The sequence below is a fragment of the Sphingobium sp. CFD-1 genome (genome assembly GCF_024611115.1).
GTDB classification, from domain to species: Bacteria; Pseudomonadota; Alphaproteobacteria; order Sphingomonadales; family Sphingomonadaceae; genus Sphingobium; species Sphingobium baderi_A.
The window spans coordinates 3472272-3528757 of the sequence record NZ_CP084398.1 but is presented as its reverse complement, the minus strand read 5'-3'; the positions used below and the strand labels follow the sequence as shown (position 1 = coordinate 3528757).

Below are 56486 nucleotides of genomic sequence, written 5' to 3'. Positions count from 1 at the left end.
CCCGCCGTCGGCTCGTCCAGAAACAGAAGGTCCGGGTCCAACGCCAATGCGCGGGCAAGCCCGGCGCGCTTCCTCATGCCGCCGGACAGTTCGGCGGGATATTTGGGTCCGGCATCAGCGGGCAGGCCGGTCATGCGGATCTTGTAGGCGGCGATCTCATCCCGGAGCTGCGCGCCGATATTGGGATAATATTCCCTGATCGGCACTTCCACATTCTCCGCCACCGTCAGCGTGGAAAACAGTGCGCCGCCCTGAAACAGCACGCCCCAGCGCTTGCGAATGGCCAGGGCTTCGTCATCCAGCCGCCCGATCATCGGCTCGCCAAAAACCTCGATCTCGCCCCGGTCGGGAATCTGCAGGCCGATGATGGCCCGCATCAGCACCGACTTGCCGGTGCCCGATCCGCCGACGACGCCCAGGATTTCGCCCTTGCGTACGTCGAGGTCCAGTCCGTCATGCACGATCTGATCGCCGAAGCTGGTGCGAAGGTCGCGCACGCAAATGGCGATGCCATTGCCCTCAACCGCCTTTTCGACGCGCTCTTCCTCAACCGATTCGATTTCCGCCGCCATCAGTTCCAGCCCACCCAGGTGAAGAAGACCGCGAAAAAGGCGTCGATCACGATGACGAGGAAGATCGCCTGCACCACGGCGGAGGTGGTTCGCAAACCGACTTCCTCCGCATTGGCCTTGACTTGCATCCCCTGAAAACAGCCCGAAATGGCGATGATGAGGCCGAACACCGGCGCCTTGATGAGGCCGACCCACAAATCGGTGATCGGCACCACTTCACGCAGGCGCTGAACAAAGGTGATCGGCGGAATGTCGAGCGCAACCGCGCACAGGAACCCGCCGCCGATGACCGCGATGACCGACGAATAAAAGCCCAGCAGCGGCATCATCACCACCACCGCCAGCGTGCGGGGCAGCACCAGCGCCTCCATGGGGGAGACGCCGATGGTCCGCATCGCGTCCACTTCCTCGGTCAGCTTCATGGTGCCCAGCTGCGCGGCGAAGGCGGAGCCGGAGCGGCCCGCCACCATGATCGCCGTCATCAATACGCCCAGTTCGCGGAAGGTCAGCCGGCCGACCAGGTTGATCGTCAGCATCTCCATGCCGAACTGGCGCAACTGCACCGATCCCTGCTGGGCGATGACGATGCCGATCAGGAAGCTCATCAGGCCGATGATGCCCAGCGCCGACACGCCCACGACCTCGAACCGCTGCACCACGGCATTGACGCGGAAGCGGCTCGGATGGCGGATCACATTCCAGGCCGCCACCAGCGTCGCGCCGAAAAAGCCGAGCAGGCCGAGCAGGGTCGCGCCCGAGTTGACGACCGCTTCGCCGATTTCGCCCAGCACGCGCTTCAGGGGCGACACATGTTCGGGGCGGATCGCCACCGGCTCGTCCAGTTCGCCGACCGCCGCGATCATCCTTTCCGCATCGGCGCTGCCGCCGCCGACGGGGCAGTCCAGCCGCTTGGCGGTGCGATGTACGGTCCATGCGCCGATCGTGTCCATATGATCGACATCGGACAGATCGATGGCGCTGATCGGCCCTTCCAACGCGTCCAGCCGCGACGGCAGGTCGTGCAGGCAGGCGATGGTGAGCGTGCCGGAAAGCCGCACGACCGTGCCGCCATCGCGCGTTTCCTCAGCAAGTTCAGCGGCTTTGTTCATGCGTCAGGATTAGTGGTCCATTATCGGTTGCGCGGCAAGCCGAAACGGCCCATCCGCTAGGATAACGAAGGGTAAGGGCAAAAAGTTTCGATAGCGGCATGACGCACAGGCTGGCGATTTACGACATGGACCGGACGGTCACTTATTCGGGCACCTATACGGGCTTTCTGCTGCATGTGGCGCGGCATATGGCGCCCTGGCGGCTGCTGCTGTTTCCGGGCGTGGTCCTGATGATGCTGGCCTATGTATTGAAACTGGTGACGCGCCAGCGGCTCAAGGAAGTCAATCAGGGCCTGATGATCGGCTGGAATGTCGAGCGCGCGAAGCTGATGCCGCATGTGGAAAGCTATGCCGCGAAGGTGGTGGAAGGCAATGTCCGCCCCGGCGCGCTGGCGCAGATCGCGCGGGACAAGGCGGACGGATGCACGCTGGTGCTCGCCACGGCCTCCTACCGCCTCTATGTCGAACCGATCGCGCGGCGGCTGGGCTTCGACGCGGTGATCGCGACCGATCATCTGAGCCAGGATCTGCGCTATGTCCGCGCCCGGATAGCGGGCGAGAATTGCTACGACACCGGTAAGCTCCGCATGATAAAGGCGTGGATGGCGGCGCAGGCCATCGACCGCGCACAAGCGCATATCCGTTCCTATTCCGACCATGTGTCGGACGCGCCGATGCTGGAATTTTCCGACGTGCCCCACGCCGCCAACCCGCACAAGCCGCTGGCGAAACTGGCGGCTGAACGCGGGTGGCCGCGGGTCGACTGGCCCTAGCCCTCCGTCGCCCGCAATGCCTGCGCGAAGTCGGCGATCAGGTCGTCCGCATCCTCGCAGCCAATGGAAATCCGCACCATATTATCGCCAATGCCAAGCGCCTTCTTGCGGTCCGCCGGGACGGACAGATGGGTCATCGCGGCGGGATGGCTCGCCAGCGTTTCCGTGCCGCCAAGACTGACCGCCAGCTTCGCGATCTTGAGCGCGTCGAGGAAGGCGAACGCCTCCGCCTCTCCACCCTTCAGATAGAGCGAGAAGGTGGAGCCCGCTCCCGTGCAATGGCGGCGGTAGATGTCCGCCTGCCGATCGGTTTCGGGGAAGCCGAGATAGACGACCTTCTCCACCTGCGGCTGGTCCTTGAGCCAGGCGCAGACCTTTTCCGCATTTTCGCCCGCGCGGCTCATCCGCAATTCCAGCGTCTCCAGACTCCGCAGCAGCATCCACGCCGAATGGGGGTCGAGGATGGTGCCGATGGTGTTCCGCATCAGCCGGACGGTGTTGATCAGCGCATCGGACCCCAGCACGCCGCCCGCGACCAGATCGCTATGTCCGCCCGCATATTTGGTGAGCGAATAGATGACGAGGTCCGCCCCATGGCTGAGCGGATGGTGCCAGAGCGGCCCAAGGAAAGTGTTGTCGATGGCGATCGGCGGCACATGCTCCGCGCCCGCGAACAGGACGTCGCGCCGCGCGGCGACCGCTTCCAGATCGACCAGCACATTGGTCGGGTTGGCCGGGCTTTCGAGGTAAAGCAGGGCTACCCGCCCCATGCCCTTCGCCTTTTCGATGACTGCGCCGATCTCTTCTTCGGTCGCACCCGCCGGGAAATCGACCCACTGCACCCCGAACCGCCCCAGAATGCGCCCGATCAGCGATTCCGTCGCGGCATAGAGCGGCGCGCTATGGACGATCACGTCGCCCGGCTGCACCAGCGCGAGCAGGGTGGTGGCGATGGCGGACATGCCGCTGGAAAAGAGCAGAGCATCCTCCGCTTCCTCCCACACGGAAAGCCGGTCCTCGGCGATTTCCTGATTCGGCCCGTTGAAGCGGGAATAGACGAGGCCCTCCGCGCCGCCGGGGCGGATGCCGGTCACGCCCTCGAAATGCCGCTTGCCCGCCGCCGCGCTTTCAAAGGCGAAGGTGGAGGTGAGGAAGATCGGCGGCTTCAACGATCCTTCGGACAAAGTGGGGTCATAGCCATGGCCCATCATCAGCGTCGCGGGCTTCAGCTTGCGGCCCTCTATCTCCATGATGGGGGCCTTGGGATGGCGGCGGTTGTGGGAGGGTTCTGCGCCGGTCAGCTCGGCTTCGGTTTCGCCGGTCATAGTCGGATACTCCTGCAAAATGCGGCGTCTGGAGCGCCGCTGTCATGGCGCGAGTGTAACGCATGAGGACGCGAAAGAGCCAGAGGCGCGGCGAAACATTATTTCTTCTGCTGGTATTATTATTCTGTTCGTCGCGGCCGGAAGTGACAGGGCGGTCGCGCCTTCCTACATCTCCATCATGGACGCACGCCTTCCCGATCCGCTGGAGCGATGGTTCGCGGATCGCGGCTGGCATCCGCGCCGTCATCAGCGCGATATGCTGGAGGCGGCGCGCCGGGGCGAGCACACGCTGCTCGTCGCCCCGACCGGCGCGGGCAAGACGCTCGCCGGGTTCCTGCCCACGCTGACTGACCTTATCGAAAAGCCGGCCGACGGCCTCCACACGCTTTATGTCTCGCCTTTGAAGGCGCTGGCGGTGGACGTGCGCCGCAACCTCCTCACGCCGATCGAGGAGATGGGTCTTCCGATCCGCGTCGAAACCCGCACCGGCGACACGCCTTCGGACCGCAAGGCCCGCCAGCGCGCGCGTCCACCGCAGATCTTGCTCACGACGCCCGAATCGCTCTCATTGCTGCTGAGCTATCCCGACAGCTTCCTGATGTTCGCGGATTTGAAGACCGTCATCATCGACGAAGTCCACGCCTTCGCGACGCAAAAGCGCGGCGACCTGCTCAACCTCTCGCTGTCGCGCCTGCAGGCCATCCATCCTGGCCTGCGCCGCGTCGCCCTTTCCGCCACCGTCGCGGATGTGGACGCCTATCGCGCCTGGCTCGCGCCCGATGGCGACATCAACGCGGTCACGCCCGTCATCGGCGAGCAGGGGGCGGCCCCTCATGTCACCATCCTCATTCCCGAAGGCAGCGTGCCATGGTCCGGCCATAGCGGCAAATATGCCGCCAAACAGGTGATGGCGGAGATCGAACGGCGGCAGACCACGCTCGTCTTCTGCAACACGCGGGGCTTGGCGGAGCTGATCTTCCAGTCGCTCTGGTCGGTGAACGACGCGAACCTGCCCATCGCCATCCACCATGGCAGCCTGTCCATCGAAGCGCGCCGCAAGGTCGAAAGCGCCATGGCGGCGGGCAGGCTCCGCGCCCTCGTCGCCACGGCTAGCCTCGACCTGGGCGTCGATTGGGGCAATGTCGATTGCGTGATCCAGATGGGCGCGCCCAAAGGCTCCTCCCGCCTGCTTCAGCGCATCGGGCGCGCCAATCACCGGCTCGACACGCCTAGCGAGGCGATCCTGATTCCCGGCAACCGCTTCGAATATCTCGAAGCCCGCGCCGCGCTGGACGCGGTGGAATCGGGCGAGCGCGACAGCGACGATTTCCGCCCCGGCAGCCTCGACGTGCTGGCCCAGCATGTGATGGCGATGGCCTGCGCCGCGCCCTTCCGCGAGGAGGAACTGCTCGCCGAAGTCCGTTCCGCCATGCCCTATGGCGCGCTGACGGACGAAGCCTTCGCCCACGTCCTCCATTTCATCGAGGGCGGCGGCTACGCCCTGCGCGCCTATGACCGCTTCAAGCGGCTGACGGGGGAACCGGACGGGACATGGCGCGTCTCCCATCCCCGCTTCATCCAGCAGCATCGCATGAACGCGGGCATCATCGTCGATCAGCCGGTGCTCGACGTGCGGTTCGCCAACGGCCGCAAGCTGGGCACGGTGGAGGAGGGGTTCGCCGCAACCCTGCGCCCGGGCGACAGCTTCTTCTTTTCCGGCATGGCGCTGGAGACGGTGCGGATGGACACCACCGACCTCATCGTCCGCGCCACGTCGAAACAGGCGCGCATCCCAAGCTGGGGCGGCACTCGCATGGCCATGTCCACGCGCCTGGCCGACCGCGTGCGGCGCTTCCTTGCCCAGCCGGAGGAATGGCACCGCTTTCCGAAGGACGTGCGCGATTGGCTGGAGATGCAGAAATATCGCTCCGCCCTGCCGCAGCCGGGCCAGCTATTGATCGAAACCTTCCCGCATGAAGGCCGCCACTATCTCGTCTGCTACAGTTTCGAAGGGTGGAACGCGCATCAGTCGCTGGGGATGCTCCTCACCCGCCGCATGGACGCGCAGGGCCTGATGCCGATGGGGTTCGTGTCGAACGATTATGCGCTGGCGGTCTATGGCCTCAAGCCCGTCACCGACCCGCAAAGCCTGTTTTCCGCCGACATACTCGACCATGAATTCGTGGAATGGGTCGAGCAATCAAGCCTGCTCAAGCGCGCCTTCCGCGACGTGGCGGTGATTTCCGGCCTGATCGAGCGCCAGCATCCCGGCAAGCGCAAGACCGGGCGGCAGGTCACATTCTCCACCGACCTCATCTACGATGTGCTCCGCAAATATCAGCCCGACCATCTGCTGCTGAAAGCGGCATGGGCCGACGCCCGCGCGCGGATGACGGATGTGGGGCGTCTGGGCGACCTCATAGACCGCGCCGCGTCCACCATGCTGCACATGCCGCTGGAGCGCGTCAGTCCGCTGGCAGTTCCGGTCCTCATCCTCATCGGCCGCGAGCAGGTGGCCCAGCATGCGGCGGAAGATGCCCTGCTGATCGAAGCGGAAGCGCTGATCGAGGAGGCCATGCGGGCGGACTAGGGTGTTTGAGGAGGATTTGAACATCCACCCTGGGCCAATCCGCCTTCTTACCCCACGAAGCGATGCAGCGCCGCCCCATGCGCTCGCAGCCATGCCCGCGCCGGGCGGGGGTCGCGGCCCAGCAGGCGGGCGTGGGCCGCGTGGAAGGCGGGGCTGTGGTCCATGTGGATCAGATGCGCCAGTTCATGCGCGACGGTCGCCTGTCGCACTTCCGGCGGGCAGAGGATCAGCCGCCAGCTATAGCGGATCGTCCCGTTCGACGCGCAACTACCCCAGCGGCTGCGCGGATCGCCCACGCCGACCGACCCGACCGCCAGCCCATGCTGTGCCGCCAGCTCCCGCGTTTCGCTTTCCAGCACCGCCTTTGCCTGGCCCTTGAGCCAGCGCAGCACGCGCGCGCCAACCGACTCTTCGGCCCCGCCCAGCAGCAGCCGGTCGCCTTCCAGCCGGATCGTGCGCGATGCGCCGGGGGTCCAGCATATCCGCACATCCCGCCCCTCCAGCGGAAAGACCGCGCCGTCGCGCAGCGTCGCCATGGCCGGGCGGGCCGCCATCTGCGCCCGCACCCAGCCTTCATGCCCCTGCGCCCAGCCGAGCGCCCGTTTCAGGCTGGCGCGCGCGGGGAGGGAGAGGCGCAGTTCGCCCCGCGCCGCGTCCAGCGACAGCTTGTAGGCGCGCGCACGGGCGGAGCGGCGCACCCGCACCGGAACCGCGACGCCGTCGATCAGGATCGCGGCTTCGTCAGATTTCCCGGTCGACAAGATGATGTTCCCAATCGCCCGCATCCGCTTCCGCCACGGTCCAGCCGCGCACGGATTCGCCGGCACGGTGGACGGCTTCCCGGTCGCCGCTGATGAGGTAATGCCATGCGGGCAGCGGCTTACCCTCTCCCCGCAGGCGATAGGCGCAGGTGCGGGGGAGCCAGCTTATCGTCTTCACCTTTTGCGGTGTCAGGCGCACGCAATCAGGAACGAAGCGGCGGCGGTCCTTGTAGCTGGTGCATTGCCCGCTGTGCCGATCGAGCAGGCGGCAGGCGACATTGGTGGGATAGATGCGGCCGGTATCCTCATCCTCCGCCTTGTGCAGGCAGCATTTGCCGCATCCGTCGCACAATGCCTCCCACTGCGCGCGGTCGAGCTGATCGAGGGGTTTTTCCCAGAAATCCAATGCCTCACTTCACCCATTTTTCAAGGGACGCGAGAACATGTTCCGGCGCGCCCTCATCCACGTCCGGCGTGGCCGGATCGTCCACCGGCACCAGCGCGATCGGCGCGCCGTCCGGACCGAAGAGATAGGGCGTGCGGCTATGTCCGACCAGATAGTCGCTTGCGCCCTGCGACTCCTCGCGATGATAGATGACGGCGAAATCCTTCGCCACCTTCGCGATCTCATCCGGCGTGCCGGTCAGGCCGATGAGGCGCGGGTGGAAGGCGTTTACATAGGTCTTGACCGTGGCGGGCGTGTCGCGCTTCGGATCGACGCTGATGAAGATCGGCTGGACCTTGGCGGCGAGGGCGGGCTTTTCCTTCTCGAACCGGGCGAAGGCCTGCATGATGCGTTGCAGGTCCACCGGGCAAACGTCCGGGCAATAGGTATAGCCGAAATAGACGAGGCGATACCGGCCCTTGAAATCGTCCCAGCGGACTTTCTTCCCATCCTGATCGGTGAGTGTGAAGGGCCCGCCGATCCGAGCCCCCACCAGTTCGCCCTGCGGGCTTGATGCATTGTCCGCGCCGCCCATATTACAGGCGGCCAGCAAGGCAAGGACGGGCAGGGCGGCAAGGGTCAGCGCTTTGTTCATGGCACCGCCAGCCATGCCCTGCTAAGGCCGCATTTGCAAATCCAACGGGGCGTGACAGCATGAAGAGACGGTTTTGGAGTGTGCGCGGCGCGGCGCTGGCCTTGGCGATGCTGTCCCCGACGGCGGCGCAGGCGCAGTTTTCGGACGCCTACAACTTCCTGAAAGCGGTCAAGGATGTGGACGGGCAGAAGGCGATGGACCTGATGCAAAAGCCCGGATCGACCATCGTCAACAGCCGCGACGTGACCACCGGGGAAACCGCGCTGCATCTGGTCGTCGCCCGGCGCGACAACACATGGCTGAGCTTCCTGCTGTCGAAGGACGCCAATCCCAACCTGACCGACAATCAGGGCAACACCCCCCTGATGGACGCCGTGCAGGCCCGATTCGAGGAAGGCGTGCGGACCTTGCTGTCGTTCGGGGCGCAGGTCGACAAGACCAACAGCAGCGGCGAAACGCCCCTGATCCGCGCGGTGCAGTTGCGCGATGTGGCGCTGGTCCGCCTGCTGGTGGCGCAGGGCGCCAATCCCGACCGGCGCGATACGCTGGCGGGCATGTCGGCGCGGGACTATGCGAAGCGCGACGGCCGCACGCCGGGCCTGGTCGAAGCACTCGACAGCGCCAAGCCCAAGAGCACGGCGCCCAGCGGACCGGTGCAGGGACCGGTGTTCCGCTAAGGCCAAATCGCCATTCAGTTCTAGCGGGCTGCGAAAGGCGAATGGCCCTAGCCGTTACCAGCCGATCTCCGCCGCATGGTCGGGGTCGGCCAGCGCGGTCAGCCGCCGCGCCGCACGCCGGGCAAAGCGCAACGTCTCCGCCTTGCGCCGCGCCGCCGCCAGCGCCTCTATAGGGGCGGGGCGGAGCAGTTCGGCATCATATTGATCGGCGACGATGAGGCCCGTGCGCGACGGCCACAATGCCTCGCTGTCGAACAGCGACAGGTCGAAGCCCGACGGCACAGCCCAATAGAAACGGTCGCAATAGTCGAAATAATCCGGCCATTTCATGTCACCCAACAGATCGGCGCGGCTGCACTTGATCTCAACGATGGTGATGCGTCCGGCCCCATCCAGCGCCATGATGTCGGCGCGGCGGCCGTTGGGCAGCGGCACTTCCAATATGCCGCTCATGTCATGGCGGAAGAAAAGACGCAGCGTCCCGCGCGCCACGGCCAGCGCCGTGCCGTCGGTCAGCGGAGAACAGCTGTCATTGGCGGCCATGTCGTTCATGCCCGATCTTTAGAACAAGTCATGAACATATGAAAAGGCCGATTCGGAACGCTTCGTCCCGAATCGGCCATGCATCTTCCTGCTGAAAGGATTCAGCGGTAGAAAATATGATTGTCGATCGACGCCAGCTTCGCCTTGCCCCAGCCCGGCGAAACGCGGCGGGCGTGGAAGAAGAGCGCGCCTTCCGCCTTGCTGTCCCAGCTATCTTCCATCGCGATCTGGGCGATCGCCACGGCTTCGCGCCAGCTTTCGCTCGCCTCGGGGATCGCGGGCATGGAGCCGCCACGCACGAAGCTGAACTGGCTGGGCTGATAGACGACGCCGCACAGGCTGTTGGCGAAGCGACCCGATTTGGCGCGATTGATGACGACGCGCGCAACGGCCAGCTGGCCTTCCAGGCTTTCGCCCTTGGATTCGAAATAGACGGCCCCGGCCAGACACTTCATGTCGCCTTCCAGGGCTTCCGCCGGGCCATGGGCGTCGACCAGAGCGGCCAGGCTGTAGCCCTTGGAGGAACCATCGGTGGAATAGGGTGTTGTATCGGAAGCCAGCGGCTGCGCGATTTCGCGCGGCGCGGCAAAGATGACGGCGGGCTTCTGCCCAGCCGAAGGCGCTGTATTCAGCGCGGAGTCCGTGGGAAGAGTTCCGGTGGACGAGATAGCCTCACTGGCGGAGGACATATCGGAAGCCGTGACCGCTGCGGCGGTGGACAAGGCAAACGCCGCAATGATCGCGGCCTTCAGACGAAAACTCATTACATCTCAAAAACGTGCGGTTATTGGCCTGAATCGTCCGTTTAAACCCGATATTCTGAGACGTCCGGCCGCCCCCCGTCTGCGTGTTTACCCTGTTCGTCCCCCCTGGACGGCCACGGCAACCTGCGCGTTCAACAAGCGTCGAGGGGCCTCTGCCCGCGCGCACAAGGTTAGTCAATCATGAACAGATCGTTTCAGCGGCGAATCGTTCCGCATCCGCGATATCAAGTTCGATTATCCACAGATCGGGGTCAGACCGGCGGCGGCGCTCAATATATTGTGCGAGCGCTTCCCGGCCCTTATCCGGCGCGGGACCGCAGGCAGCGAATCGATAGCCACCGGCATAGTCGGGCACCCGTTCGAAAAGGCCGTTTTCCTGCCCTTTTTCCAATGCCTGGATCAGGATGACGCCGCTGGTTGCGTCCCCCTTCACCAGCACGGTGGCAAAGCCGCCCGCCGCCGCCGCCCGCCGCACCAGCACGCCGACCAGCAGCGCGCTTGTAAGCCGGTCAGCCGGCATAGCCGGGCAGGGAGGAGAGCGGATATTGCGAGCGCATGAAGGTGCCCGTGCCCCGGCCCACTTCCTCACCATCGGAATCGACGAGGCTGGCTTCCGCGACATAGACGCGGCGCTTGCCGCTGATCCAGCGGCCTTCGGCCCGGATGCGGCCGGGATGGATGGGCCGCGTGAACAGCAGGTTGAACGCCGTGGTCAGCAGGAAACGATCGCTGACCAGACTGTTGGCGGCATAGAAGGCCGCATCGTCCAGCATCTTGAAATAGACGGTGCCATGAACAGCGCCCGCCGCATGGAATTGTCCTTCGTCGACATCGAATTCGATGATCGACCGTCCCGCTTCGAGGATTTGCAGATCAGACCGGAACATCCGGTTGATCGGCGCCGAACGATAGAGATTCTCCAACGCGCGGAAATGCGCGGCTTCGCCGCTCGCGCCGGGCATCGACTCAGGCTGCGTCACGCGCCTCGCCACCGGCCAGCAGGGCGTAGAGCGCCTCCGCCGATCCCGCGCCGCGCAAGCGCGTCACCTGACCGTCATCGCGCAGATAGCGCGACACCCGCGCCAGCGTCTTCAAATGCTCCGCGCCGCTGTCGACGGGCGAGAGCAGTGCAAAGACGACGTCGACCGGCGCATCGTCCACCGCCTCGAACGCCACCGGCGGGTCGACCAATACGACTATGCCGCACATCTTCTGCAGATTCGCGATCTTCGCATGGGGAATGGCCACGCCGCCGCCAAAGCCGGTCGATCCCAGCTTTTCACGCTCAAACAGGGCTTCGGCCACATGCTCCGCGTCCAGGCCATAGGCATCCGCCGCCAGCACCGCGATCTTCTGAAACAACTGTTTCTTGCCGTTCGCCGTCAGACCCGTTGCGAGCGCCTTGGGCGAAAGGATGTCGTTGAAATGAACCATGTCCAATCCGGAACCACCGGGCCGCGCTTCAACCATGTGGGAAATATGCACGAACCGGATCAGTAAAGTCCGGCCCCATAGGGCGCATGGCGGACCAGGTCAACCTGCGCCCCGAGACGGGGCCGGATCATTCAGGAGTCAGCCGCGCGGCTCGACCCAGCCGATCGTGCCGTCCTGACGGCGATAGACCATGTTATAGGCCGCCGTTCCCGCATTGAGAAACAGCAGCGCGTTGGTATTACGCAAGTCCAGCATCATCACCGCGTCCGACACGCTGGCTTCGGGGATGTCGACCCGCGTTTCTGCCACGATCAGCGGTGCTTCGGCCGGTTCCTCCTCATCCTTCACCGAAGCGAAGATGGTGTAGCCCGCACCGTCCAGACCATCCAATCCATTCACCCGCTCCGCTTCGGCGGCGGCGGCCTGAGCATGACGGTCCTTCAGCCGGCGCAGATAGCGGCGCAATTGCTTTTCGATCCGCTCCGCCGCCTGATCGAAGGCAGGATGCGCTTCCTGCGCCTCGCCCGAACCCTTCAGGATCAGGCCGGTCATGACATGGCAGACAATATCGCAGTGGAAGGCGCCATGCGGCGCGGGACGGAATGTCACATGGGCCGAAAGGGTGCGGGAAAAATACTTCTCGGCCACCGCTTCGAGCCGGGTCGTGACATGCTGCTTGAGCGCGTCGCCCGTATCGACCTGATGCCCGGAAACCCGAATGTCCATATGCCTTCTCCTTATTCTTGCCGGGTCGCGGGACGAGCGGCCCGGTTGGCGTGAAACGAAGGAACAGGCCCGGTCAGGCCGCCTCCGCCTCATCGAGCCAGAGCGGCTTGTCCAACGTCGCAATGAACGCAGCATGCCGTTCCAGCTCCTCCGCGCTTGCCTGAAAGACGCGCGCGGGACGTACTGGCCGAACGGCGGCATTTTCCGCCAGTTCCGCCCGGATAGTGTCTTTCGCTTCCTCCTGTGCAAGACCAAGGCCGATCTGACGGCCCCCGGTCAGTTCGATGTAAAGCTGGGCCAGCAATTCCGCGTCGAGCAGCGCGCCATGCTTGATGCGATGGCTGCGGTCGATGCCGTAGCGAGTGCAGAGCGCATCCAGGCTGTGCTTGGCGCCGGGGTGAAGCTGCCGTGCGATGGCGACCGTGTCGATCATGCGGTCCATCGACACTTCCGCCCGCCCGCACAGGCGCAGTTCATGGTTGAGGAAGCCGAAATCGAAGCGCGCATTATGCGCGACCAGATGGCTGTCTTCCAGAAAGGCGAGCAGTTCCTCAACCCCGCTTGCAAAGAGTGGCTTGTCCGACAGAAAAATATCGGAAAGGCCGTGCACGGCCTCAGCCGCCGCGGGCATGGCACGTTGCGGGTTGTAATAAGCGTGGAAGGTGCGGCCGCTGGGCACCCGGTTCAGGAGTTCTATACATCCGATCTCGACCAGCCGATCGCCTGATGCGGGGTCGAATCCTGTGGTTTCGGTATCGAAAATGATTTCGCGCATCGCCCTCTTAACCGAATCTGCGTCCACCACTATCTGCCTGTCTTCGCGCCAAGGCAAGCGACCAGACGCCTGACCTGTGCCCTGGTGTCGGCAAATGTGGTGCCGGTATGGATGATATGGTCCGCCCGCAGCCTTTTTTCCACGTCAGGCGTCTGCAAATGCAGGATTTTCCGGAATTTCGCCACCGTCATGCCGGGCCGGGCGAGCACGCGCCTGCGCTGCTTCCATGCCGGCGCGGTGACGACGATCACGCCATGGAGCCTGCGGTCCCAACCTTTTTCGAACAGCAGCGGGATATCCAGCACGACAAAAGCGCGAGAGCGATTTTCGCGCAGGAAGCGAATCCTTTCTTCCTGCACCGCCGGATGGACGATCGCCTCCAGCGCCTTCAATGCCTGGGGATGACCGAACACCGCTGCGCCCAGCTTCGCCCGGTCCACGCCCATGGGGCCGGTGGCGCCGGGAAAGCGCGCCTCGATCGCGGGGAGGAGCTTGCCGCCCGGTCCTTGCAGGCGGTGCACTTCCGCGTCGGCGTCGAAGACTGGCACGCCCTCGCGCCGCAGCATGGCGGCGACGGCGGACTTGCCCATGCCGATGGAGCCGGTGAGGCCGTAGACCTTCATGAATCGCCCATCAATCCGCCGCGAGCAGCAGGGCGCGCAGTTCCTCGTCCCTCTCTCGCGGGGCCTGCGCGTCGAAAAAAATGTCGAAGGCCAGAGCCGCCTGCCCGATCAGCATTTCAAGGCCGTCCAGAGTCTTGAGGCCCCGCGCCCGCGCGGCTTTCAGCAAGTCCGTCTCCAGCGGCGCGTAGACGATGTCATAGACGGTCGCGCTGTCCGGCAGGGGCGCAAGATCCAGTTCCAGCGGCGGCTGCCCCACCATGCCGAGCGGGCTGCTGTTCACCAGAAGATCGGCAGGAGGGAGAGGACGGTCCATACCGATCACCTCGCCCTTGATCCCGGTGCGGTCGAGCAGCGCCTGCCCTTTGGCCGGATCGCGCACCATGACAGCGATGTCCATCACACCCAGACTGGCCAGCGCGAACAGGATCGCCCGCGCCGCGCCGCCCGCGCCGACGAGGACGGCGCTCTGCCCCTTCCACTTGTCGCGCAGCAAGGGCTGGAGGAATCCGCCCGCATCGGTATTGGTGCCAACCAGCGGCCCACCGGTTTCACAGGCGATGGTGTTCATCGCCCCGATCCGCTCCCGCACGCCGCCCGGATCGTCGGTATAGTCCATCACCGCGATCTTGTGCGGGATGGTGACGTTGCACCCCAGCCAGTCCGGGTCGGCCCGCCGCTCCAGGAAATAGGCGGCGAGGCCGTCGGGCTTCACATGGGTCTTGCGATATTCCGCCTCAATCTCCAGCGATTGCAGCCAGAAATTATGGATGAGCGGTGATTTGCTGTGCGCGATCGGATCGCCGATCACTTCGGCATAGGGGAGCTTGTCGGTCATGCCGCCAGAACGCCCCGCACGCGCAGAAAGTCAAGCAGAGGGAGCAAGGGCAGGCCCTGAATCGCGAACTGGCTCCCCTCCACCTTCGCGAAAAGCTGCGCGCCCGGTCCTTCGATCCGGTAGCAGCCGACGCACCAGCGACATTCCTCCCAATCGGCATCGAGATAGGACTGGATGAAAGGCTCGGATAAAGGCCGTACCGTCATCCGCACCCGCTCGACATGCCGCCAGATCGGCTCGCCATTGAGCACGATCAACGCCGCGCTGTGGAGATGATGCACCCGGCCCGACAGCAGCTTCAATATCTGCTCGGCATCGGCGCGGTCGACCGCCTTGTCGATCATCGCGCCATCATCGAGGCTCAGCGTCTGGTCGCAGCCCAGCACCAGCGCGCCCGGCACCCGCCGCGACACGCGCAGCGCCTTCAGTTCCGCCAGCGCATCGGCCAGCGCCCGCGCATCCAGGCCATCGGCGCGCAGCGCTTCCTTCGCCGCATCCTCGTCCACGCCCGGAGACAGCGCCTCGAACGGCACTTGCGCGGCGGTGAGGAGCGCCCTTCGGCTTGCGCTTTGCGATGCCAGCACGATCATGCGTCGCTTCCTCCCTCAGCCAGCAGGCGGTCGTTGAACAGGTTAATGATGGCGGCGGCTGCTTCCTCGATGGAGCGGCGGCTCATGTCGATCACCGGCCAGCCATTGTCCGCGAACATGCGCCGGGCGAAGGATAGCTCCTCCTGAACCTTTTCCAGATCGACATAGGACGTCTCCGGCGCCTGATTCAAGGAAAGCAGACGATTGCGGCGGATCTGCACCAGCCGTTCGGGGCTGACGGTCAATCCCACGACCATCGGATGCCGCAGCGAATAGAGGCTGCGCGGCGGCGGGGATTCAGGAACCAATGGGATATTGGCTGTCTTGTAACCGCGATTGGCGAGATAGATGGACGTCGGCGTCTTGGACGCGCGCGACACACCCGCCAGCACGATGTCGGCTTCCTCCCAATTTTCATGTCCCACGCCGTCATCATGGGCGATAGTGAACTGGATCGCCTCGATCCGGGCGAAATAGGCTTCGTCCAATATATGCTTGCGCCCCGGCCGGTTGCGCGTTTCCTGCCCCAATATGTTCGAAAGCGCGTCCGTCACGGTATCAAGCGCCGCGACATGGGGCAGACCCAGCGCCCGGCAGCGCGTCTCCAGCCTGCGCCTGAGCTGATGATTGTTAAGCGTGAAGAGGACGAGACCCGGATTGGCCGCAATATCCTCCATGATCCGGTCGAGATGGACGTCCGACCGCACCATCGGCCAGAAGTGACGGATCGCCTCCACATTCTCGAACAGGCCGATGGCTGCCTTGGCGATGTTTTCCAGCGTTTCCCCGGTGGAATCCGACAAAAGATGCAGATGGATGCGCGTCATGGCATATCTCTGTGGATGTCCTGTGGATAAAGCAAGGGACACTATGGGGATGAAATCGCCTCTCCGTATCGCTCCCCGATAGCCGGATAGTTATGCACAGCCCTTCAACAGATCCGATTTTTCACCCACAGCCTGTGGATAATGGGGATAAGATCGCTGACTCGGATGGGAAAGCATGTCCCCATGGAGTCAAGCTGTTGGCAAAACCGGGCATAGCGCATAAACCCCGCTGCCAACCGCCCATCTATCTCCATCATCCTTTCAGACTCTATATATAAAGAGAATATATGTCCGGTCTCCAAGTCGTGCCCAAGCCCTTACTGGCGGTCCTTAAAGGGGAGCGTCAAAGCGTCCCGCCCATGTGGCTCATGCGCCAGGCAGGCCGTTATCTGCCCGAATATCGCGCCTTGCGCGCGGACAAGGGCGGTTTCCTGGAACTGGTCTATGATAGCAGCGCGGCGGCGGAGGTCACAATCCAGCCTTTGCGCCGCTTTGGCTTCGACGGCGCAATCCTCTTTTCCGACATTTTGATCGTGCCCTATGCCATGGGGCAGGACCTCTGGTTCGAAGCGGGGGAAGGACCGCGGCTTGCGCCGATCCTCGCCGAAACAGACCTTGAGGCACTGAAACCCGATTTCGGGCGTTTCGAAGCGGTCTACGAGACTGTGCGGCAAGTGAAGGCGGCGCTGGACCCTGCGGTGACATTCCTTGGCTTTGCAGGCAGTCCCTGGACCATTGCGACCTATATGGTGGCAGGACAAGGCAGCAAGGACCAAGGCGCGGCCCGTCGCCTTGCCTATGCCGATCCGGCCCGTTTCGGCGCGATCATCGACGCCATCGTAGAGGCCACCGTCGTCTATCTCGACGGCCAGATCAGGGCAGGGGTGGAAGCGGTGCAGCTTTTCGACAGCTGGGCGGGCAGTCTGGCCCCGCTTCAATTCGAACGCTGGGTGATAGGGCCCAATGCCCGCATCGTGGAAAAGGTGAAGGCGCTGCACCCGGACGTGCCGGTGATCGGCTTTCCCAAAGGCGCGGGCGCGAAGCTCGTCGATTATGCGCGGGGCACGGGCGTCGATGCGGTCGGCGTCGATGAGACGGTCGATCCCCATTGGGCCGACCGCGCCTTGCCGGAAGGACTGCCGGTGCAGGGCAATCTCGATCCGCTCGCGCTGATTGCGGGGGGCAAGGCGATGGAGCAGGCGGTCGACACTATCCGCGCCGCCTTTGCGAACCGTCCGCATATCATGAACCTGGGCCATGGCATTTTACCCGACACGCCCATTGACCATGTCGCGGCGCTGATTAGCTATGTGCGCGAAAGGGAGACTGCCTGATGGCCTATCTTGGCGCCGCCTATCTCTGGGTGAAGGCCGCTCATCTGATCTTCGTCATCTTCCTGATGGCGGGCCTGTTCATGATGCCGCGCTTCTTCGTCTATCACCAGCAATGCGCGGTGGGATCGGACGAGGACCACAAATGGATCGACCGGGAACGGCGATTGCTCAAGATCATCCTCAATCCCTCGTTGCTCCTGGTCTGGATATTCGGGTTGATGCTGATGGTGGAGATCGGCGCCTGGCATTTCGGCTGGTTTCACCTGAAACTGCTCTTCGTGCTGGGCCTGTCGGGCTATCATGGCTGGATCGCGGGCTATGCGAAGAAGCTGGCGCGGGGCGAACGGCCCATGACCGACAAGCGGCTCCGCCTGATGAATGAAATTCCGGGTGTCGCCGCCGCAGTGATCGTGATCGCGGTGATCGTGAAACCGTTCTAACGAACGGATTCTAGTGGAAGAACAGCCAGAGCAGGAGAATGATGGGAATAGGCACGCCGATGAGCCAAAGTAGAATGCCTTTTCCCATGTCGCGCTCCTTTCATCAGTTCATCGAAACAACGGCCAGCCCGTGTCGCAAGTTCCATTGGTGAATGGAAATGGTTCAGGGGGTAAGCGGCGGGTTCGATGAAGGATTACCTGCTGTTGGACAGGCATTATTCCTCCATCGCTGCTCTGCGCGTCCTGCTTGATTGGCGAAGCCTGCGCGGTTCTAGGCTGGGTCGACCGCAATATTGTCGATCAGGCGCGTGCCGCCCATCTTTGCCGCGCCCAGCAGGCGGGCCGGGCGGTCCAGCACTGTCATCGGTTCCAGCGTCGCCGCGTCGCACAGCGTTACATAATCGATCGGGTCGAAACCGTGGTTCGCCAGCATGGCGATGGCCTTGGCGAGCGCGGAGTCCACGCTTGCGCCCTTTTCCATCTGTCGCTTCGCTTCGCCCAGCGCGCGCGGGAGTGCCAGTGCCTGCTTGCGTTCTTCTTCGGTCAGATAGGTGTTGCGGGACGAGAGGGCGAGGCCGTCCTCGGCCCGCTGCGTCGGCAGGCCCACGATCTCGACAGGCAGGTTGAGGTCGATCACCATTTGGCGGATCACGGTGAGCTGCTGGTAATCCTTTTCCCCGAACAGCGCGACATCGGGCTGGACCTGATTGAAGAGCTTGGTAACGACCGTCGCCACCCCGTCGAAATGGCCGGGCCGGGCCGCGCCGTCCAGCCCCTCCGTCACGCCCGAAAGGGAGATGTTGGTCGAAAAGCCCGCCGGATACATGACATCGACCGTGGGCGCCCACAATATGTCCACGCCCGCTTCCTGCAACATATGCGCGTCGGTGGCTTCCCGCCGGGGATAGGCGTCCAGATCCTCGTTCGGCCCGAACTGCCTGGGATTGACGAAGATCGATACGACGACATGCTTTGCCCGCCGCCGGCCTTCCTCCACCAACGCCATATGCCCGTCATGCAGCGCGCCCATGGTCGGCACCAGGGCGACAGATTTTCCGTCGCGCCGCAGCGCCAGAATCGAGGCGCGGAGGGCAGGAAGGTCACGCAGGGTTTGCACGGGAAGAAAGGCTCCGATAAGGGCGGGGGTCAGGGGCAGATCATGCTAAGGCATGGCCGCGCACGACGGTCAAGAATCAAAGCGACAATCAACGGGGTTATCAAGGTCCGATGGCGAACGCCCAAACGCATCTCATCGTCTTTGCCAATGAAAAGGGCGGGACCGGCAAGTCGACCACGGCGGTCCATACCGCCATTGCGCTGACAGCGCTGGGCCACAGGGTCGGCATGATCGACCTCGACCCGCGCCAGCGCACCGTCACGCGCTATCTGGAGAATCGCGGCGAAACAGCCCGGCGGCGCGGGATCGATCTGCCCACACCCGACTATGCGGTGTTAAAGGGCGACACCATCGAGGCGCTGGAGGAGGAATCCGCCGCCGTCGCGCAGGGCAAGGATTTCCTGATCGTCGACACGCCCGGCCGCGACGACGCCTTCGCCCGGCACATGGCGGCGCGGGCGAATACGCTGGTCACGCCGATGAACGACAGCTTCGTCGATTTCGACCTGATCGGGCAGGTGGACGCCGAAACCTTCAAGGTGCGCCGCCTGTCCTTCTATTCCGAACTGATTTTCGAGGCGCGCAAGTCCCGCGCCAAGGCGGACGGCGTGTCGATCGACTGGGTGGTGCTACGCAACCGCGTCCAGCATCACGACGCCCGCAACAAGAAACGCGTGGGCGACGCCCTCATGGAACTGTCCCGCCGCGTCGGATTCCGCGTGATTCCGGGCCTTTCGGAGCGCGTGATCTTCCGCGAACTATTCCCCTCCGGCCTCACCCTGCTCGACAAGGGGCATCTGGGCGAGCTGGGCGTCAGCCACATCGCCGCGCGGCAGGAACTGCGCGAAATGGTGTCGGGCCTTGCGCTTCCCGAACGGTCGGACGCGCTGTCGATGGACCTGATCGGCGCGGCCTGATGGGCTGGCTGGCGATTGCGCTGATCGCCCTTGCGGGCTGGCTCATCTGGACGGGGCGGTTGCAACGCATGACGGTGAAGGACGGCATGGCGCTCGGCGCGGCGCTGGTCGGCGCAGTGATGGCGGCCAAGGGCAAGCCAGTGGCTGGCCTGCCATTGCTGGTCGGATCGGCGCTGTTTTTCCTTGCCCGCAGCCGGAAGGGCAGGGCGCAAGGCAGGCCTCCGGTCGTTCCGGCCACCGCCGAAGGGCTTGCGCGGGCAAGAGCCCTGCTGGGCTTGCCGCCGGAAGCCGACGCAAAGGCGGTCAAGGCCGCCCATCGCCGCCTGATCGCATCGGTTCATCCCGATCACGGCGGCACCGAAGCCTTGGCGGCCGAGATCAATGCGGCCCGCGACCTGTTGCTCCGACACCTCAAGAGCGGACCGGGTCAGGCTTGACCCGGACCAAGCGGACGGGGAGGGTCATTCCATGACTCACAGTTTTCATCCCACGCTGCTGCGCGAATATGACATGCGCGGTGTCGTCGGCGAAACGCTGGGAGAGAAGGACGCCTATGCCGTAGGGCGCACATTTGGCACGCTGGTCGGGCGCGCGGGCGGATCAGCGGTCGCGGTTGGCCGGGACGGGCGGCTGAGCTCCCCGATACTCGAAACCGCGCTGGTCGGGGGATTGACGGATAGCGGCGTCGACGTGCTCCGCATCGGCCTTGGCCCCACCCCAATGCTCTATCATGCCGAAGCGGAGCGGGATGTCATGGGCGGCAGCCAGATAACCGGCAGCCATAATCCCCGCGATCACAATGGCTTCAAGCTGGTATTTCAGCATCGCCCCTTTTTTGGCGAGGATATCCAGAAACTGGGGGCGATGGCTGCCGCGGGCGACTGGACCGAAGGCGCGGGCAGGGTTGAAACGGTCGACCTGCTCGACGCCTATGTCGCCCGGCTGATGCAGGGCTTTGACGGGCGCGCCTTCCGCATCGGCTGGGACACCGGCAACGGCGCAGCCGGTCCCGCCGTGGAGAAGCTGACGCAGCTCCTGCCCGGTGAGCATCATCTGCTCTTCACCGAAGTAGACGGCAATTTTCCCCATCATCATCCCGATCCGACCGAAGACCGGAATCTGGCGGACCTGCGGGCGCTTGTCCGCGACAACAAGCTCGATTTCGGAGTGGCTTTCGACGGCGACGGCGACCGCATCGGCGTGGTGGATGGTGAAGGGCGGGCGATTGGGGGCGATCAGCTCCTTTCCATCTTTGCCGAGGATGTGCTCAAGGATCGTCCAGGCGCCACCATCATCGCCGATGTAAAGGCCAGCCAGGCCCTGTTCGATCGCATAGAGGCGCTGGGCGGGGCTGCGCTGATGTGGAAGACGGGACACAGTCTGATAAAGTCCAAAATGAAGGAAACAGGCAGTCCGCTCGCGGGAGAGATGACCGGCCATGTTTTTTTCGCGGACGATTATTATGGTTTCGACGATGGTCTTTATGCTGCCGTCCGGCTCATCCGCACCGTCACCCGTCTGGATCGGAGCGTGACGGACCTGCGCGACGCGATGCCTGAGATGGCGAACACGCCGGAACTTCGCTTCCCGGTGGTGGAAAGCCGGAAATTCGCCGTCGTGGATGAAGTGCTGGACCGTCTGCGCGCGGCGGGAGCAGAGGTGGATGATACCGACGGCGCACGGGTCCGCACGGCTGACGGGTGGTGGTTGCTGCGCGCGTCCAATACACAGGATGCGTTAGTGGCCCGCGCTGAGGCGAAAGATGCCGATGCGTTGGTCCGGCTGGTCGCTTCGCTTGATTCCCAGCTGGCCGAATCAGGGGTGATTCGCGCCTGAATGGGACGCTGAAAGCCCCTTGCTGCGAAAATGAGCTGAATATCGGATAGTTTGCGCTTCCGTCTTTCCGTTACGGAAATCAGTATATTTTCTTACGGTTGCATAAAACGCAATCCATTCCGCTTTCTTCGCAATTGTGAAGAACTGTGCTGCGCTGCACAAGGAACAGGCCTTTCAGGCATCCTCTCCTAAAACTTTACAAGCCGTCCTTCGGGGCGGCTTTTTTTTGCCTTTCGGTTTTCTCGCGGCAGGCGCCCTTGCCGTAGCGTCCATGTCGGCCCGTCCCGACTTCCATGGGCGGATCATGTGATGAAGCGCGTCCGCCAGCACTGGAAATTAACCATAAGGCTGCTATTCGCCCGCTTAAGCCTCCGTCTTGAAAAGGCGGGCCAAGGAAGAACCAAGCTGTTCCCAGTGGAGGATGCCATGTTCCGAAACCACCGCGCCCTGACCATGATGCTGTTTTCCAGCGTGTTTGCCTTGCCGGTCCCGGCCTTTGCCGGCGGATTTTACCTTCAGGAACAATCGCCCAAGGAAACAGGGCGCGCTTTGTCCGGTGGCGCGGCGGCGGCGGACGATCCGTCGATCGTCTATTTCAACCCGGCCGCGATGACGAACCTGCCCGGTATCCAGACGTCGGTGGGCGGCGTGGCGCTGATGGCTTCGGCGCACCAGACCAATCGCGGATCGTCCCGCACGGTTCCCGGCCTGCCCGTTTCGGTGCCTGTCACTGGCCCATCGGGGGGCAATCCGTTCGACAAGGTGATTCCGATCCCCAGCTTCTATGCGACCGCTCAAGTCACCGATCGCCTCTGGCTGGGTCTGGGCGTCAACGCGCCTTTCGGCCTGAAACTGGACTATGACGATGGGTTCTTCGGGCGGTACGACTCCCTCTATACCAACCTCAAAACCTATAATATCCAGCCCTCCCTCGCCTATAAGCTGAATGATAATTTCTCGGTCGGCGGCGGCGTCGACGTGCAATATGTGAAGGTCACGCTGACCAACGCCCTGCCGCAGCTTTCGCCGCTGTTGGCGGATGGCGAAGCGCGGGTGAAAGGCGACGACTGGACCGTCGGCTGGAATGCGGGCCTGTTCTACACCAATGGCGACACCCATGTGGGCGTGCATTACCGTTCCGGCATCCAGCACCATTTGCAAGGCACGCAGACCGTCAGCGGATTGCAGGGGTTGCTGGCCGGTTCCAACGGCGAAGTCAGCGCGGCCGCGCCGCTCGACCTGCCCGACATCGTCACGGTCAGCATGATGCACAAGCTGACGCCCCGGATTCGCGCCATGATCACCGCGCGCTGGTACAACTGGTCGGTGTTCAAGGGCATCGCGATCACCTCGCCCGCCGGCACCAACGTCAAGGAACTGCATTACAAGGACAGCTACAGCGTCGGCGTGGGCGGCGAATATGACGTCAGCCCGGCGCTGACGCTGCGGGCGGGCACCATGTTCGACCGCACGCCGACCAACCCGCAATATCTGACCACCCGCGTGCCGGACGGCGACCGCGTGTGGCTGACCGGCGGGGCGACGTGGAACATCTCCCCGGCCTTCGCGCTGAACCTCAGCTACGCGCATACCTTCGTGGAAAAGGCCAACATCATCCGCCCGGACATTTCCTATCAGGGCACGCCCGCCGCCATCACCGCGACCACCCTGTCGCAGACCAGCGGCAATGCGGATCAGCTGGCCGCATCCTTCACCGCGCGATTCTGACGCGGCGCTTCTAACCGGCGCGATAAAGCACTATAGGAGGCTCCATCATCACGGAGCCTCCTTTTCATGTCAGACCATAATCCCGGCCTGCGCCCCTGGCGCGACATCGCCCGGCGGCAGTCGCGGCAGATCATGGTCGGCAATGTGCCCGTCGGCGGCGGCGCGCCGGTGACGGTGCAGACCATGACCAACACGCCGACCTTCGACGCAAAGGCGACGATCGACCAGATCCGCCGCTGCGAGGAGGTGGGCGTCGACATCATCCGCGTGTCCTGCCCGGACGAGGAATCGACCGCCGCGCTCAAGCAGATCGTGCGCGCCGCCCGCGTGCCGATCGTCGCGGACATCCATTTCCACTATAAGCGCGCGCTGGAGGCGGCGGACGCGGGCGCGGCCTGCCTTCGCATCAATCCGGGCAACATCGGCAGCGAAGCCCGCGTCAAGGAAGTGGTGGACGCGGCCAAGGCCAATGGCTGCTCGATCCGCATCGGCGTCAATGCCGGCAGCCTCGAAAAGGACCTGCTCGAAAAATATGGGGAGCCTTGCCCCGAAGCGCTGGTCGAAAGCGCGCTCGACCATATCAAGCTGCTCCAGGACCAGGATTTCCACGACTATAAGGTCGCGGTGAAGGCCAGTGACGTGTTCCTGGCCGTCGCGGCCTATATGCAGCTTGCCGAGACGGTGGATTGCCCGCTGCATCTGGGCATCACCGAAGCGGGCGGGCTGATCGGCGGCACGGTGAAAAGCGCCATCGGCATCGGCAACCTGCTCTGGGCGGGGATTGGCGACACGATCCGCGTGTCCCTGTCGGCCGAGCCGGAAGAGGAAGTGCGCGTCGGCTATGAGATCCTCAAATCGCTGGGCATCCGCACGCGCGGGGTGAAGGTGATCAGTTGCCCAAGCTGCGCGCGGCAGGGCTTCGACGTGATCCGCACCGTGCAGGCGCTGGAGGAAAGACTCCAGCATATCCACACGCCGCTGTCGCTTTCGGTGCTGGGCTGCGTCGTAAACGGACCTGGCGAAGCGCGGGAAACCGACATCGGCCTGACCGGCGGCGGGGCGGGCAAGCATATGGTCTATCTGTCCGGCGTCACCGACCATACGGTGCAGGATGAAGACATGATCGAGCATATCGTGAAGCTGGTCGAAGCCAAAGCGGCAGAGATCGAGGCGGACATGACCGACGCGGGCCACCCTGAAGCCGCGGAATAAGCGTTCTTCCGCGTCATGCCCCAATCCCGTTCCTTTGCCATTCCCTTCCTGATCTGCTGCGCGGGAGTCGGGCTGTTTTCGATCATGGATGGGGTGATGAAAGGGCTGAGCCTTTCCATCGGTCTTTATAATGCGCTGTTCTGGCGGGCGCTGGTCGGCAGCCTGCTGGGGCTGGCGCTGATGCTGGCCACGCGCCGGGGATGGCCCGCCCGAGCGGTGCTGCGCCTGCACCTGATCCGCGGTCTTGCCGTTTCGCTGATGGCGCCGCTCTTCTTCTATGGCCTGATGCATCTTGCGCTGGCGGAAGCGATCGCGCTTTCCTTCATCGCCCCCCTCATCGCCCTGTATCTGGCGGCGCTCCTGCTTGGAGAGCCGGTCGGGCGGCAGGCCATTGGCGCATCGCTGCTGGGCCTGGTCGGCGTGGGCGTGATAGTGGCGGGACGGGTCAGCGGCGATTATGATCTGGACGCGCTTCTCGGCGCGCTGGCGGTGCTGCTTTCGGCCGTGCTTTTCGCATGGAACCTGATCCTTCAGCGGCAACAGGCGCAACTGGCTTCGCCGGTCGAGGTGGCTTTCTTCCAGCATCTCGTCATGCTGGGCGTGTTTTCCCTGGCGGCTCCGTTCTGGGCCGCGAACCCTCCGCTCAAGGCCGTGCCGTTCATCCTGCTGGCCGCTGCTTTGGCCTTCACCTCGCTTGCTCTTTTGGCCTGGGCCTATGCACGGTCGGAAGCGCAGCGGCTCATTCCCGTCGAATATAGCGCTTTCCTGTGGGCCGCGCTGATCGGCTGGCTTGTCTTTGACGAGGAGTTGTCGGCGGGCACCGTCGCGGGCGCGCTGCTGATCGTGGCGGGATGCCTGATCGCCGCGCGCTTCAAGCCGAAGGCGTCGCCGCTGGATGCTCTCCATGTCGAACCGGGCGTCGCATGAAGGACAGGGTATGAGCATCATCATTCGCGACGCGGTTTCCGCCGACATCGGCACGATTCATGGCTTCATCCTTGCGCTCGCCGAATATGAGCGGCTTGCCCATGCGGTGAAGGCGGATCGCGATATGCTCCAGCGCTATCTCTTCGGGACGCGGCCCATGGCGGAAGTGCTGATCGCCGAGCAAGATGGGAAAGCTGTGGGCTTCGCGCTTTTCTTCCACAATTTCTCGACCTTCGAAGGGCGGCCGGGCCTGTATCTGGAAGATCTGTTCGTCTTGCCCGAAGCGCGGGGAGCGGGCGCAGGCAAGGCGCTGCTCGCCGGGCTGGCGCGGCTGGCGATCGAACGGGACTGCGCGCGGCTGGAATGGTCGGTGCTGGACTGGAACGCGCCCTCCATCGCCTTTTACCGCTCCATCGGCGCGAGGGCGCTGGATGAATGGACCGTCCAGCGGCTTGACGGTGCCGCGCTCCAGGCGCTTGCGATGCGCCATCAACCATAAGGGTGTTGTTCAGGACGAGCCGATAGGGCGGACTCTTGACGCGGACTCCCTGCTCGGCGCATTGTGCCGAAACGGAACATTTGGGGGACATAACAAGCCATGGCCGTGAGCCGCGGAGCCAAGCGCACGCCGGAATGGCGCGAAATGCTGAAACGCAGCCTGATCCGCAGCGGCGCGCTGATCGGATCGATTACGCTTGTGCTGGCTACGCTGTTTCTGGCGCTGGCGCTGCTCAGCTACACGCCCAGCGACCCGTCCATGAACACGGTGGCGGGCGATCATGTGAAAAATGTGATGCAGGTGCCCGGCGCATGGGTCGCGGATTTCCTGCTGTGGCTGCTTGGCGTTCCCGTGGCGCTGATATTGCCGCTGATGGCGATCACCGCCCGCCGCCTGTGGGGCGATCAGGATATGAGCGGGTGGAAGGCGCAGTTCGGCAAATGCCTGATTGGCATCGTTCTCATCGGCCTCGCCCTTTCGCTGTTCCAGCCCGATCCGCTGGTCGGATTGCCTGCCGGTTGGGGGGGCGTCATCGCGCTGGTGTTCGCCCGAGGGATTGCGAGCCTCGCGGCGCAGGCCGCCACGTTCCAGGGCTGGATCATCGGCGCTCTTGTTGGCCTGGCGTTCATTGCGGGCCTGTTTGTCTGGTATCGCAGCCTGGCATTGGAAAAGCCTATCCTGGCGCTGCGCCGGCCGTCCTTGCCGCGGTTGAACCTGCCGCGTCCGGCCTTTGCGCTGGCGGGCGGACGCATGGCTGATGAAGATGAGGAGGATGCGTCGGGTGAACGCGTAATTGCGCCGCGCAAGACCGTCTCCAACGAACCCAAGCCCCCGATTACCATCCAGACGCCCAAGCCCGCTCCCGCCCAGCGCCCGGTCGCGCCCGTGTCGCAGGACGATCTGTTCGGCAACAGTTCGCTGCCATCGCCCGACCTGCTCAATCCGATCCCCGCGAGTCAGGGGCAAAAGATCGACAAGGCGGCGCTGGAACGCAATGCGCGGTTGCTCGAAAGCGTGCTCGACGATTTCCATGTGAAGGGGAATGTCGTCGAGGTGCGGCCCGGTCCGGTCGTCACCATGTATGAACTGGAGCCCGCGCCCGGCATCAAGGCGAGCCGGGTGATCGCGCTCGCCGACGACATCGCGCGCAACATGTCGGCGCTGTCGGCCCGCGTCGCGACGATTCCGGGACGGACCGTCATCGGCATCGAACTGCCCAATGCGAACCGGGAGGGGGTATCCTTCCGCGAACTCATCACGTCGGAACAGTTCGGGCAGGAAGCCACGCTGCCGATCATCCTGGGCAAGAATATTTCGGGCGAACCGATCATAGCCGACCTCGCGCCCATGCCGCATCTGCTGATCGCGGGCACTACCGGGTCGGGTAAGTCGGTCGGCCTTAACGCCATGATCCTGTCGCTGCTCTATCGCATGACGCCGGATCAGTTGCGGCTCATCATGATCGATCCCAAGATGCTGGAACTGTCGACCTATGACGACATTCCGCATCTCCTCTCCCCGGTCGTGACCGAACCGGCCAAGGCGATCCGGGCGCTCAAATGGGCGGTGGAGCAGATGGAGGACCGCTATCGCATGATGGCGTCCATCTCTGTCCGCAACCTCGCCAACTATAATGAGAAGGTGCGCGCCGCCAAGGCCAAGGGCAAGCCCTTGGGCCGCCGTGTCCAGACCGGCTACGATCCCGAGAGCGGCAAGCCGATCTATGAGGAGGAGCAGCTCGATTTCCAGCCGCTGCCGCAGATCGTGGTGGTGGTGGACGAGCTGGCCGACCTCATGATGACGGCAGGCAAGGAAGTCGAATTCCTGATCCAGCGTCTCGCCCAAAAGGCCCGCGCGGCAGGCATCCACCTGATCCTCGCGACGCAGCGTCCCTCGGTCGACGTCATTACCGGCGTCATCAAGGCGAACCTGCCGACCCGCATCAGCTTCTTCGTCACCAGCAAGATCGATAGCCGCACCATCCTGGGCGAACAGGGAGCGGAGCAGCTTCTGGGCAAGGGCGATATGCTTTATATGCACGGCGGCAAGGGGCTGATGCGCGTCCATGGTCCCTTCGTGTCCGATGACGAGGTGCGCGTGGTCGCCGATCACTGGCGCGCGCAGGGCCAGCCTGATTATATCTCCGCCGTGACCGAGGAGCCGGAGGAAGGCAGCTTCGCGCTCGACGGCGTTGACCTGGGCGACGACAGCCCGGACGCGCAGCTATTCCGCAAGGCGTGCCAACTGGTGTTCGAGAATCAGAAGGCCTCGACAAGCTGGCTGCAGCGGCAATTGCGCGTTGGCTACAACAGCGCGGCGCGCCTTATCGAACGCATGGAGGAAGAAGGACTGGTCGGACCGCCCAACCATGTCGGCCGGCGTGAGGTGTTGCGGGATGAAAACGGCAATCCGCTCTGACGCAACAGGATCTGGCGTTTCCGTATATCCATTTATTCCTTCGAAATCAGTTATCTGTGGGAGCGATTGCGAAATATGCAATCGTCATGCTTCCTTTCGCAGTTGCGGGATTTCGGGGGATCGGCCAACAGGGACTTGCCTTTCAGGCATCCTCTCCTAAAACTTTTCCAGGCTGATCTTCGGATCAGCCTTTTTTTTATCCGCGGCAGGCTCTAAGCACAGGACGCTGCTGCCGCGCCGATAACATAATTGGAGCGGTGCCGCCGGAAAGACCGGCAAGGCGAGGCGGGAGCATGGGGGATCGAGCCGGTTTGCCGTAACGGCTCTCCCCCATTCGATAATCATCCTCGCGCAAACGGCCATCGTCATTTGGGGAACGTGCGGGTTCACGGCGGGTTCAAGCCCCAATTCCTATCCTCAAGTCCTGAACAAACCGGAGAAGAATGCATGAAGCGGGTGATAACGCCCCTGGCCCTGGCTCTCTCTGCCGCCCCGTTGGCGCTGCCGATGATGCCCGCCGTGGCGCAACAGAGTTCGTCCGACCTGTCGCAGGTCAATGCCTATATCCGCGCAGTCACGACCATGACCGCCGATTTTTCCCAGACGGATCGCAACGGCCAGACCCTGACCGGACAGCTGACGCTCAAGCAGCCGGGCAAGATCCGGTTCCAATATCAAAAGGGGGTGCCGCTGCTGATCGTCGGCGACGGCAAGGCGCTCACCATGATCGACTATGAAGTGCGGCAGGTACAACGCTGGCCGATCGGCAATTCGCCGCTGGGGGCGCTTATCGACCCTTCCAAGGATCTATCGAAATTCGGCAAAGTGGTCCAGACCGGCGATCCCAATGTCCTGTCCGTTCAGGCGCGCGATCCCAAGCGGCCGGAATATGGCACGATCACCATGATCTTCAATCGCGATCCTTCCTCCCCCGCGGGCTTGCAGCTTTATGGCTGGGTTGCGCTGGATTCCCAGAACAACCGCACCGCCGTGCGCCTTACCAACGTGCGCTATGGCGTGCCGGTAGCCGATTCCGCCTTTCGTTGGGTCGACCCCAGGCCGAAAGGCCGCGCGCCGGGCGGCTAACCGGGCACCGCATGCGATGGGCGGAAAACTTTCCAATACCGTTCATCTGCGGCTCATATCGAGGGCGCTAACAAGAACTCCACGGCGAGAGTGAATACCGGGATTTCCCCCCTGTTACCCGGAACCCGCTCTCGTCGCAAAGCGCTTCAAGGGCGCGATCGAGACCCCCGTTCCATGCCCCCGGAGCGGGGGTCTTACTTTGAAGTGGTCCGCTATTCCGCTCCGGCGGCCCTGGGAGACGCGCTTGCCTGCGCTTAGGTGCTCACGGACCTATATTCCGCTGTGCTCCGATGCTCGGAAATCATGCCACTCAGACCCACCGGAACAAAATATCGCACCACCCCTGGTTTGACCAAGCGAGCGGCGGCTGCCCTTGCACAGCGCGCTGGACGGTCTTAGGGGATCAGCATGTCCCAAACTCTCAGTATCGCGTCCTGGAACATCAACAGCGTTCGTGCCCGGCTCGACATTGTCGAGCGTTTCCTGACCGAAGAGTCCCCCGATGTCCTGTGCCTGCAGGAAACCAAGGTGGTAAACGATGTTTTTCCCGCAGGCCTGTTCCGGCAGCTTGGCTATAATCATCAGGTGCTGAACGGCCAGCGCATGCATCATGGCGTGGCGATCCTGTCCAAGGTGCCGATCCGCGAGGATGACCGGCTCGACTGGCAGGCCAATGGCGAAGCGCGCCATGTCGGCGTGCGGCTGGAAAATGGTGTGCGGATCGAAAATGTCTATGTGCCCGCCGGCGGCGACGTGCCCGACCGGGAGATCAATCCCAAATTCGGGCAGAAGCTGGATTTCCTGGAGCGGATGATCGAATGGTCCGGCGCTCTCGACAAGCAGCCGACGATCCTGACCGGCGATTTCAACATCGCGCCGATGGAATGCGACGTGTGGAGCCACAAGCAGCTTTTGAATGTAGTCAGCCATACGCCCATAGAGTGCGAGATTCTGGCCCGGCTGCAGGCGTCGAACGATTGGATCGATATCGGGCGGAAATTCTTTCCGGCACCCGAGCGGCTCTATACCTGGTGGAGCTATCGCGCGCGCGATTGGGCCGCGTCGGATCGGGGGCGGCGGCTCGACCATATGTGGATGACCGCCGATGTCGCGCAACAGGCGGTGAGCCATCGCGTGGTCGAGCCGATCCGGGGCTGGACGCGCCCTTCCGATCATGTGCCCATCATAACCGAATTTGCCTTCTGATGACGGCGCGAGACGCAGCCAAGGCGATCGACGCCCTGCGGCGCGGCTGGGCCGTGACGGTGCGGGCGGACGACGGCGCGCTGCGTCTGATGGCGATAGAGGGCGCCGACGCGGTGACGCTCGCCGATTTCGATCCGGCGGGAAAAGCCGATATCCTGATTTCGGCGGCGCGGGCGCAGACATTGAAACTCGCCAACCAAATCGCGGCGGCCGACCCCGACATGCCGGTGCGGATTGAGCGCGCGCCATGGATCGACGGCGATGTCGCCATGGCCATCGCCGATCCGGTGCGCGACCTGGATTCACCGCTCAAGGGTCCGTTCATGGCGACGGCGCTGGGCGCGCCGCTGGCGGCAAAGGCGGCGCTGCGGCTGGCCCGGCTGGCGGGCATCCTGCCGGCCTATTTCGTAACGGAAGAAGCGCAGGGCGGTGCAGAGGCGGAGGTCGGCGCGCAGGATGTGGCCGATTATGACGATGCCGCGCATCTGGCCATCGCAACCCGCGCGCGCTTGCCGGTGGCTGCGGCGGAAAGCGCTGAGATCATAGCCTTCCGCAGCCCCGATGAACCGCGCGAACATGTCGCGCTGGTCGTGGGCAAGCGCAATGACACGCCGCCGGTGATCCGGCTGCACAGCGAATGCCTGACCGGCGATGTGCTGGGCAGCCTCAAATGCGATTGCGGGCCACAGCTGCATCAGGCGTTGCACCAGATCGCCGATGCCCAATGGGGCGTGCTGCTTTATCTGCGGCAGGAGGGACGCGGCATCGGCCTCGTCAACAAATTGCGCGCCTATGCGCTGCAGGATCAGGGCTTCGATACGGTGGACGCGAATGTCCGGCTGGGCTTTGCCATCGACGCGCGGGATTTTTCGGTCGCCGCGCGGATGCTGGACCTGCTGGGCATTGGCTCGGTGCGGCTGCTCACCAACAATCCGAACAAGGTTGCGGGGCTGGAGGCGGCGGGGATCGAGGTGTTGGAGCGTCTACCCATCATCCTGCCCGCCAATCCGCATAATGAACGCTATCTGGCGACCAAGCGCGACCGCACCGGTCATCAGTTATGAGCCTGATCCATGTCGACAGCGCGGCGCGGCGCCTGCGCTTCGGCGGGATGGAGATGGATTGCGAGATCGGACGCGGCGGGGTCTGCCCGGCGGCGGACAAGAGGGAAGGTGATGGCTGCACGCCGCTGGGTCGCTGGCCGTTGCGGGGTGTGCTGCTGCGACCCGGCCGCGTCGATCCAACAGGGGTGAAGCTGCCCTGGCGGTGGATTCGCGAAGGGGATGGCTGGTCGGACGACTCCGCCGATCCCGCCTATAATCGGCCTGTTCGCCTGCCCCGTCCCTTTTCAGCGGAAAGCTTGTGGCGCAATGACGATGCCTATGACGTGATCGTCGTCCTTGGTCAGAATGACGCGCCGCCCGTGCCGGGGGCGGGCAGCGCCATCTTCTTCCACCTTTATGAAGGGCGGCCCACGGCAGGATGCATTGCGGTCGATCGCGCGGACATGGTGCGCCTTCTGCCGTTGCTTCAGCCGGGCGACGGCATGGAGATCGCCTGACCGTTCAGGCGCGTTCCAGCGTCTTGCTGATCTCTCCGCTCGCCGCTTCCACCAGCCGGCGCGTGAGCGTTTGCAGACGAGTCTTGCTCTCGATCTTGCCGCCCAGCAGGTCGGTGACGTAGAAAGTGTCCACTGCCCGCTCGCCATAGGTGGCTACATGAGCGCTGTGCACCGTAACCTTTGACTGGAACAATGCGTTGGCGAGGCTGAACAGCAGCGCCGGGCGATCCCGCGCATTGATCTCGATCACCGTGAAGCGGTTCGACGCCTTGTTGTCGATCAGCACATTGGGCACGATTTCAAAAGCATCCGCGCGAATACGCGGCAGCGGGCGCGCCGCCAGCTTGGTGATGAGGCGATGGCGGTTGGAAAGGGAATCCTCGATCGCGCGTTTGATCCGTTCGAGCTGGTCGGGACCGTGGAACGCGCCGCCCAGCGGGTCCTGCACCAGGAAATTGTCGATGGCGACGCCGTCGCGCATGGTGTGGATGCGCGCGTCGATGATGTTGCCGCCCGCCAGATGGATTGCGCCTGCCACGCGGTAGAACAGGCCCGGATGATCGGTTGCGTAGACTGTCACCAGCGTCGCGCCGCGCTGCGGATAATATTGGGCCGCGATCGACAACGGCGCGTCCCCTGCTTCCAATATATGCTCGGCATTGTGGATCAATATGTCCAGCGGCTCGGCGATCCAGTAGGATTCAGGCAGCCGCTTCTTCAGCGCCTCGAAACTCTCTTGGGGCAGGTCGAGCGCGTTCTCCAATGCTTCCTGCTTCGCCAGGACGCGCTCGCTCCGCCCTTTCTGCTTGTGCCCCAGCCGCAGCACTTCCTCGGCGGATTCGTAGAGATCGCCCAGCAACTGCCTCTTCCAGCTGTTCCAGACCCCCGGCCCCACCGCCCGGATATCCACCACCGTCAGGCATAGCAGCAGCTTCAGACGTTCCGGGCTTTGCACCACCTCGACGAAATCGAGGATGGTCTTGTAGTCGGACAGATCGCGCCTGAAAGCGGTGTCCGACATCAGCAGATGATAGCGCACCAGCCAGGACACGGTTTCCGTCTCCGCCGCTGTCAATCCCAACCGGGGACAAAGCTCTAGAGCGATCTGCGCCCCCAATATGCTGTGATCGCCGCCGCGCCCCTTGGCGATGTCGTGGAGCAGCACTGCGACGTAGAGCGTCCGCCGCGAAATCAGCTTGGACATCAGGTCGGCGGAGCGCGGATGGTCCTCGCTCAACTCGCCCTTTTCGATGCGGGACAGGAGGCCGATGGCGCGGATGGTATGCTCGTCGACCGTATAATGGTGATACATGTCGAATTGCATCTGCGCGACGACGCGACCGAAATCGGGAATGAAGCGACCGAATACCGAAGATTCGTTCATCCAGCGCAGCACCGTCTCGGGGTCGCGGGGGGAGGTCAGCACGGCTAGGAAGGCGGCGTTGGCGCGCGGGTCTTTTCGCACCTTTGCATTGATGAGTACGGCGTCGCGGCTGGCGGCGCGCATGGCGCTGGGATGGATGGAAAGGTCGTGCTTGTCGGCCAGCGCGAAGATTTCCAGCAACCGCACCGGGTCTTGCTGAAAGAAATCGTCGCTTGGCAGGGCAAGCCTGCCCCGATCCAGCACGAAGCCGTCCAGTTTCTTGGGACGGCGGAAGAAGGAAGGGACATAACGCCGTCCCTTGGGCGCCATCTGATCGTCCAGATGGGCGAGGAACACCGCCGTCAGGTCGCCGACCGTCTTGGCGTTCAGGAAATAATAGCGCATGAAGCGTTCCACCCCTGACAGGCCGTGCCGTCCGGTGAAATGCATCCGCGTGGCGGTTTCGAGTTGCAGGTCGAAGGTCAGGCGATCCTCCGCCCGCCCGGTAATCATGTGCAGGTGGCAGCGCACGGCCCAGAGGAAGTCCTCCGCTTTCTGGAACTGGCGCAACTCGCTTTGCGTCAGCAGACCCACATCGACCAGTTCGGCGACCGAGCGCACCCGGTTCACATATTTGCCGATCCAGAACAGCGTGTGCAGATCGCGCAGGCCGCCCTTGCCTTCCTTCACATTGGGTTCGACGACATAGCGGCTGTCGCCCATACGCTTGTGCCGCTCTTCGCGCTCGGCAAGTTTTTCGGTGACGAAGGCGCGGGCATTGCCCTGCATCACTTCGGCGTCGAAGCGTTTGGAGGTTTCCTCATAGAGTGCGCGGTCGCCCCAGATATAGCGCGATTCCAGCAAGGCGGTGCGGACGGTCAGGTCCGCCTTCGCCATACGCATGGTTTCGTCGACCGAGCGGCTGCTATGCCCGACCTTCAGCCCCAGATCCCAGAGCGAATAGAGCATGGATTCGATGACCTGCTCGGTCCAGCCGGTCGGTTTCCAGGGGGTGATGAAGCCGATGTCGACATCGCTATGGGGCGCCATCTCGCCCCGGCCATAGCCGCCCACGGCGATCAGGACGATGCGCTCGCCTGTGCTGCGATTGCTGGCGGGATAGAGATAATGGGTGGTGGCGTCGTAGAGCAGCCGCAATATCTGATCGACCAGAAAGGCGAAGGCCGTCACCGTTTCACGGCCACGGGTCGGTTTGGCCTCCAGCCTGCGGGCGATTTCCTCCCGGCCCGAATCCAGCGCGGCCTTGAGTTCTCGTACGATTTCCCCGCGCAGGCGCATCGTATCGCCCTGGTGCGCCTGCGCCAGAAGCGTGATGCGGTCGGAAATCGCGCGCCGGTCGATAATGGTCCGGCGTGATCCAAGGGCAGGGAATTGCATCACCATCTGTTTGTTATCTAATGCTCGTCCCGCGCTGCCGCCAGTTGTTTCAGCCGATATATGTGATCGAGCGCCTCGCGCGGGGAAAGGGCGTCCGCGTCGATGGCGTCGATGGCTTCGCGCAGGGGATCGGCGTCTGCCTCCTCCTGCGCGGCAGCGGCGGCGAAGAGGGGCAGGTCGTCCAGCCCCGCCGCGATGCCGCCGGTCTTGGCCTTGCCTGCTTCGAGGCGCGCGAGGACGTCCTTCGCCCGCCTGAGCACGGCGGCGGGAAGGCCCGCAAGGCGCGCCACGGCAAGGCCATAGCTGCGATCGGCGGGACCGTCGGCCACCTCGTGCAGCAGGACCAGATCGCCTTTCCACTCCCGCGCGCGGACATTGTGGAGCGACAAGGATGGCAATGTCTCCGCCAGCCGGGTCAGTTCATGATAGTGGGTCGCGAACAGGCAACGGCATCGATTGACCTCATGCACCGCCTCCACCACGGCCCACGCCAGCGCGAGGCCGTCATAGGTCGAGGTGCCGCGCCCCACTTCGTCCAGGATGACGAAGCTGCGCTCCGTCGCTTGTGAGAGAATGGCGGCGGTTTCCACCATTTCCACCATGAAGGTGGACCGCCCACGCGCCAGATTATCCGATGCGCCGACGCGGCTGAACAGGCGATCGACAAGAGTGAGCCTGGCCGCCTGCGCTGGCACGAAGGCGCCCGCCTGCGCCAGGATCACGATCAGCGCATTCTGCCGCAGGAAGGTGGATTTACCGCCCATATTCGGCCCGGTGACGAGCCACAGCCGGTCGCTTTCATGGAGGCGGCAGTCATTGGCAACGAAGGGCTGCCCTTCGCGCCGCAACGAGTCCTCCACCACCGGATGCCGCCCCCCTACGATGTCGAGGCACGGTCCCGCGCCGTCGTCCGCCACGAAATGGGGCCGCTGCCAACCGCCTTCCGCTGCCCGTTCAGCGAGCGCCGCCGCTACATCCAGCCGAGCGAGCGCATCAGCGGCGCGGGCAATATCGGCTTTGCGCGCCAGCGCAGCGGCGATCAGTTCCTCCAGATGCGCGGCTTCGGCCGCCAGCGCATGCGCGCCCGCCTGCGCGACGCGCCCCGCTTCCTCATGCAGATCGACCGAATTGAAGCGCACCGCACCGGCAAGCGTCTGGCGATGGGTGAATCCGCTATCGGGCTGCATCAACGCGTCGGCGGCGCGGGCAGGCACTTCGACATGATAGCCCAGCACGCCATTATGCCGGATCTTGAGCGAGGAAATGCCGGTCTGCTCGCGATATTTGGTTTCCAGCGCGGCGATGGCGCGTCGTCCGTCGCCTGCCATGCGGCGCAGTTCATCGAGCGCGGGGTCGTAGCCATCGGCGATGTAGCCGCCATTGGCCGTTTCGGTCGGCGGGCTCAGGACCATAGCGCGGGAAAGGGCATCTACCAGTTCGCCATGCCCATCGAGCGCGGGGAGCAGTTGCGCCAGCAGCACCGGCTGATCGGAAAGCCTGCCCAACCGTTCGCGCAGCAGCCGCGCTTCGCCAAGCCCGTCGCGCAGTTGCCCCAGATCGCGCGGGCTTCCCCGGCCGAGCGCGATCCGGCCCAATGCGCGGCCGATGTCAGGCAAGGCGCGCAGCGCGCCGCGCAACTGGTCGCGCAACATCGCATCGTCATGGAAAAGCTGGACAAGGCCCAACCGCGCCTCGATCATCGGCTGGTCCATCAGCGGCGCGGCCAGATCCTGCGTGAGCAGCCGCGCACCTGCGCCCGTCACGGTGCGGTCGACCGCGCCCAGCAGGCTGCCTGCCCGCGCGCCCGCCATGGTCGCGATGATCTCCAGGCTTTCCCGCGTGGCCGCGTCGATGGCGACATGGGCGCCCCGCGTCTTGCGCTGCGGCGGCGCGAGGAAGGGCAGCTTCCCCTTGCCCGCATGGTCGAGATAGCCGATCAGGCCCCCCATCGCGGCCAGTTCCGCCCGGTCGAACTGGCCGAACCCGTCGAGCGTCGCGACCCCGAACAGGCGCTTCAACGCCGCTTCGGCGCGGCTGCTGGAAAAGGCGGCCCGGTCGAAGGCATGCATGTCGGGCAGTTCGATCTCCGCGCCCTGCGCCACCACCGTTTCGCTCGGCCGCAATCGCGCCAGCTCAGCGGGCAGGTCGGCGGCGCGCAGCGTCATCGTTTCGAACCGTCCGGTGGAGATGTCGGCGGCGGCAAGGCCGATCTCCTCCGATCCCTCGCCGCCCACGCTGGCGATCGCCACCAGCATATTGTCGCGCCGTGCGTCGAGCAACGTTTCCTCGGTCAGCGTGCCTGCCGTTACATAGCGCACGATGGCCCGCGCCACGAGCGCCTTGCTCCCCCGCGCCTTGGCCTCCGCCGGGGTTTCTGTCTGTTCGGCGATGGCGACGCGATGCCCGCCCTTGATCAGCCGTGCCAGATAGCTTTCCGCGCTGTGCACCGGAACGCCGCACATCGGGATCGGCGCGCCGTCATGCTCCCCCCGGCTGGTGAGCGCGATGTCCAGCGTGGCGGCGGCTGCCTTCGCATCGTCGAAAAACAGTTCGAAAAAATCGCCCATGCGATAAAAGAGCAGGCAATCCCGCGCTTCCGCCTTGAGCGAGAGATATTGCGCCATCATGGGCGTTGCCTGGGAAGCGGAGTTATCCTTCGATGCGCGCATGTCTTGCGGATAGCGGCAACGGGCCGCGCAGGAAAGAGCACGAAAAAGACGTTTCTCGCGCTTGCCCACAAGAGTGCGTTGCCGCTAGGGCGGAGGAGATCAAAGCCGGAGATAGTGGGACGATGACAGACAAGTCGAATGTGGAGTTTTCGGAGCGCGAGGCGCTGTTCTTCCATTCGACCGGGCGTCCCGGCAAGATCGAGATCATCGCGTCCAAGCCCATGGCGACGCAGCGCGACCTTTCCCTTGCTTATTCGCCCGGCGTCGCGGTGCCGGTGCGCGCCATCGCGGAAGATCCCTCCACCGCCTATGACTATACGGCCAAGGGCAATCTGGTCGCTGTTATTTCCAACGGCACGGCGATCCTCGGTCTCGGCAATCTCGGCGCTCTCGCGTCCAAGCCGGTGATGGAGGGCAAGTCGGTCCTCTTCAAGCGCTTTGCCGATGTCGATTCCATCGACATCGAACTCAAGACCGAGGATGTCGACCGTTTCATCGATGCGGTGGAGCTGATGGAGCCGACCTTCGGCGGCATCAACCTTGAAGATATCAAGGCGCCCGAATGCTTCATCATCGAACAGACGCTCAAGGAGCGGATGAACATCCCGGTCTTTCACGACGACCAGCATGGCACCGCGATCATCGCGGCGGCGGGGGTCATCAACGCAGCGCTGCTGACCGGGCGCGAGATGAAGGACATGAAGGTCGTGGTGAACGGCGCGGGCGCGGCCTCCATCGCCTGCACGGAGCTTATAAAAGCGCTGGGCGTGGCGCACGACAATGTCATCATGTGCGACAGCAAGGGCGTGATCTGGCAAGGTCGCACCGAGGGCATGAATCAGTGGAAGTCGGCCCATGCGGTGAAGACGGACGCCCGCACGCTGACCGAAGCCATGAAGGGCGCGGACGTGTTCCTTGGCCTGTCGGTCAAGGGCGCGGTGACGCCGGACATGGTGAAGCATATGGCCGACAAGCCCATCATCTTCGCCATGGCGAATCCCGATCCGGAAATCACCCCGCCCGAAGCGAAAGCGGCGCGGCCCGACGCCATCGTCGCGACGGGTCGTTCGGACTATCCCAATCAGGTCAACAACGTCCTGGGTTTCCCCTTCATCTTCCGGGGCGCGCTGGACGTGCGGGCGACGACGATCAACGAGGCGATGAAGGTCGCCGCCGCGCAGGCCATCGCCGAACTGGCGCGCCAGCAGGTGCCGGAGGAAGTCGCCAAGGCCTATGGCAAGGCGCAGATTTTCGGTCCTGAATATATCATCCCCGCTCCCTTCGATCCGCGCCTGATGGAACTGGTGCCTTCCGCGGTCGCGCAAGCGGCGATGCATACCGGGGTGGCGCAAAAGCCGATCGCGGACATGGCCGCCTATCGTCATTCCCTGAAAGCCCGGCTCAATCCCACGACCTCGGTGCTCAACTCCGCCTATGAAACGGCGAAGGCCAATCCCAAGCGCGTCGTATTCGCCGAGGCGGAAGAAGAAGTCGTGTTGCGCGCGGCGATCCAGTTCCGCGAAATGGGCTATGGCATTCCGGTGCTGGTGGGGCGGCAGGACGTCTATGACAAGCTCAAGGCGCTGGGCGTCGGTGATCCGGAGAGCTTCGAGCTGCACAACAGCGTCAATTCGCCGCTGGTGCCCGAAATGGTCGACATCCTCTATGGCCGGCTCCAGCGCCGGGGCTATCTGCGCCGCGATTGCGAGCGGATGGTCAACCGCGACCGCAATATCTTCGGCTCGCTATTGCTCAAGATGGGTCATGCCGAAGCGATGATCACCGGCGTCACCCGTCCCTATGCCCAGACGCTGCGGGAAGTGAAGCGGGTGATCGATCCGGCGGCGGGCCACACGCCCTTCGGCATTCATATCATGGTGTCGAAAAGCCAGACCGTATTCCTTGCCGACACCACGGTCCATGAACGTCCCAGCGCGCAGGAACTGGCCGATATTGCTGAGGGCACGGTAGCTGTCGCCCGTCGCATGGGACATGATCCGCGCGTCGCCTTTCTCTCTTATTCCAGCTTCGGCAATCCGCCCGGCAGCTTCCTGGAGAATGTTCGTGACGCCGTCCAGGTGCTCGACGAGCGCAAGGTGGATTTCGAATATGAGGGCGAAATGGCGCCCGATGTGGCGCTCAACCCCGCCGTGATGAAAAGCTACCCCTTCAGCCGCCTGTCGGGTCCGGCCAATATCCTTGTCATGCCGGGGCTTCAGTCGGCCAACATCTCCGCGAAGCTGCTACGCGAACTGGGCGGCGCGTCGATGATCGGGCCGATGCTGGTCGGCATGGAAAAATCGGTGCAGATCGCGACCATGGCGTCCAACGCCTCGGAATTGCTGACGCTGGCTGTGCTGAGCGCGGGCGGTATCGCGCTGTAGGGCGCGCTGCCGCTTGCCCGATGGCGGGCGCGCCTGGCATGGGCGGCAGTGTCAGGAAGAATGGAACCGATCGTTCATATGGCTGGCGGCACGGACATAGTCAGACGCGCCTGACCTTCAGCACCTCCGCGACATCGTTGCCGTCGAGATAATCTGGCATATAGGCGAAATCGCCAGCCTTCTGCCGCTCGACCAGCGCATTGTAGCGGCTGCGAAAATGCAGGCCAGCGGCGTCGAACCGGGTTGAGAAATCGGCCTTGCCGGGGTCATTCAGATAGCGCGGGTTCTGCGGGTCCAGCATGGCTTCGTCCTGCGCGGCCACCGTCGGCCCGGTCCGGGGCCAGGCGCGGCGATAGGCCGGCGAGTCGCATTGCTGGATGCCAAACACCACGCTGGCACGGGTCATGAAACGGGACTCGGGTGTATTGCTCTGCATCAGCGGCATGGAGGGCGCGGCGCTATAGTGCGAATGTAGGAAGCATACGCCGCTGCGGATGAAGACATGGGTGAAGACATGCTGGTCCTGGAAAGGCGCGGTGATGCCCAGCACGTCCCGCTGATAGTCCGACGTCTGTTTGTTCCGGATCGTACGGATCATCGTCACCGTTTCGGATGTCGATTCGAAACGGACCGTATCTTCGTCCGAATCCTCCGGGCCGGAGAAGTTGCGATGGACGAAATCGATATGGGTGAGGTCCAGTATATTCTCCAGCACCAGCTCGTAGGTGCAGTGGAAGAAATTGGTGTCCCGCGCATAGCCGGGTTGCAATCGGTCGCGCGGCAGGAAGGGGATGTCGGGCATGAAGGCGTCATCCGCCTCGGCCGGATCGCCATGCCATATCCACGCGAAGCCGTAACGGGCGATCACCGGGGCCGCCGGACCCGAAGCGCTGTCGCGGTTGGCGACGATCCCCTCGCCGGTCCTGCGGATGATATAGCTTTGCGAATGGATCATGCGGCGGATGGGCATTCTGCCCAATTCGGCCAGATGCACCAGCGGGAACCAGGCATGGCTGAGCGCGAAACTGCCTGGTGTCCAGGGAACCTGTCGGGACGCGGCCGGGTCGGGCGCGGTGGCATCCATCGTCATGGTCATGGCATCGATCCTCTCAAACAGCCGACAACGCCTGCCAGTCGGGCAGGGCAGCGACACGGGTGCGGGCGACGGCCTCTACATCGAGCGACGGGCGGATGGCGATGGTAGCCGGCTTGCCCCTGGGGCCATCGGTCGCCCAGCCCGCTAGCTGCACCTGCGTCACCATCGCGCCTTGCGGCGTGGCGGCCAGGAAGGCAGCTGCGATCATAGTGTCCGCTTCGTCCCGTAACGTGACATGCGTGGCGGCTGTTCCGGCAGCGACGGTAACGCGCAGGGTGAGCGGCGGGCTGGAAGGCAACCGGTCAAGGCGCTTGCCGGACCAGACCGCCCCGAATTCGCTCACTATCGCACTTTCCTCCCGGCGCGGATCGCCCCAGCGAAAATCGTCGAGCAAGCGTATCCCGCCGATAGACAGCAGAACGCCGGGCCGGTCCAGCATCAGTGCCGCATACATGGCGTGTGGACAGGGCAAGGCGCGCGCATGCCGGGCCGTTGTCGCTCCTACGGGCGCATCCATCGTGGCCGATGGCTCGTTCCCCACGTCCCCTCTGTCGCCGGTCCAGACGAAAACGAAGCCGTCGACGATCCGGGTGGCAAAGGGACGGACACCGAAATTGCCGGGCACCTTTTCCTGCGCTGAAAAATTCGGGATGGCTCGGCACTTGCCGCTGGCCCCTTCGTAACGCCAGCCATGATAAGGGCATTGCACCAGTCCCTCCGCCGTCACCACGCCCAACGACAGTGGCGCGCGCCGGTGGGCACAGCGATCCTCCAGCGCGGCGACTGCGCCGGTGCCATCGCGGAACAGTACCAGCGCCAGATCGCCAACTTTGACCGCAACCGGCCTGCTGGCCGGAATGTCCGCTTCATGAGCTACTGCCCACCAATAGGGTCGCGCTGTCATGGCCTAGAGTTCCACGCAGGCCTGTTCATAATCGAGCCGGGGATTGCGAGGGAACAGGCCCTCCGGCGTGCCATGACCGATATTGCACAGGAAGTTGGATTTCCAGCCCCGTTCCGCCAGTAATTCCCGGTCCACCCCCTCCAGGTCGAAGCCCGACATGGGGCCGCAGTCGAAGCCCAGCGCCCGCGCCGCCATCATGAAATAGGCGCCCTGGAGCGTTGAACTGCGAAAACCCACCTCGGCGATCAGCGCGTCCTTGCCCGCGAAGGTGGCGCTCATGTCGCGCGAGGGGAAAAGCTGCGGCATTTTTTCGTGGAATGCCATGTCCCAGGCGATGATGACCGTGCAGGGCGCGCTCATCACCTTGTCGACATTGCCGGGAAAGACGAAGGGCTTCAGCCGTTCCTTACCCTCTGCCGTATGGACGAAAAGGAAACGGGCGGGATTGGTGTTGGCCGTGGTCGGACCCCATTTCGACAGATCGTATATGGCCCGGAAATCCGCCGGCGACAGCGTTTCCTGCCGCCAGCTATTATGTGTCCGCGCCTCTGTAAAAAGCTGTTTCAACGCTCCGCCGTACAATTGCAACGCCCGCTCCCCTTTCATTTGGTTCAAATGCCCCCGAACTTCTTCTTGAAGCTGATGCCGAAGGTGCGGGGATCGCCGGTTATGAGATAGTTATAGCCGATCGACGACTCCAGATTGCTGGCGATCTCATAATAAACCTTGTCGGTCAGGTTGCGGCCGAAGATCGCGACCTCGGCATCCCATGCCTTGATCTCATAGCTGATGCGGCCATTGACCAGCGCATAGGCTTTTTGCGTAACCTGGCTGACAGTTGGCGTTTCGGGCACCAGTTCGATCTTCGAGCGATAGCTGCCGTCGAGCTGGAAGGCCAGATCGCCCGATTCCAGTGGCACGACATAACGGCCGCTCAGGCCCGCCGTCCATTTGGGAATGCCGAAGCTTTCGTGCGACCGGTCGCCTGTCGCGGTCAGGAATCTCTTATATTTCGCGTCGGTCAGGCCAGTCGATCCGCTGAGGGTGAAGTCGCCCAGATGCAGGGTCGATTCCAGTTCGAACCCCTGAATCCGTCCGCTTGCGGCGTTATTGACGAAGGTTTGCGGCCCGCCCGCGGTCGCTACCGATGCGGAACGCTGGATGCCCTTATAGTCGTCATAATAGGCCGCGAAGTTGAGGCGCAGCATCCGGTCGAACAGGTCGGACTTGAAGCCCACTTCATATTCGGTGACTGTTTCCGGATTGAAGGAGGAAAAGCCCTCAATCTTGTTACGACCGCGCAGATTCCAGCCGCCGGTGCGATAGCCGCGTGCGACCTTGGCATAGGTCATTATCCCGGGTGTCGCCTTGTAATCGAGCGAGACCAGCCAGGACGGGTCGGAGAATGTCGTACTGAACTTGCGCGGACATTGGCTGTTGGGCCCACCGGCGATCGTGCTGGCATAGCCGCCCTTAGGCACGGCGCACAGGCCCGCTGTGGTGTTGGCGACGATGAGCTGCCGGTCGTCCACCGAATAACGCGCGCCCGCCGTCAGGCGCAGGCCGGTCGCCAGTTCCGCCGTCACCTGCCCGAACCCGGCATAGGTGTTGTTCCGCACCCGTCCGTCGGTGACCGAAGGATTGGCTGCGCTCAGCATCGGAAGGGCCACGGAGGGGGAATATTCGCGGCCCGATTCCAGGCCCATATAGACGCCGGCCACCCATTGCAGGATGCCGGTCTTGCCCAGCACCTGCCATTCCTGACTGAAATAGCCATCCTGGGGCGTCAGGCGCTCGGCGGAGATGATGTCGAATGGCGTCCCGTCGGCGTCGCTGTAATTCGCCCGCTTGAGATGCTGGTATCCGGTGATCGACCGGAAACTGATATCGTCGGTGATCTCGAAATTGAGGTCGAGGCCCACGCTCCAGGATTCGAAGAAGGAACTGGTATTGCCCAGCACCCCGCTCTTGTACGGATCGCCCCCCACATAGGAGGCAAGAATGCCCGATGCCTCGGTCAAGCCTTCGGCAGTCAGCGGCAGGCCCAGTTCCAGGGCGACCTCCGCGACGGCGTTGCCGCCCGGTATCGCGGTCGGCGCGAGACCGGCAAGCTTCACGATCGGGCCGTTGTTCGATCCGCGCTGATAGCTGCCGCTGACCGTCGCGGTGATGCGGTCGCCCAGCTGGGCCTTCAGCTTGGCGCGCAGATAGGTGGAATTCTCGTTCGCAAGATCCTGGCCGGCGGCATTCTCGCCATAGCCGTCATGTTCGCGATGCTGCGCCACCACGCGCAGCGCCACATCCTGTCCGAGCGGCACGTTGGCGATGCCGATCAGCTCCCAGGCATTATAATTGCCATAGCTCGCCTCGACCGAAGCGCCCATCTGGTCGGTCGGATCGTTGGAATAGATGCTCATCGCGCCGCCGGTCGTGTTGCGGCCATAAAGCGTGCCCTGCGGCCCGCGCAGCACCTCGACCCGTGCGACGTCGACCAATGCGTTGCGTAGGCCCATCGTGCGGGGATAATAAAGATTGTCGACATAGATGCCGACCGATGGATCAACCGTCAGCAGGATGTCGTTCTGCCGCTGGCCACGCAAGGACAGGTTGAGCGCCTGGGGTTCCGAAGCGGATTCCTGCAGGAACAGGTTGGGCACCTGCTGCTGCACGTCGGCGATGCTCTGAACCGATTGGCGTTCGAGGGCCGCGCCGCCGATCGCCGTCATCGAAATGGGCACGTCCTGTACATTTTCCGCGACCTTGCGCGCGGTGACGACGATGTCGTCGCCAGCGGGCCGTTCTATTGCGGGCTCGTCCTGAGCAAAGGCCGTGCCGGCCAGCGGCAGCAGCATGGCCGCGATGGCGCAGCCGGACAGATAGGTTGCGGTTGGATGGCGCATTTCAATTCTCCCCTTTTCGAGCGTCCGATGTGTCCCGGGATCGCACTCGATCGACATGGCGGCGCATGGACTGGCGCCGATTGGCGATTTAATCGAACTGATCGACGATTTCGTCAAGAAAAAAATATGATATGTCAAATCAAAGATAATTGATCCACTTGACGGCAAAACGGGGCTGGCGAGGAGGCGGTGTCCATGCTAGCCAAACCAGCATGACGCTCCTTGAAAGCAACCAGACCCTCAAGGCCTATGACCGGCTGCGCGCCGAATTATTGTCCTGCCGGCTTGAGCCGGGCGACCGCATCAACGTATCCACCTATTCCCAGTCGCTGGAGGTCAGCCCCGGTGCGGTGCGGGAGGCGTTGTCGCGGCTTATTGCGGAAGGGCTGGTTAAGTCGGAGCAGAACCGGGGCTTTCGCGCCGCCGATCTCGCGATCGAGGATTTCGTCAAAGTGACGGAGGCCCGCACCGCGATTGATTCCCTGTGCCTGCGCTCTTCGATGGAAAGCGGCGATGTCGAATGGGAATCGAATCTGCTGGCGGCTTGCCATCGCATGGAACGGCGACTGGAGGCGCTGGACGGATCGCCTGCGGCCGACGATCTGTTCGCCGAAGCGCATAGCGCCTTCCACAAGGCGTTGGTCGCCGGGTGTCAGAATGAATGGCTGCTATGGATGCACGACCTTCTCTATGCACAGGCTGCGCGCTACCGCCAGCTCTGCATGCCGGTAGCGCAGGACAAGCCCCGCTTGCACGCCTTCCAGGGCGAATTCATCACCACCGTTTTGGCGCGCGACGGCGACCGGGCGATCGCGCTGCTTCAGGATTATTACGGATCGGCGCGGGATATCGTCATCGATGCGCTCAAGCAGAGCGGCCAGCTCAAGCTCGTATCCGACGCCAGAGCCTGATCGGCATCCGGTAATCCATAGGGCGCCTTTTTCTCCCTTCGCCATTCATTCGGCTGGCGGCAGCAGGCCCTGTTCGCGCCAGCGCCCGATCCAATATGCCATGCGGTCTTCGGTATCCATGCAGTCGGTAAAGCCGGCCTGCCGCAGCCGGACCGTGCTGGTCAGCATCGTGCGCTGGCAATTGCCCAGCAGGAAGTCAGCCAGCGCCCCGGATTCGCCCAGGAACGCCATTACGTCTTCCGATGCCCTCAAGCTGTGCTGCCGGACGATGTCTGCCCAGATGGCCCCCCGATTCTGGATATAGGCGCGCACCGACATGGGATCGTGTCCAGCGGGCGTGATGCCGAAGATGCGCGCGAGATGCGGCCACATGTCAGGCCAGGCGTAAACGTCGCCATTGGCGATATTGAAAGTCGCGTTGCAGGCCGTGGGCGCCATGGCCGCCCACTCGATCGCGCGGGCCAGCAGATCGACGTCGATCACTTCCATGATGCCATGATTGTCCGCAGCGCCCGGGAAAGGTAGATTCAGCCCTTCGGCCCGCCGGATCGCGGCGAACACACCGATGGCAAGGAAGGCGTTCAGATTGCCGCCCGGCCCGCCGCCGGCGATGGAGGGACAGCGAAACACCGTCCAGCGCAGCGTCTTGCTGGCGCGGGCGCGCAGATGATCTTCCTGCCGGAAGTAGAAATCGTCGATCGGCGGGCGGGCATGCGATTCCTTGAGCGGGACCGGTATGTGCCAGCCGGGCACATGCGGGCCATAAGCCTTCGTGCCGTGCACGACCGTCACCTGTTCCAGCCCCGGAGCGTGGTCGATCAATGCGTCAAGCAGGTTCGCGAACATGGCGCCGTTGCGTTCCGCGTGCCTGGGGTCGGACCAGCTGGCCACCAGATCGCCCGGCGTTTCGTTGACGGCGGCATAGACCAGATGCGTCGCATCCGGCAGCGACGCCGCGAGCGTGCGGCACGCATCCGCATCACGCAGGTCGATCGGCAGGAATGTCGCCCCGGGAATGTCAGCGAACGGCTTGTTGCGGGACAGGCCTATGACGTCCCAGCCGCTGGCTGCAAACTGGCGCGCGGCAGCATGGCCGACAAAGCCCGAAGCGCCTGCGACCACCACCTGTCTCTTTGTCCGCGCTGCCATGGAAAGCTTAGTAAAGGATCAGGCTCGCCAGACAAGTGGCAAGGCGGTTGGCTGAATCTGTCCAGCGGTGTCGGCTGAAGTTCTTTGAACACCTCGAAGCCGATCATGGCGAGCAACGAAGCGGCGATGGCAAGTCTTATATCAAGGTTCGATTTGTAGGAGCCGCTTGCCGCGCGTTCAGGCCAGAGGCCGCAGCGGCGCGTGTTCCAGACACGAGGGCGCAGATTGCGCTCTCGCGCCAGTTCAGGGTTGCGGCTGTGGTGATTCTGATCCCTCCAGCAGAGGATGAGGTTCATCATCCAGATTCTCATCGAGTGGCATTTCGCGGCGGCCCCATCGCGCATAAAGCGTCGGCAGCACGAAAAGCGTCAGCAGGGTAGCCGAGATAAGGCCGCCGATAACGACCGTGGCGAGGGGCTTTTGTACTTCCGCCCCCGCTCCCGTGCCCAAGGCCATCGGTACGAAGCCAAGGCTAGCTACGAGTGCGGTCATCACCACGGGGCGCAGCCGCTGGATAGCGCCGGTGCGGGCCGCCTCGGCCCGATCCATGCCCTTTCGCATCAGCTCCTGGATAGACGACACCATGACGAGACCGTTCAGCACCGCGATGCCGGACAGTGCAATGAACCCCACCGCCGCAGAGATGGAGAAATCCATGCCCCGAAGGAACAGCGCGAGCACGCCGCCTACCAGCGCCATCGGCACACCGGTGAACACGATCGCCGCATCCCGGGCAGACCCCAAGGCGCCGTAAAGCAGCATGAGGATGAGGATGAAGCAGGCCGGGATCACGAGTTGCAGCCGCTCGCGCGCGGAGGCGAGATTTTCGAACTGGCCGCCCCATTCCAGATAGGCGCCCGCGGGAAGGCGAACCTCCTTAGCGATGGCTGCCTGGGCATCTCCGACAACGCTGGAAATGTCGCGGCCCCGCACATTGGCCTGCACCACGACCCGGCGTTTGCCATTTTCGCGGCTGATCTGATTGGGACCATCCACGACCTGGATGTCGGCGACACTGGCCAGCGGCACAAACTGGCCATTAGGCGCCGACAACTGCACCTGTACGCAACGTTGTTTTACGGTCATATCAAACAACATAAAACACGAGCACCAAAACTCCTTGGGCGCGCCGAGGGCACCAAATCAAACCACTCTTCTTAGCTCATCTAAGTAGTCGCTCCACCACTGCGCCATTCGCACACGCTCATCCCAGTAAAGCCCGCGATGATAGGCACCGCGCGTTGCGTTGCTCTCTCCATGGGCAAGAGCCCGTTCGATCGCATCCGGGTTCCAAAGTCCGCTCTGATTGAGAAGCGTCGAGGCCGTGGCGCGAAATCCATGCGCGGTCACCTCGTCCTTGTCGAAACCCATGCGCCGAAGCGAGGCGTTCAAGGTGTTCTCGCTCATGGGGCGCGAGTGCCCATAGGCTGAGGGGAACACATATGTCCCGGAGCCGGTAAGGTCGCGCAATTGGAGGAGCATGTCTTTCACCTGTCGCGACAACGGCACAGCGTGGGGCCGCCGAGCCTTCATCTTGGCGGCAGGCAGGTTCCAAATTCCTGCCTCAAGATCGAACTCGGACCATTCGGCATGACGCAACTCCCCCGGTCTGACAAAGACATGCGGGGCGATCTGCAGGGCGGCCTTGGTTACGGGGCCTCCAGAGAAAGCCTCGATTGCGCGAAGCAGCTCGCCGAGCTTGGCAGGTTCGAGGATAGCCGCGTAGTGCTTGGCCTTGGGAGTGGTGAGCGCACCTTTGAGCAGATGGGCAGGGTCTGAACTGCATCGTCCGGTTGCGGCAGCGTACCGGAACACCCGACTGGCGAAAGATCGACACTTCTTGGCCGTCTCATATCGGCCGCGCATCTGCACGCGCATCAGAGCTGCTAGTAGCATTTGCTGATCGACCTCAGCGATTGGCATGGTGCCGATGGCAGGCTCTAGCTGCTCAAGAAACCAATGCGCCTTGCTGACCGTCGCTTCGGCGCGCGCCTCCCCGACCATTTTTGTCTCGATATATTCGCGGGCCACCGCAGCGAATGTGTTCGCCGCGCTTATCTTGGCGGCGACCTTGCCGCGCTTACGCTCAAGTGCGGGGTCCATGCCCCCGAGCAGTTTTGCCTTCTCTTCGTCACGCTTCGCGCGGGCATCTTTGAGTGAGACAGTCGGATATGCCCCCAGCGCTAGGCGCTTTTCCTTCCCCCCAGCGCGGAACTTCCAGCGCCACAGCTTTGAACCGTTGGGGAAGACTTCAAGATATAGCCCGTGGCTGTCTGCCTTGCGATAGTTCTTCTCGCGCGGCTTTAATGCCCTGATTTCTGTGTCTTTCAGTGCCATCTGGGGGCACCGAAATTCGCGCAATGGGGACAATTCGGGGCATATGCCCCCTCTGATGCCCCCAAAAGCGAGTGATTTTTGACGAACATACGCGGACGCTCCCGAACGTTTCGGAGCAATTTATCCCAGAATTCCGTGGGTTTCTCAACCGTTCGCGAACATTGACGAACAGGTAAATGGTGCCCAGAAGAGGACTCGAACCTCCACGACCTTGCGATCGCCAGCACCTGAAGCTGGTGCGTCTACCAATTCCGCCATCTGGGCACGGGGTAGGTGGGCGCGATTAGCCGTTGGTCGGGGGGCTGTCAATCATATCCGCCGCATAATTTTTCTGACTCCGCGCATCGGACCTTCTAAAGGGTCGGGAAAGACTTTCATCCCGCAGGAGGATCAGATTCCGGATATCCCGCCATCGTCGCCCCCTTCCTTCTTTCCGCGCCCCGATGGGCTGAAGCTGGCCTATCGCCATCGCGCCGGGAAGGGCACCACCATCGTTTTTCTGCCCGGCTATATGTCGGACATGGAAGGCGGGAAGGCTGTTGCGCTGGATCGATGGGCGGCGGAAACGGGGCGGGCCATGCTGCGGCTGGACTATGCGGGAAATGGCGCGAGCGAAGGGATGTTCGAGGACGGCACGCTGGCCAGCTGGCGTGACGATGCCCTGTTGCTGATCGATGCGCTGACGCAGGGGCCTCTGCTGCTCGTCGGATCGTCCATGGGCGGATGGCTGGCCCTGCTGATCGCGCTCGCCCGGCCGGATCGGGTGGCGGGGATCGTGGGCATAGCGGCGGCGCCCGATTTCACCGAATGGGGATTTCCGCAAGCCGACCGGGCGACGCTGGCCGCGCAAGGCCGCCTCGTCGAGCCGACGCCTTATGGCGATCAGCCCTATGTAACGACGCTCGGCTTCTGGGAATCGGGACAGGCGCTCAGGGTGCTGGAGGGCGAAATCGCGCTCGATTGCCCCATCCGCCTGCTCCAGGGTCAGGCCGATCCCGACGTGCCGTGGGAAATCGCGCTGCGGATCGCGCGGCAGGTGCGTTCATCCGATGTGCAGACGCTGCTGATTAAGGACGGCGATCACCGCCTTTCGCGCGACAGCGACATCGCCTTGTTGATCCGTACCGTCGCCAGTCTGCTGGACAATTTCTGATGCCCTTCCTTCTTCCCCTCCTGCTGCTCATACCCCAGGCCTATGATCCGGAGATCGAGGCGGTGATGAACCGCAAGCGCAAGGAGGCCGTCGAAGCACGCGCCGCCGCTGCGGAAAGCGCGCCCGCGCCCCGGACATCGGAAGAGGCGAAGGACGGCATGATCCCCGTCCCGCCCCAATATGCCGCACCTTTTCAGGCCTGCATCGACGCCGCGCTCCAGTCGCCCGAGCAGGGAGTGGCCTTTGCCGAGAAATGGCGGATCGAAGGCGGCAACTTCTACGCCCGGCATTGCATGGGCTTTGCCTATGCGCGCGCGGAACGCTGGGCGCCCGCCATCGTCGCGCTGGAACAGGCGGCGGACGAGGCCGAACGCACCGGCGAAATGGCGCAAAGCGCGCGGCTCTGGGCGCAGGCGGGCAATGCTGCGCTGGCGGGGGGAGACGCGGCCAAGGCAAAGGCGGATTTCGACGCGGCGCTGGCGCGCGGATTGCCCGACGGGATCGAAAAGGGCGAGGCGCATCTGGACCGCGCCCGCGCCCTTGTCGCGCTGAACGATCATCAGGGGGCGCGGGATTCGCTCGACATTGCGCTGGAACAAGCGCCCAAGGACCCGCTTGGCTGGCTGTTGTCCGCCACCCTGGCGCGTCGCATGGGGGAAATGCCTTTGGCGCAGGCGCATATCGCCCGGGCCGTTCAACTGTCGCCCGATGACGCCTCTGTGGCGCTGGAGGAAGGCAATATCGCGATCCTCACCGACCATGCGGATGTCGCGCGCTCGGCCTGGCAGCGGGCCGTCAAGCTGGCTCCTGAAGCGCCCGCTGGCAAGGCGGCGGCGGATAATCTCACCCGCCTCCCGCCCGCGCCCTGACCGCTCAGTTCAGGTAGAAATCGACGGTCGTGACGACGCGTACCTTCTTGTAGGGCGTGTCGCTCGACCCCTCCGCTTCGCCGTCGCGCGGCTCGATGGAGAAATAGCCCTGCGTGGCGCTCTTGATGCCGCCAACGCTGGCGCCGCTGTCGCGCGCGAACTGTTCGGCGGCGGCGCGCGCATCCTTGGTCGCGGCGGCGACCATCTGCGGCTTGACGTCGTTGAGCTTGGTGAAACTGTAGCGCATCCCCGATCCCTCCTGCACCGTCACGCCGCGCCGGACGAGGTCGAATTGCTGCGCCACGGCCCGCTGCGCGCGGGCAATATCGGTCGTGCGGAGCAGCATCCGCTGCGTGATGGTGATGTTGTTGACGCCATTGTTCATATATTGGTTCACGCCCGCGCCGATCGGCGTCAGCGCATCGGCCTTGAAGCCGAGGCTCGCGAAATAGGCTTTCAGTTCCTTCGTATTATTGTCGATCTCGGTCCGCACCGTGGGCAGGTCGAAGCCATTGGCGGAATAGCTGATCGACCATGTGGCAAGGTCGGCGGTCACATCCTTTTCCGCAAGGCCGCGCACGGTGACGGAGCGATCCGCCGCCTTCGCGCGCTTGAGCCCATCGCCCAGCAGATAGCCGCCGCTCACCACGCCCATCGCCAGCAATCCCGCGCAGCCCAGCAAAACCTTGTCCCGCATTTCCAGCGCCATGCCGATCCTCCCTCTTCCTTCACGGACCAACCCGTCCTATCTTGGAAAGGTTCCTGCCGCGCCTGAGATGAACCGTTGCTTATCGTGACGAATGGAGTTTCGCTTGCCCAAATATCTGCACACGATGATCCGCGTTGCCGACATCGACAAGACGATCGCTTTCTTCAACCTCCTCGGTCTTGAGGAGCAGAAGAGGTTCGATAATGAGCAGGGGCGCTTCACGCTGGTTTTCCTGGCCGCGCCGGGTGACGAGTCCGCGCAGGTCGAACTAACCTACAACTGGCCCGCGCAGGACGGCAGCGCGCCGGAAGATTATGCCGGCGGGCGCAATTTCGGCCATCTCGCCTACCGGGTCGAAAATATCTACGAGACGTGTCAGCGCCTGATGGATGCCGGCGTGACGATCAACCGGCCGCCGCGCGACGGGCACATGGCGTTCATCCGCACGCCTGACAATATCTCCATCGAACTGTTGCAGGATGGCCATCTGGAACCGGCCGAGCCGTGGGCGTCGATGCCCAATACGGGAGTCTGGTAAACCATGCTGGAAGTCGTCCGCGTTCCCGTCCTCTCCGATAATTATGTCTGGCTGATCCACGATCCGGCCAGCGGGGATACGGTCGCGGTCGACCCGGCGGTGGCGGAGCCGGTGCTGGATGCCGCCGCGCAGCGGGGCTGGACCATCGGCCAGATCTGGAACACGCACTGGCATGGCGATCATGTCGGCGGCAATGCGGCAATCAAGGCGGCGGCGAAGGATTGGGGCGGCTGCACGATCACCGGCCCGGCGGCGGAGGCCGCGAAGATCGGCACGCTCGACCGGACGGTCGGGGAAGGGGACAGCATCCGCATCGGCGATCATGTCGCGCAGGTGATGGCGGTTCCTGCTCATACGGCGGGCCATATCGCCTATCATCTGGCCGATGACGGGATCATCTTCGTGGGCGATACGCTGTTCGCCATGGGCTGCGGCCGCCTGTTCGAAGGCACAGCGGCGCAGATGTTCGCCAATATGCAGCGCTTTGCCGCCCTGCCGGGCGACACCACCGTCTATTGCGCGCATGAATATACGGAGTCCAATGGTCGTTTCGCCCTGACCGTCGAGCCGGACAATGCAGCCCTGCGCGCAAGGATGGAGAGCGTCGAGGCCGCGCGGGCGCAGGGGGAGGCGACCGTGCCGACCACCATCGCCCTGGAACGGAACACCAATATCTTCATGCGCGCGCACGATGTAGCGGAATTGGCGCAAAGGCGCGCGGCAAAGGATGCCGCCTGACGGTTTTTGCTCTATCCTGGCGTCTTGAGAACAGGAAACAGGAGAGTTCGTCATGCGTCTCGGGATCATGCTTGCACCGCTGTTGCTGGGGGCTTGCGCGGGGAGCTATGAAGCGCCCCGGCTGACGGAAAAGCAGACGGCGGAACTGGAAAAAGCGCTCGCTGGAAAAGTGCCCGGCGAAAAGGTGAGCTGCGTCACCATGCGGCCGCAGGGCAGTTTCCGCGTCATCAGCGGCAATATCGTCCTCTATAGGATGAGCAGCAAGCTCATCTACAAGAATGAGTTGATCGGCAGTTGTCCCGGTCTGACGCGCGGCGACACGATGATCATCCGGCCGTTCGGATCGCAATATTGCCGGGGCGACATCGCGAGAAGCGCGGACCTCACGATCGGCATGACCACGGGAACTTGCGCGCTGGGCGACTTCACCCCTTATCGCACGCCGGGCAAATAGCGTCCGCTTGGCGGTTATGGGGCGAGCGGATGGCCCCCTTTCTCCATCCCCGTTCTTCCTGAGTAGCCCCTGAGCCTGTCGAAGGGGCTACTCAGGAAGAACGAAGTGAGGCGGGAATTTCCCTTATTGGCCCAAAACAGTCCCCAGCGCCTATAAATCTCTACGCCTTATAAAGCGCGTCCAGCCGCTCCTGATAGCGTTTGCGGATGACGTGGCGGCGGATTTTCATCGACGGGGTCATTTCTTCATTCTCGATGGAGAAGGGCTCGTCCGCCAGGATGAAGCGCCGCACCCGTTCGATCACGGACAGGTCCTGGTTCACCCGGTCCACCGCCGCCCGCAGCGCTGTCAGATAGGCCGGATCGCTCTCGACCCCTTCAACGCCCTTGCCCTGCGCCGCTGCCCATTCGCGGGTCCATTCGGCGTCCGGCACGATCAGGCCGACCAGATGCGGCCGCCGGTCGCCCGACACCATGGCCTGCCCGATTTCGGGTTGCAGCGTCAGCATCCCCTCGACCTTCTGGGGCGCGACATTGTCGCCCTTGTCATTGACGATCAGGTCCTTCTTACGGTCGGTGATGCGGATGCGCCCGCGCGCATCGATCTCGCCAATGTCGCCGGTGTGCAGCCAGCCGTCCTTCAGCACCTTTTCCGTTTCCGCCGGATTGCGCCAGTAACCGTGCATCACCAGTTCGCCGCGCGCCAATATCTCGCCATCCTCGGCGATTCTGACTTCCACGCCATCCAGTGGCGGGCCGACCGTGTCCATGGCGATGCCGGCGGCGGGCCGGTTGCAACTGATGACCGGTCCCGCCTCCGTCTGGCCATAGCCTTGCAGCAGCGTCAGCCCCATCGCCTCGAAGAACAGCCCGACATCGGGATTGAGCGGCGCGCCGCCCGACACCAGCGCCTTCATCCGCCCGCCGAAGCGCTTTGCCACCTTGGGCCTCAAAGTCCGCGACAGCAGCGCCTTCATCGGCAGGTCCAGCACCGATTTCGCGCCGCGCTGCTCCTTCGCGGCGATCCGTAGCGCCTGTTGCAGCAGGAAATGGGGGAGCTTCCCCTGTTTCTCGATCGACTTGATGATCCGCGCGCGCAGCACTTCGAACAGGCGGGGGACGACCACCATGATGGTGGGCCGCGTCTCCTCGATATTGGAGGCGAGTTTTTCCAGCCCTTCGGAATAATAGATTTGCGCCGCCAGCATGATCGGCAGGAACTGCCCGCCGCTATGCTCATAGGCGTGGGAGAGGGGGAGGAAGGACAGGAAAACCTCGTCATCCCATCCGAAATCCTCCGCAACCAGCTTTGCCGCGCCCTCGATATTGCAGAGGATCGAGCCGTGATGCTGCATCACCCCGCGCGGCGCGCCGCCCGTGCCGCTGGTGTAGATGATGCAGGCCAGATCTTCGCGTCCCGCCGTCTGTTCCAGCGCGCAGGCCTCGATATCGGTGGGATGCGCGGCGATCAGGTCGCTCCACAAATGGCAGGCGATCTGGCCTTGCGCCCCGCGCACCGGTTCCATGCCGATCACGAAGCGCGCCTGCGACCGCAGCACGGCGGGCATCAGCGTGGCGGCGAGTTTCGCGGTGGACACGATCACCGCCTGCGCCCCGCTGTCCGTCAGGATATGCTGATGATCGCGCGTGGTGTTGGTGGTGTAGGTCGGCACGGTGACGCCGCCCGCCGCCATGATGGCCAGATCGGCGATGCAGAATTCCGGCCGGTTCTCGCTCACCAGCATCACCGGGTCTCCGGGTTTCAGCCCCTGCGCCCGGAGCGCGCTCGCCAGCGCCGCCACGTCATAGGCGACGTCCGTCCAACTCATCGAACGCCATGCGCCGTCCTTCTTGCGCCACAGGAAGGGGGCGTCGCCCATCTCCTTCGCGCGCGCAAAGAACATCGTCACCAGATTGGGAAAGCGTTCAATTGCCCTCAAAGGCCCACTCCTGTTATCGGCCCGTTCCGCCGCGCGCCTGTCGCCCGTGCAGCTATAACGGCGCTCTGCCGTAACGGCCATGCTGTTTTGGGGTTTCAGTCGAACAGGCCGTCCTGTGATCCGGCGGGCGGATTGAGGCCCAGATGCTTCCATCCCGGCCCGTTCAGGCAGCGCCCCCGCGCCGTCCGGGCGATGAGGCCAAGCTGGATCAGATAAGGCTCGATCACTTCCTCGATCGTGTCGCGCGGCTCCGAAAGCCCCGCCGCCAGCGTTTCCACGCCGACCGGCCCGCCGCGATAGATGTCCGCGATCATCGTCAGGTAACGCCGGTCCATCAGGTCCAGCCCCAGATGATCGACCTCCAGACGGCTGAGCGACGCGTCCGCTACCTTCGCGTCGACGGCCGCCGCGCCCGCGACATTGGCGAAGTCGCGCACCCGGCGCAGCAGCCTGCCTGCGATGCGCGGCGTGCCCCGCGACCGGCGCGCGATCTCCACCGCGCCGTCGGGGGTGATGCCAAGGTCCAGCAATCGCGCGGCCCGCCGCACCACCAGTTCCAGTTCCTCCACCGTATAGAATTGCAGCCGCACCGGAATGCCGAAGCGGTCGCGCAGCGGCGTCGTCAGCAACCCCTGCCGCGTCGTCGCGCCGACCAGCGTGAAGCGGGGCAGGTCGATCCGCACCGACCGCGCCGACGGCCCCTCGCCGATCATTAGGTCCAGCGCGCGGT

At 63.7% G+C, this 56486-nt stretch carries 53 protein-coding genes, 1 tRNA gene and 1 pseudogene (2 of these 55 cut by a window edge); 24 read left to right on the top strand and 31 right to left on the bottom strand.

All coding sequences use genetic code 11. The features are described 5' to 3' along the window. Positions 1-572, bottom strand: the 5' portion of a protein-coding gene (locus LDB26_RS17705) for an ABC transporter ATP-binding protein (RefSeq protein ID WP_257539413.1). The gene continues 301 nt to the left of window position 1, outside the view; 572 of the gene's 873 nt are visible here — the first part of the coding sequence; it begins with the start codon at positions 570-572; its stop codon lies beyond the left edge, outside the window. Continuing rightward, positions 572-1681: an MlaE family lipid ABC transporter permease subunit gene (locus tag LDB26_RS17700; RefSeq protein WP_257539412.1), complete on the bottom strand. Its 1110-nt coding sequence runs from the start codon at positions 1679-1681 to the stop codon at positions 572-574. The genes LDB26_RS17705 and LDB26_RS17700 overlap by 1 nt, the downstream gene beginning before the upstream one ends. A 98-nt stretch (positions 1682-1779) precedes the next feature. Here LDB26_RS17700 and LDB26_RS17695 point away from each other — a divergent pair, with 98 nt between their 5' ends. Further along, the gene (locus LDB26_RS17695) at positions 1780-2454 is read left to right on the top strand and encodes an HAD family phosphatase (protein WP_257539411.1); all 675 of its coding nucleotides are present in this window, start codon (positions 1780-1782) and stop codon (positions 2452-2454) included. Here the strand turns inward: LDB26_RS17695 and LDB26_RS17690 are convergent. After that, on the bottom strand, positions 2451-3779 hold the full coding sequence (locus LDB26_RS17690) for a cystathionine gamma-synthase family protein (RefSeq protein ID WP_257539409.1): 1329 nt from the start codon (positions 3777-3779) through the stop codon (positions 2451-2453). The two genes, LDB26_RS17695 and LDB26_RS17690, sit on opposite strands and share 4 nt — an antisense overlap. Before the next feature lie 178 nt (positions 3780-3957). Here LDB26_RS17690 and LDB26_RS17685 point away from each other — a divergent pair, with 178 nt between their 5' ends. Continuing rightward, the gene (locus LDB26_RS17685; RefSeq protein ID WP_257539407.1) at positions 3958-6369 is read left to right on the top strand and encodes a ligase-associated DNA damage response DEXH box helicase; all 2412 of its coding nucleotides are present in this window, start codon (positions 3958-3960) and stop codon (positions 6367-6369) included. Positions 6370-6416: 47 nt separating this feature from the next. On the opposite strand, the gene LDB26_RS17680 is transcribed toward LDB26_RS17685, so the two are convergent. From LDB26_RS17680 to LDB26_RS17670, 3 genes are read right to left on the bottom strand one after another with little or no spacing between them, the layout of a single operon-like run. Beyond that, positions 6417-7154, bottom strand: coding sequence for a M48 family metallopeptidase (locus LDB26_RS17680; RefSeq protein WP_373886130.1), 738 nt, complete (start codon positions 7152-7154; stop codon positions 6417-6419). Continuing rightward, a complete protein-coding gene (locus LDB26_RS17675; protein WP_021245512.1) occupies positions 7111-7536 on the bottom strand; it encodes a YcgN family cysteine cluster protein in 426 nt (141 codons plus the stop codon). Before LDB26_RS17675 ends, LDB26_RS17680 begins: the two co-directional genes overlap by 44 nt. 4 nt (positions 7537-7540) lie before the next feature. Beyond that, on the bottom strand, positions 7541-8185 hold the full coding sequence (locus LDB26_RS17670) for an SCO family protein (RefSeq protein WP_257539403.1): 645 nt from the start codon (positions 8183-8185) through the stop codon (positions 7541-7543). Positions 8186-8229: 44 nt separating this feature from the next. Here LDB26_RS17670 and LDB26_RS17665 point away from each other — a divergent pair, with 44 nt between their 5' ends. Next, a complete protein-coding gene (locus tag LDB26_RS17665; RefSeq protein WP_062062295.1) occupies positions 8230-8847 on the top strand; it encodes an ankyrin repeat domain-containing protein in 618 nt (205 codons plus the stop codon). Between the two features lie 54 nt (positions 8848-8901). Here the strand turns inward: LDB26_RS17665 and LDB26_RS17660 are convergent, their stop codons facing one another. The 11 genes from LDB26_RS17660 to LDB26_RS17610 all read right to left on the bottom strand — a co-directional run bounded on the left by LDB26_RS17660 (position 8902) and on the right by LDB26_RS17610 (position 15964). After that, on the bottom strand, positions 8902-9399 hold the full coding sequence (locus LDB26_RS17660) for an MmcB family DNA repair protein (protein ID WP_062062292.1): 498 nt from the start codon (positions 9397-9399) through the stop codon (positions 8902-8904). A 92-nt stretch (positions 9400-9491) separates the two neighbouring features. After that, positions 9492-10154 carry a cell wall hydrolase gene (locus LDB26_RS17655; protein ID WP_062062289.1) on the bottom strand — a complete coding sequence of 221 codons (663 nt, stop codon included), beginning with the start codon at positions 10152-10154 and terminating at the stop codon, positions 9492-9494. A gap of 178 nt (positions 10155-10332) precedes the next feature. Beyond that, positions 10333-10674: a DUF1491 family protein gene (locus tag LDB26_RS17650; RefSeq protein ID WP_257539401.1), complete on the bottom strand. Its 342-nt coding sequence runs from the start codon at positions 10672-10674 to the stop codon at positions 10333-10335. Continuing rightward, entirely contained in the window at positions 10664-11116 is a 453-nt protein-coding gene (locus tag LDB26_RS17645) for a PaaI family thioesterase (protein ID WP_062062284.1), read from the bottom strand. The genes LDB26_RS17650 and LDB26_RS17645 overlap by 11 nt, the downstream gene beginning before the upstream one ends. Positions 11117-11120: 4 nt before the next feature. Then, positions 11121-11588: a PTS sugar transporter subunit IIA gene (locus LDB26_RS17640; protein WP_062068370.1), complete on the bottom strand. Its 468-nt coding sequence runs from the start codon at positions 11586-11588 to the stop codon at positions 11121-11123. Positions 11589-11726: 138 nt separating this feature from the next. Further along, positions 11727-12314 carry a ribosome hibernation-promoting factor, HPF/YfiA family gene (gene hpf / locus LDB26_RS17635; protein WP_062062281.1) on the bottom strand — a complete coding sequence of 196 codons (588 nt, stop codon included), beginning with the start codon at positions 12312-12314 and terminating at the stop codon, positions 11727-11729. 73 nt (positions 12315-12387) lie between these two features. Beyond that, positions 12388-13089, bottom strand: a complete 702-nt coding sequence (gene dnaQ, locus LDB26_RS17630) for a DNA polymerase III subunit epsilon (RefSeq protein ID WP_062062278.1) — start codon at positions 13087-13089, stop codon at positions 12388-12390. A 29-nt stretch (positions 13090-13118) separates the two neighbouring features. Then, entirely contained in the window at positions 13119-13712 is a 594-nt protein-coding gene (gene coaE, locus LDB26_RS17625; RefSeq protein WP_062062276.1) for a dephospho-CoA kinase, read from the bottom strand. 10 nt (positions 13713-13722) lie between these two features. After that, entirely contained in the window at positions 13723-14547 is an 825-nt protein-coding gene (aroE, locus tag LDB26_RS17620; protein WP_062062273.1) for a shikimate dehydrogenase, read from the bottom strand. Beyond that, positions 14544-15137: a nucleoside triphosphate pyrophosphatase gene (locus LDB26_RS17615; protein WP_257539400.1), complete on the bottom strand. Its 594-nt coding sequence runs from the start codon at positions 15135-15137 to the stop codon at positions 14544-14546. The genes aroE and LDB26_RS17615 overlap by 4 nt, the downstream gene beginning before the upstream one ends. Beyond that, positions 15134-15964 carry a pyruvate, water dikinase regulatory protein gene (locus tag LDB26_RS17610; protein ID WP_062062267.1) on the bottom strand — a complete coding sequence of 277 codons (831 nt, stop codon included), beginning with the start codon at positions 15962-15964 and terminating at the stop codon, positions 15134-15136. Before LDB26_RS17610 ends, LDB26_RS17615 begins: the two co-directional genes overlap by 4 nt. A gap of 287 nt (positions 15965-16251) precedes the next feature. Between LDB26_RS17610 and hemE the strand changes: the two genes are divergently transcribed. After that, positions 16252-17298, top strand: coding sequence for a uroporphyrinogen decarboxylase (gene hemE, locus LDB26_RS17605; protein WP_257539399.1), 1047 nt, complete (start codon positions 16252-16254; stop codon positions 17296-17298). Next, the gene (locus LDB26_RS17600) at positions 17298-17738 is read left to right on the top strand and encodes a CopD family protein (protein ID WP_062062262.1); all 441 of its coding nucleotides are present in this window, start codon (positions 17298-17300) and stop codon (positions 17736-17738) included. The genes hemE and LDB26_RS17600 overlap by 1 nt, the downstream gene beginning before the upstream one ends. 271 nt (positions 17739-18009) lie before the next feature. Here LDB26_RS17600 and panC read toward each other — a convergent pair whose 3' ends face one another. Further along, entirely contained in the window at positions 18010-18855 is an 846-nt protein-coding gene (gene panC / locus LDB26_RS17595; protein ID WP_257539398.1) for a pantoate--beta-alanine ligase, read from the bottom strand. 110 nt (positions 18856-18965) lie between these two features. Between panC and LDB26_RS17590 the strand changes: the two genes are divergently transcribed. From LDB26_RS17590 to LDB26_RS17535, 12 genes are all read left to right on the top strand, one after another. Further along, positions 18966-19772, top strand: a complete 807-nt coding sequence (locus LDB26_RS17590) for a division plane positioning ATPase MipZ (protein WP_062062256.1) — start codon at positions 18966-18968, stop codon at positions 19770-19772. After that, positions 19772-20209 carry a molecular chaperone DnaJ gene (locus LDB26_RS17585; protein WP_062062254.1) on the top strand — a complete coding sequence of 146 codons (438 nt, stop codon included), beginning with the start codon at positions 19772-19774 and terminating at the stop codon, positions 20207-20209. The genes LDB26_RS17590 and LDB26_RS17585 overlap by 1 nt, the downstream gene beginning before the upstream one ends. Before the next feature lie 31 nt (positions 20210-20240). Continuing rightward, on the top strand, positions 20241-21608 hold the full coding sequence (gene pgmG / locus LDB26_RS17580) for a phosphoglucomutase/phosphomannomutase PgmG (protein ID WP_257539397.1): 1368 nt from the start codon (positions 20241-20243) through the stop codon (positions 21606-21608). Between the two features lie 426 nt (positions 21609-22034). After that, positions 22035-23336 (top strand): OmpP1/FadL family transporter, encoded by a 1302-nt coding sequence (locus LDB26_RS17575; RefSeq protein ID WP_062068368.1) that lies wholly within the window; start codon positions 22035-22037, stop codon positions 23334-23336. Between the two features lie 66 nt (positions 23337-23402). Beyond that, entirely contained in the window at positions 23403-24548 is a 1146-nt protein-coding gene (ispG, locus tag LDB26_RS17570; protein ID WP_257539396.1) for a flavodoxin-dependent (E)-4-hydroxy-3-methylbut-2-enyl-diphosphate synthase, read from the top strand. Positions 24549-24563: 15 nt separating this feature from the next. Next, on the top strand, positions 24564-25475 hold the full coding sequence (locus tag LDB26_RS17565) for a DMT family transporter (protein ID WP_257539395.1): 912 nt from the start codon (positions 24564-24566) through the stop codon (positions 25473-25475). Between the two features lie 10 nt (positions 25476-25485). Continuing rightward, positions 25486-25974, top strand: a complete 489-nt coding sequence (locus LDB26_RS17560) for a GNAT family N-acetyltransferase (RefSeq protein WP_257539394.1) — start codon at positions 25486-25488, stop codon at positions 25972-25974. Positions 25975-26073: 99 nt separating this feature from the next. Continuing rightward, on the top strand, positions 26074-28392 hold the full coding sequence (locus tag LDB26_RS17555; RefSeq protein WP_257539393.1) for a DNA translocase FtsK 4TM domain-containing protein: 2319 nt from the start codon (positions 26074-26076) through the stop codon (positions 28390-28392). Positions 28393-28839: 447 nt separating this feature from the next. Beyond that, positions 28840-29478: an outer membrane lipoprotein carrier protein LolA gene (locus tag LDB26_RS17550; protein ID WP_062062237.1), complete on the top strand. Its 639-nt coding sequence runs from the start codon at positions 28840-28842 to the stop codon at positions 29476-29478. A 408-nt stretch (positions 29479-29886) separates the two neighbouring features. After that, positions 29887-30684 (top strand): exodeoxyribonuclease III, encoded by a 798-nt coding sequence (locus LDB26_RS17545; protein WP_257539392.1) that lies wholly within the window; start codon positions 29887-29889, stop codon positions 30682-30684. After that, on the top strand, positions 30684-31748 hold the full coding sequence (gene ribA, locus LDB26_RS17540; RefSeq protein WP_062062231.1) for a GTP cyclohydrolase II: 1065 nt from the start codon (positions 30684-30686) through the stop codon (positions 31746-31748). The genes LDB26_RS17545 and ribA overlap by 1 nt, the downstream gene beginning before the upstream one ends. Continuing rightward, positions 31745-32245: a L,D-transpeptidase gene (locus LDB26_RS17535; RefSeq protein ID WP_257539391.1), complete on the top strand. Its 501-nt coding sequence runs from the start codon at positions 31745-31747 to the stop codon at positions 32243-32245. The genes ribA and LDB26_RS17535 overlap by 4 nt, the downstream gene beginning before the upstream one ends. A gap of 4 nt (positions 32246-32249) precedes the next feature. Here LDB26_RS17535 and LDB26_RS17530 read toward each other — a convergent pair whose 3' ends face one another. Together LDB26_RS17530 and mutS are read right to left on the bottom strand one after the other, a co-directional pair. Beyond that, positions 32250-35012 carry a [protein-PII] uridylyltransferase gene (locus tag LDB26_RS17530; protein ID WP_257539390.1) on the bottom strand — a complete coding sequence of 921 codons (2763 nt, stop codon included), beginning with the start codon at positions 35010-35012 and terminating at the stop codon, positions 32250-32252. Between the two features lie 11 nt (positions 35013-35023). Further along, entirely contained in the window at positions 35024-37633 is a 2610-nt protein-coding gene (mutS, locus tag LDB26_RS17525; protein ID WP_306812041.1) for a DNA mismatch repair protein MutS, read from the bottom strand. A 164-nt stretch (positions 37634-37797) separates the two neighbouring features. On the opposite strand from mutS, the gene LDB26_RS17520 reads away from it, so the two are divergent. Next, entirely contained in the window at positions 37798-40059 is a 2262-nt protein-coding gene (locus LDB26_RS17520) for an NADP-dependent malic enzyme (protein WP_062062223.1), read from the top strand. Positions 40060-40159: 100 nt separating this feature from the next. Here LDB26_RS17520 and LDB26_RS17515 read toward each other — a convergent pair whose 3' ends face one another. The 4 genes from LDB26_RS17515 to LDB26_RS17500 are packed head-to-tail and all read right to left on the bottom strand — an operon-like array spanning position 40160 to position 44959. After that, positions 40160-41155, bottom strand: a complete 996-nt coding sequence (locus LDB26_RS17515; RefSeq protein ID WP_062062221.1) for an aromatic ring-hydroxylating dioxygenase subunit alpha — start codon at positions 41153-41155, stop codon at positions 40160-40162. Positions 41156-41168: 13 nt separating this feature from the next. Next, positions 41169-42059, bottom strand: coding sequence for a Rieske (2Fe-2S) protein (locus tag LDB26_RS17510; protein ID WP_257539388.1), 891 nt, complete (start codon positions 42057-42059; stop codon positions 41169-41171). Between the two features lie 3 nt (positions 42060-42062). Further along, positions 42063-42665 (bottom strand): malonic semialdehyde reductase, encoded by a 603-nt coding sequence (locus LDB26_RS17505; RefSeq protein WP_257542184.1) that lies wholly within the window; start codon positions 42663-42665, stop codon positions 42063-42065. Positions 42666-42670: 5 nt separating this feature from the next. Next, positions 42671-44959 (bottom strand): TonB-dependent receptor, encoded by a 2289-nt coding sequence (locus tag LDB26_RS17500; RefSeq protein ID WP_257539387.1) that lies wholly within the window; start codon positions 44957-44959, stop codon positions 42671-42673. Positions 44960-45171: 212 nt separating this feature from the next. Here LDB26_RS17500 and LDB26_RS17495 point away from each other — a divergent pair, with 212 nt between their 5' ends. Further along, positions 45172-45870: a GntR family transcriptional regulator gene (locus tag LDB26_RS17495; protein WP_062062209.1), complete on the top strand. Its 699-nt coding sequence runs from the start codon at positions 45172-45174 to the stop codon at positions 45868-45870. A 45-nt stretch (positions 45871-45915) separates the two neighbouring features. On the opposite strand, the gene LDB26_RS17490 is transcribed toward LDB26_RS17495, so the two are convergent. The 4 genes and pseudogenes from LDB26_RS17490 to LDB26_RS17475 all read right to left on the bottom strand — a co-directional run bounded on the left by LDB26_RS17490 (position 45916) and on the right by LDB26_RS17475 (position 49620). After that, the gene (locus LDB26_RS17490) at positions 45916-47019 is read right to left on the bottom strand and encodes an NAD-dependent epimerase/dehydratase family protein (protein WP_257539386.1); all 1104 of its coding nucleotides are present in this window, start codon (positions 47017-47019) and stop codon (positions 45916-45918) included. Between the two features lie 243 nt (positions 47020-47262). Beyond that, positions 47263-48057 (bottom strand): annotated as a pseudogene (locus LDB26_RS17485) (efflux RND transporter permease subunit); the annotation flags it as partial. 105 nt (positions 48058-48162) lie between these two features. Further along, on the bottom strand, positions 48163-49356 hold the full coding sequence (locus tag LDB26_RS17480; protein WP_257539385.1) for an integrase arm-type DNA-binding domain-containing protein: 1194 nt from the start codon (positions 49354-49356) through the stop codon (positions 48163-48165). A gap of 177 nt (positions 49357-49533) precedes the next feature. Next, positions 49534-49620, bottom strand: a tRNA-Leu gene (locus LDB26_RS17475). Positions 49621-49750: 130 nt separating this feature from the next. On the opposite strand from LDB26_RS17475, the gene LDB26_RS17470 reads away from it, so the two are divergent. Together LDB26_RS17470 and LDB26_RS17465 are read left to right on the top strand one after the other, a co-directional pair. Continuing rightward, positions 49751-50509: an alpha/beta hydrolase gene (locus LDB26_RS17470; protein WP_373886214.1), complete on the top strand. Its 759-nt coding sequence runs from the start codon at positions 49751-49753 to the stop codon at positions 50507-50509. Beyond that, the gene (locus tag LDB26_RS17465; protein ID WP_257539383.1) at positions 50509-51378 is read left to right on the top strand and encodes a tetratricopeptide repeat protein; all 870 of its coding nucleotides are present in this window, start codon (positions 50509-50511) and stop codon (positions 51376-51378) included. Before LDB26_RS17470 ends, LDB26_RS17465 begins: the two co-directional genes overlap by 1 nt. A gap of 4 nt (positions 51379-51382) precedes the next feature. On the opposite strand, the gene LDB26_RS17460 is transcribed toward LDB26_RS17465, so the two are convergent. After that, the gene (locus tag LDB26_RS17460; RefSeq protein WP_257539381.1) at positions 51383-52087 is read right to left on the bottom strand and encodes an SIMPL domain-containing protein; all 705 of its coding nucleotides are present in this window, start codon (positions 52085-52087) and stop codon (positions 51383-51385) included. A 103-nt stretch (positions 52088-52190) separates the two neighbouring features. Between LDB26_RS17460 and LDB26_RS17455 the strand changes: the two genes are divergently transcribed. Genes LDB26_RS17455 through LDB26_RS17445 form a run of 3 tightly spaced genes read left to right on the top strand, consistent with a single transcriptional unit; the run spans position 52191 to position 53817 of the window. Beyond that, a complete protein-coding gene (locus LDB26_RS17455; protein ID WP_257539379.1) occupies positions 52191-52625 on the top strand; it encodes a VOC family protein in 435 nt (144 codons plus the stop codon). 3 nt (positions 52626-52628) lie between these two features. Further along, complete coding sequence (gene gloB, locus LDB26_RS17450) at positions 52629-53363, top strand: hydroxyacylglutathione hydrolase (protein ID WP_257539378.1); 735 nt, start codon at positions 52629-52631, stop codon at positions 53361-53363. A 52-nt stretch (positions 53364-53415) separates the two neighbouring features. After that, a complete protein-coding gene (locus LDB26_RS17445; protein WP_257539377.1) occupies positions 53416-53817 on the top strand; it encodes a hypothetical protein in 402 nt (133 codons plus the stop codon). Positions 53818-53977: 160 nt separating this feature from the next. On the opposite strand, the gene LDB26_RS17440 is transcribed toward LDB26_RS17445, so the two are convergent. Both LDB26_RS17440 and ruvB read right to left on the bottom strand, forming a co-directional pair. Continuing rightward, positions 53978-55756 carry a long-chain fatty acid--CoA ligase gene (locus LDB26_RS17440; protein ID WP_231746374.1) on the bottom strand — a complete coding sequence of 593 codons (1779 nt, stop codon included), beginning with the start codon at positions 55754-55756 and terminating at the stop codon, positions 53978-53980. Between the two features lie 95 nt (positions 55757-55851). Next, positions 55852-56486 carry the 3' portion of a Holliday junction branch migration DNA helicase RuvB gene (gene ruvB, locus LDB26_RS17435; protein ID WP_062062156.1) on the bottom strand. 388 nt of this gene lie beyond the right edge of the window, so 635 of the gene's 1023 nt are visible here — the last part of the coding sequence; its start codon lies off the right edge, out of view; it ends in the stop codon at positions 55852-55854.

Excerpts from the sequence above, each read along its gene's own strand:
- LDB26_RS17700 (WP_257539412.1), bottom strand. The coding sequence starts at position 1,681 with ATGAACAAAGCCGCTGAACTTGCTGAGGAAACGCGCGATGGCGGCACG.
- LDB26_RS17695 (WP_257539411.1), top strand. The coding sequence starts at position 1,780 with ATGACGCACAGGCTGGCGATTTACGACATGGACCGGACGGTCACTTAT.
- LDB26_RS17690 (WP_257539409.1), bottom strand. The coding sequence starts at position 3,779 with ATGACCGGCGAAACCGAAGCCGAGCTGACCGGCGCAGAACCCTCCCAC.
- LDB26_RS17685 (WP_257539407.1), top strand. The coding sequence starts at position 3,958 with ATGGACGCACGCCTTCCCGATCCGCTGGAGCGATGGTTCGCGGATCGC.
- LDB26_RS17680 (WP_373886130.1), bottom strand. The coding sequence starts at position 7,154 with ATGCGGGCGATTGGGAACATCATCTTGTCGACCGGGAAATCTGACGAA.
- LDB26_RS17670 (WP_257539403.1), bottom strand. The coding sequence starts at position 8,185 with ATGGCTGGCGGTGCCATGAACAAAGCGCTGACCCTTGCCGCCCTGCCC.
- LDB26_RS17665 (WP_062062295.1), top strand. The coding sequence starts at position 8,230 with ATGAAGAGACGGTTTTGGAGTGTGCGCGGCGCGGCGCTGGCCTTGGCG.
- LDB26_RS17660 (WP_062062292.1), bottom strand. The coding sequence starts at position 9,399 with ATGAACGACATGGCCGCCAATGACAGCTGTTCTCCGCTGACCGACGGC.
- LDB26_RS17655 (WP_062062289.1), bottom strand. The coding sequence starts at position 10,154 with ATGAGTTTTCGTCTGAAGGCCGCGATCATTGCGGCGTTTGCCTTGTCC.
- LDB26_RS17650 (WP_257539401.1), bottom strand. The coding sequence starts at position 10,674 with ATGCCGGCTGACCGGCTTACAAGCGCGCTGCTGGTCGGCGTGCTGGTG.
- LDB26_RS17645 (WP_062062284.1), bottom strand. The coding sequence starts at position 11,116 with ATGCCCGGCGCGAGCGGCGAAGCCGCGCATTTCCGCGCGTTGGAGAAT.
- LDB26_RS17640 (WP_062068370.1), bottom strand. The coding sequence starts at position 11,588 with ATGGTTCATTTCAACGACATCCTTTCGCCCAAGGCGCTCGCAACGGGT.
- hpf (WP_062062281.1), bottom strand. The coding sequence starts at position 12,314 with ATGGACATTCGGGTTTCCGGGCATCAGGTCGATACGGGCGACGCGCTC.
- dnaQ (WP_062062278.1), bottom strand. The coding sequence starts at position 13,089 with ATGCGCGAAATCATTTTCGATACCGAAACCACAGGATTCGACCCCGCA.
- coaE (WP_062062276.1), bottom strand. The coding sequence starts at position 13,712 with ATGAAGGTCTACGGCCTCACCGGCTCCATCGGCATGGGCAAGTCCGCC.
- aroE (WP_062062273.1), bottom strand. The coding sequence starts at position 14,547 with ATGACCGACAAGCTCCCCTATGCCGAAGTGATCGGCGATCCGATCGCG.
- LDB26_RS17615 (WP_257539400.1), bottom strand. The coding sequence starts at position 15,137 with ATGATCGTGCTGGCATCGCAAAGCGCAAGCCGAAGGGCGCTCCTCACC.
- LDB26_RS17610 (WP_062062267.1), bottom strand. The coding sequence starts at position 15,964 with ATGACGCGCATCCATCTGCATCTTTTGTCGGATTCCACCGGGGAAACG.
- hemE (WP_257539399.1), top strand. The coding sequence starts at position 16,252 with ATGTCCGGTCTCCAAGTCGTGCCCAAGCCCTTACTGGCGGTCCTTAAA.
- LDB26_RS17600 (WP_062062262.1), top strand. The coding sequence starts at position 17,298 with ATGGCCTATCTTGGCGCCGCCTATCTCTGGGTGAAGGCCGCTCATCTG.
- LDB26_RS17590 (WP_062062256.1), top strand. The coding sequence starts at position 18,966 with ATGGCGAACGCCCAAACGCATCTCATCGTCTTTGCCAATGAAAAGGGC.
- LDB26_RS17585 (WP_062062254.1), top strand. The coding sequence starts at position 19,772 with ATGGGCTGGCTGGCGATTGCGCTGATCGCCCTTGCGGGCTGGCTCATC.
- pgmG (WP_257539397.1), top strand. The coding sequence starts at position 20,241 with ATGACTCACAGTTTTCATCCCACGCTGCTGCGCGAATATGACATGCGC.
- LDB26_RS17575 (WP_062068368.1), top strand. The coding sequence starts at position 22,035 with ATGTTCCGAAACCACCGCGCCCTGACCATGATGCTGTTTTCCAGCGTG.
- ispG (WP_257539396.1), top strand. The coding sequence starts at position 23,403 with ATGTCAGACCATAATCCCGGCCTGCGCCCCTGGCGCGACATCGCCCGG.
- LDB26_RS17565 (WP_257539395.1), top strand. The coding sequence starts at position 24,564 with ATGCCCCAATCCCGTTCCTTTGCCATTCCCTTCCTGATCTGCTGCGCG.
- LDB26_RS17560 (WP_257539394.1), top strand. The coding sequence starts at position 25,486 with ATGAGCATCATCATTCGCGACGCGGTTTCCGCCGACATCGGCACGATT.
- LDB26_RS17555 (WP_257539393.1), top strand. The coding sequence starts at position 26,074 with ATGGCCGTGAGCCGCGGAGCCAAGCGCACGCCGGAATGGCGCGAAATG.
- LDB26_RS17550 (WP_062062237.1), top strand. The coding sequence starts at position 28,840 with ATGAAGCGGGTGATAACGCCCCTGGCCCTGGCTCTCTCTGCCGCCCCG.
- LDB26_RS17545 (WP_257539392.1), top strand. The coding sequence starts at position 29,887 with ATGTCCCAAACTCTCAGTATCGCGTCCTGGAACATCAACAGCGTTCGT.
- ribA (WP_062062231.1), top strand. The coding sequence starts at position 30,684 with ATGACGGCGCGAGACGCAGCCAAGGCGATCGACGCCCTGCGGCGCGGC.
- LDB26_RS17535 (WP_257539391.1), top strand. The coding sequence starts at position 31,745 with ATGAGCCTGATCCATGTCGACAGCGCGGCGCGGCGCCTGCGCTTCGGC.
- LDB26_RS17530 (WP_257539390.1), bottom strand. The coding sequence starts at position 35,012 with ATGGTGATGCAATTCCCTGCCCTTGGATCACGCCGGACCATTATCGAC.
- mutS (WP_306812041.1), bottom strand. The coding sequence starts at position 37,633 with ATGATGGCGCAATATCTCTCGCTCAAGGCGGAAGCGCGGGATTGCCTG.
- LDB26_RS17520 (WP_062062223.1), top strand. The coding sequence starts at position 37,798 with ATGACAGACAAGTCGAATGTGGAGTTTTCGGAGCGCGAGGCGCTGTTC.
- LDB26_RS17515 (WP_062062221.1), bottom strand. The coding sequence starts at position 41,155 with ATGACCATGACGATGGATGCCACCGCGCCCGACCCGGCCGCGTCCCGA.
- LDB26_RS17510 (WP_257539388.1), bottom strand. The coding sequence starts at position 42,059 with ATGACAGCGCGACCCTATTGGTGGGCAGTAGCTCATGAAGCGGACATT.
- LDB26_RS17505 (WP_257542184.1), bottom strand. The coding sequence starts at position 42,665 with ATGAAAGGGGAGCGGGCGTTGCAATTGTACGGCGGAGCGTTGAAACAG.
- LDB26_RS17500 (WP_257539387.1), bottom strand. The coding sequence starts at position 44,959 with ATGCGCCATCCAACCGCAACCTATCTGTCCGGCTGCGCCATCGCGGCC.
- LDB26_RS17495 (WP_062062209.1), top strand. The coding sequence starts at position 45,172 with ATGACGCTCCTTGAAAGCAACCAGACCCTCAAGGCCTATGACCGGCTG.
- LDB26_RS17490 (WP_257539386.1), bottom strand. The coding sequence starts at position 47,019 with ATGGCAGCGCGGACAAAGAGACAGGTGGTGGTCGCAGGCGCTTCGGGC.
- LDB26_RS17480 (WP_257539385.1), bottom strand. The coding sequence starts at position 49,356 with ATGGCACTGAAAGACACAGAAATCAGGGCATTAAAGCCGCGCGAGAAG.
- LDB26_RS17465 (WP_257539383.1), top strand. The coding sequence starts at position 50,509 with ATGCCCTTCCTTCTTCCCCTCCTGCTGCTCATACCCCAGGCCTATGAT.
- LDB26_RS17460 (WP_257539381.1), bottom strand. The coding sequence starts at position 52,087 with ATGGCGCTGGAAATGCGGGACAAGGTTTTGCTGGGCTGCGCGGGATTG.
- gloB (WP_257539378.1), top strand. The coding sequence starts at position 52,629 with ATGCTGGAAGTCGTCCGCGTTCCCGTCCTCTCCGATAATTATGTCTGG.
- LDB26_RS17445 (WP_257539377.1), top strand. The coding sequence starts at position 53,416 with ATGCGTCTCGGGATCATGCTTGCACCGCTGTTGCTGGGGGCTTGCGCG.